The organism is Pseudomonas sp. B21-059 (assembly GCF_026016285.1).
GTDB lineage: Bacteria > Pseudomonadota > Gammaproteobacteria > Pseudomonadales > Pseudomonadaceae > Aquipseudomonas > Aquipseudomonas danubii.
Genome location: NZ_CP087201.1, coordinates 1,100,540 through 1,158,076 on the forward strand (window position 1 = coordinate 1,100,540; position 57,537 = coordinate 1,158,076).

Annotated in this window: 47 protein-coding genes and 1 pseudogene (1 of these 48 running past the window's edge); 15 read left to right on the forward strand and 33 right to left on the reverse strand. The window is 62.1% G+C overall.

Translation table 11 applies throughout. The features are described 5' to 3' along the window. Positions 1-46: 46 nt before the first annotated feature. The 11 genes from LOY69_RS04955 to LOY69_RS05005 all read right to left on the reverse strand — a co-directional run bounded on the left by LOY69_RS04955 (position 47) and on the right by LOY69_RS05005 (position 17,235). Entirely contained in the window at positions 47-1,072 is a 1,026-nt protein-coding gene (locus LOY69_RS04955) for a sel1 repeat family protein (protein ID WP_253165003.1), read from the reverse strand. Positions 1,073-1,345: 273 nt separating this feature from the next. After that, on the reverse strand, positions 1,346-2,374 hold the full coding sequence (locus tag LOY69_RS04960) for a sel1 repeat family protein (RefSeq protein ID WP_258010196.1): 1,029 nt from the start codon (positions 2,372-2,374) through the stop codon (positions 1,346-1,348). A 282-nt stretch (positions 2,375-2,656) separates the two neighbouring features. Next, positions 2,657-3,988 carry a hypothetical protein gene (locus LOY69_RS04965; RefSeq protein WP_265074201.1) on the reverse strand — a complete coding sequence of 444 codons (1,332 nt, stop codon included), beginning with the start codon at positions 3,986-3,988 and terminating at the stop codon, positions 2,657-2,659. 18 nt (positions 3,989-4,006) lie between these two features. Further along, entirely contained in the window at positions 4,007-4,768 is a 762-nt protein-coding gene (locus LOY69_RS04970) for an outer membrane lipoprotein-sorting protein (RefSeq protein ID WP_170001122.1), read from the reverse strand. A gap of 46 nt (positions 4,769-4,814) precedes the next feature. After that, positions 4,815-6,041, reverse strand: coding sequence for an ABC transporter permease (locus LOY69_RS04975; RefSeq protein WP_102878439.1), 1,227 nt, complete (start codon positions 6,039-6,041; stop codon positions 4,815-4,817). Further along, a complete protein-coding gene (locus LOY69_RS04980; protein ID WP_265074202.1) occupies positions 6,029-6,766 on the reverse strand; it encodes an ABC transporter ATP-binding protein in 738 nt (245 codons plus the stop codon). Before LOY69_RS04980 ends, LOY69_RS04975 begins: the two co-directional genes overlap by 13 nt. Further along, positions 6,759-7,784 carry a zinc-dependent alcohol dehydrogenase family protein gene (locus LOY69_RS04985; protein WP_180988366.1) on the reverse strand — a complete coding sequence of 342 codons (1,026 nt, stop codon included), beginning with the start codon at positions 7,782-7,784 and terminating at the stop codon, positions 6,759-6,761. Before LOY69_RS04985 ends, LOY69_RS04980 begins: the two co-directional genes overlap by 8 nt. Then, positions 7,781-9,136: an aminotransferase class I/II-fold pyridoxal phosphate-dependent enzyme gene (locus tag LOY69_RS04990; protein ID WP_102878442.1), complete on the reverse strand. Its 1,356-nt coding sequence runs from the start codon at positions 9,134-9,136 to the stop codon at positions 7,781-7,783. Before LOY69_RS04990 ends, LOY69_RS04985 begins: the two co-directional genes overlap by 4 nt. After that, positions 9,133-15,471 (reverse strand): type I polyketide synthase, encoded by a 6,339-nt coding sequence (locus tag LOY69_RS04995; protein ID WP_265074203.1) that lies wholly within the window; start codon positions 15,469-15,471, stop codon positions 9,133-9,135. The genes LOY69_RS04990 and LOY69_RS04995 overlap by 4 nt, the downstream gene beginning before the upstream one ends. A 439-nt stretch (positions 15,472-15,910) precedes the next feature. Continuing rightward, positions 15,911-16,735, reverse strand: coding sequence for an SDR family oxidoreductase (locus tag LOY69_RS05000; RefSeq protein WP_110652295.1), 825 nt, complete (start codon positions 16,733-16,735; stop codon positions 15,911-15,913). A gap of 35 nt (positions 16,736-16,770) precedes the next feature. Then, positions 16,771-17,235, reverse strand: a complete 465-nt coding sequence (locus tag LOY69_RS05005; RefSeq protein WP_102878445.1) for a multidrug transporter — start codon at positions 17,233-17,235, stop codon at positions 16,771-16,773. Between the two features lie 471 nt (positions 17,236-17,706). On the opposite strand from LOY69_RS05005, the pseudogene LOY69_RS05010 reads away from it, so the two are divergent. Next, positions 17,707-17,841, forward strand: a pseudogene (locus tag LOY69_RS05010) (YhfG family protein); the annotation flags it as partial. Positions 17,842-18,273: 432 nt separating this feature from the next. Here the strand turns inward: LOY69_RS05010 and LOY69_RS05015 are convergent. From LOY69_RS05015 to yaaA, 14 genes are all read right to left on the reverse strand, one after another. After that, positions 18,274-18,549, reverse strand: a complete 276-nt coding sequence (locus LOY69_RS05015; RefSeq protein ID WP_110596418.1) for a short-chain dehydrogenase — start codon at positions 18,547-18,549, stop codon at positions 18,274-18,276. 484 nt (positions 18,550-19,033) lie between these two features. Beyond that, positions 19,034-20,485: a mannose-1-phosphate guanylyltransferase/mannose-6-phosphate isomerase gene (locus LOY69_RS05020; RefSeq protein WP_102878447.1), complete on the reverse strand. Its 1,452-nt coding sequence runs from the start codon at positions 20,483-20,485 to the stop codon at positions 19,034-19,036. A gap of 183 nt (positions 20,486-20,668) precedes the next feature. Next, positions 20,669-21,337, reverse strand: a complete 669-nt coding sequence (locus tag LOY69_RS05025) for an alginate O-acetyltransferase AlgF (protein WP_253083702.1) — start codon at positions 21,335-21,337, stop codon at positions 20,669-20,671. Between the two features lie 16 nt (positions 21,338-21,353). Beyond that, a complete protein-coding gene (locus LOY69_RS05030; protein WP_265074204.1) occupies positions 21,354-22,532 on the reverse strand; it encodes an alginate O-acetyltransferase in 1,179 nt (392 codons plus the stop codon). 11 nt (positions 22,533-22,543) lie between these two features. Continuing rightward, entirely contained in the window at positions 22,544-24,109 is a 1,566-nt protein-coding gene (locus LOY69_RS05035; protein WP_110596421.1) for an MBOAT family O-acyltransferase, read from the reverse strand. 211 nt (positions 24,110-24,320) lie between these two features. Then, positions 24,321-25,445 carry a mannuronate-specific alginate lyase gene (locus tag LOY69_RS05040; RefSeq protein ID WP_110652298.1) on the reverse strand — a complete coding sequence of 375 codons (1,125 nt, stop codon included), beginning with the start codon at positions 25,443-25,445 and terminating at the stop codon, positions 24,321-24,323. A gap of 8 nt (positions 25,446-25,453) precedes the next feature. Next, positions 25,454-26,902, reverse strand: a complete 1,449-nt coding sequence (locus tag LOY69_RS05045) for an alginate O-acetyltransferase (RefSeq protein WP_110596507.1) — start codon at positions 26,900-26,902, stop codon at positions 25,454-25,456. A gap of 11 nt (positions 26,903-26,913) precedes the next feature. Further along, positions 26,914-28,488 carry a mannuronan 5-epimerase AlgG gene (gene algG, locus LOY69_RS05050; RefSeq protein WP_372342436.1) on the reverse strand — a complete coding sequence of 525 codons (1,575 nt, stop codon included), beginning with the start codon at positions 28,486-28,488 and terminating at the stop codon, positions 26,914-26,916. 41 nt (positions 28,489-28,529) lie between these two features. Then, positions 28,530-29,966 carry an alginate export family protein gene (locus LOY69_RS05055; protein WP_265074871.1) on the reverse strand — a complete coding sequence of 479 codons (1,437 nt, stop codon included), beginning with the start codon at positions 29,964-29,966 and terminating at the stop codon, positions 28,530-28,532. An 89-nt stretch (positions 29,967-30,055) separates the two neighbouring features. Next, positions 30,056-31,495, reverse strand: a complete 1,440-nt coding sequence (gene algK, locus LOY69_RS05060; RefSeq protein WP_265074872.1) for an alginate biosynthesis TPR repeat lipoprotein AlgK — start codon at positions 31,493-31,495, stop codon at positions 30,056-30,058. A gap of 83 nt (positions 31,496-31,578) precedes the next feature. Continuing rightward, entirely contained in the window at positions 31,579-32,748 is a 1,170-nt protein-coding gene (locus LOY69_RS05065) for an alginate biosynthesis protein Alg44 (RefSeq protein WP_265074205.1), read from the reverse strand. 35 nt (positions 32,749-32,783) lie between these two features. Continuing rightward, positions 32,784-34,265 (reverse strand): mannuronan synthase, encoded by a 1,482-nt coding sequence (gene alg8, locus LOY69_RS05070; RefSeq protein ID WP_102878455.1) that lies wholly within the window; start codon positions 34,263-34,265, stop codon positions 32,784-32,786. A gap of 142 nt (positions 34,266-34,407) precedes the next feature. Then, positions 34,408-35,724 (reverse strand): nucleotide sugar dehydrogenase, encoded by a 1,317-nt coding sequence (locus LOY69_RS05075; protein WP_102878456.1) that lies wholly within the window; start codon positions 35,722-35,724, stop codon positions 34,408-34,410. Positions 35,725-36,537: 813 nt separating this feature from the next. Further along, complete coding sequence (gene yaaA / locus LOY69_RS05080; RefSeq protein WP_102861246.1) at positions 36,538-37,317, reverse strand: peroxide stress protein YaaA; 780 nt, start codon at positions 37,315-37,317, stop codon at positions 36,538-36,540. Positions 37,318-37,466: 149 nt separating this feature from the next. On the opposite strand from yaaA, the gene LOY69_RS05085 reads away from it, so the two are divergent. From LOY69_RS05085 to LOY69_RS05095, 3 genes are all read left to right on the forward strand, one after another. After that, on the forward strand, positions 37,467-38,591 hold the full coding sequence (locus tag LOY69_RS05085; RefSeq protein WP_265074206.1) for a polysaccharide deacetylase family protein: 1,125 nt from the start codon (positions 37,467-37,469) through the stop codon (positions 38,589-38,591). Positions 38,592-38,938: 347 nt separating this feature from the next. Further along, on the forward strand, positions 38,939-40,333 hold the full coding sequence (locus tag LOY69_RS05090; RefSeq protein ID WP_016968495.1) for a PhoH family protein: 1,395 nt from the start codon (positions 38,939-38,941) through the stop codon (positions 40,331-40,333). Between the two features lie 116 nt (positions 40,334-40,449). Beyond that, the gene (locus LOY69_RS05095; protein WP_265074207.1) at positions 40,450-41,367 is read left to right on the forward strand and encodes a LysR family transcriptional regulator; all 918 of its coding nucleotides are present in this window, start codon (positions 40,450-40,452) and stop codon (positions 41,365-41,367) included. Between the two features lie 9 nt (positions 41,368-41,376). On the opposite strand, the gene LOY69_RS05100 is transcribed toward LOY69_RS05095, so the two are convergent. Then, a complete protein-coding gene (locus LOY69_RS05100; protein ID WP_265074208.1) occupies positions 41,377-41,823 on the reverse strand; it encodes a DMT family transporter in 447 nt (148 codons plus the stop codon). Positions 41,824-42,013: 190 nt separating this feature from the next. Here LOY69_RS05100 and moaC point away from each other — a divergent pair, with 190 nt between their 5' ends. From moaC to LOY69_RS05120, 4 genes are all read left to right on the forward strand, one after another. Next, positions 42,014-42,487: a cyclic pyranopterin monophosphate synthase MoaC gene (gene moaC, locus LOY69_RS05105; RefSeq protein WP_123393672.1), complete on the forward strand. Its 474-nt coding sequence runs from the start codon at positions 42,014-42,016 to the stop codon at positions 42,485-42,487. Beyond that, positions 42,484-42,726 (forward strand): MoaD/ThiS family protein, encoded by a 243-nt coding sequence (locus tag LOY69_RS05110; RefSeq protein ID WP_103740995.1) that lies wholly within the window; start codon positions 42,484-42,486, stop codon positions 42,724-42,726. The genes moaC and LOY69_RS05110 overlap by 4 nt, the downstream gene beginning before the upstream one ends. 1 nt (position 42,727) lies before the next feature. Beyond that, entirely contained in the window at positions 42,728-43,180 is a 453-nt protein-coding gene (gene moaE / locus LOY69_RS05115) for a molybdopterin synthase catalytic subunit MoaE (RefSeq protein ID WP_102878463.1), read from the forward strand. A 218-nt stretch (positions 43,181-43,398) separates the two neighbouring features. Further along, a complete protein-coding gene (locus tag LOY69_RS05120) occupies positions 43,399-44,175 on the forward strand; it encodes an ABC transporter substrate-binding protein (protein ID WP_102878464.1) in 777 nt (258 codons plus the stop codon). Between the two features lie 89 nt (positions 44,176-44,264). Here LOY69_RS05120 and LOY69_RS05125 read toward each other — a convergent pair whose 3' ends face one another. The 5 genes from LOY69_RS05125 to LOY69_RS05145 all read right to left on the reverse strand — a co-directional run bounded on the left by LOY69_RS05125 (position 44,265) and on the right by LOY69_RS05145 (position 49,472). Beyond that, positions 44,265-44,894 (reverse strand): transcriptional regulator, encoded by a 630-nt coding sequence (locus LOY69_RS05125; RefSeq protein ID WP_265074209.1) that lies wholly within the window; start codon positions 44,892-44,894, stop codon positions 44,265-44,267. A 90-nt stretch (positions 44,895-44,984) separates the two neighbouring features. Continuing rightward, positions 44,985-46,112: an NAD(P)/FAD-dependent oxidoreductase gene (locus LOY69_RS05130; RefSeq protein ID WP_110596429.1), complete on the reverse strand. Its 1,128-nt coding sequence runs from the start codon at positions 46,110-46,112 to the stop codon at positions 44,985-44,987. Positions 46,113-46,146: 34 nt separating this feature from the next. Continuing rightward, complete coding sequence (locus tag LOY69_RS05135; protein WP_265074210.1) at positions 46,147-47,100, reverse strand: ornithine cyclodeaminase family protein; 954 nt, start codon at positions 47,098-47,100, stop codon at positions 46,147-46,149. 121 nt (positions 47,101-47,221) lie between these two features. Then, positions 47,222-48,718, reverse strand: a complete 1,497-nt coding sequence (gene rhlB / locus LOY69_RS05140; protein WP_102878468.1) for an ATP-dependent RNA helicase RhlB — start codon at positions 48,716-48,718, stop codon at positions 47,222-47,224. Positions 48,719-48,815: 97 nt separating this feature from the next. Beyond that, entirely contained in the window at positions 48,816-49,472 is a 657-nt protein-coding gene (locus tag LOY69_RS05145; RefSeq protein ID WP_102878469.1) for an alpha/beta hydrolase, read from the reverse strand. A 475-nt stretch (positions 49,473-49,947) separates the two neighbouring features. Between LOY69_RS05145 and LOY69_RS05150 the strand changes: the two genes are divergently transcribed. From LOY69_RS05150 to LOY69_RS05165, 4 genes are all read left to right on the forward strand, one after another. After that, entirely contained in the window at positions 49,948-50,976 is a 1,029-nt protein-coding gene (locus LOY69_RS05150) for an amino acid ABC transporter substrate-binding protein (RefSeq protein ID WP_102878470.1), read from the forward strand. Between the two features lie 65 nt (positions 50,977-51,041). Beyond that, on the forward strand, positions 51,042-52,223 hold the full coding sequence (locus LOY69_RS05155; RefSeq protein ID WP_102861260.1) for an amino acid ABC transporter permease: 1,182 nt from the start codon (positions 51,042-51,044) through the stop codon (positions 52,221-52,223). Between the two features lie 10 nt (positions 52,224-52,233). Beyond that, positions 52,234-53,331 carry an amino acid ABC transporter permease gene (locus tag LOY69_RS05160; RefSeq protein WP_102861261.1) on the forward strand — a complete coding sequence of 366 codons (1,098 nt, stop codon included), beginning with the start codon at positions 52,234-52,236 and terminating at the stop codon, positions 53,329-53,331. A gap of 10 nt (positions 53,332-53,341) precedes the next feature. Further along, a complete protein-coding gene (locus LOY69_RS05165; RefSeq protein ID WP_102878472.1) occupies positions 53,342-54,106 on the forward strand; it encodes an amino acid ABC transporter ATP-binding protein in 765 nt (254 codons plus the stop codon). A gap of 65 nt (positions 54,107-54,171) precedes the next feature. Here LOY69_RS05165 and LOY69_RS05170 read toward each other — a convergent pair whose 3' ends face one another. Beyond that, complete coding sequence (locus LOY69_RS05170) at positions 54,172-54,654, reverse strand: type II toxin-antitoxin system MqsA family antitoxin (protein WP_265074211.1); 483 nt, start codon at positions 54,652-54,654, stop codon at positions 54,172-54,174. Continuing rightward, entirely contained in the window at positions 54,651-54,962 is a 312-nt protein-coding gene (locus LOY69_RS05175) for a type II toxin-antitoxin system MqsR family toxin (RefSeq protein ID WP_102879072.1), read from the reverse strand. Before LOY69_RS05175 ends, LOY69_RS05170 begins: the two co-directional genes overlap by 4 nt. Before the next feature lie 165 nt (positions 54,963-55,127). Between LOY69_RS05175 and LOY69_RS05180 the strand changes: the two genes are divergently transcribed. From LOY69_RS05180 to LOY69_RS05190, 3 genes are all read left to right on the forward strand, one after another. Then, positions 55,128-55,787, forward strand: coding sequence for a FadR/GntR family transcriptional regulator (locus LOY69_RS05180; protein ID WP_170001109.1), 660 nt, complete (start codon positions 55,128-55,130; stop codon positions 55,785-55,787). A gap of 13 nt (positions 55,788-55,800) precedes the next feature. Then, a complete protein-coding gene (locus LOY69_RS05185) occupies positions 55,801-57,072 on the forward strand; it encodes a CynX/NimT family MFS transporter (RefSeq protein WP_102878475.1) in 1,272 nt (423 codons plus the stop codon). A gap of 99 nt (positions 57,073-57,171) precedes the next feature. Next, positions 57,172-57,537, forward strand: the 5' portion of a protein-coding gene (locus LOY69_RS05190) for a nuclear transport factor 2 family protein (RefSeq protein WP_123393664.1). Its footprint extends 105 nt past the window's final position; 366 of the gene's 471 nt are visible here — the first part of the coding sequence; it begins with the start codon at positions 57,172-57,174; its stop codon lies beyond the right edge, outside the window.

Here is a 57,537-nt window from a genome sequence, read left to right on the forward strand (position 1 = left end):
GGGCCTCTTCGCCGGCAAGCCGGCTCCTACGTCGGTGGGGGGGCGGTTATTTGTAGCTTTTCTGCATGATCGCCAGGGACTTCTTCGCCGTGGCTTCCAGGCCGTCGTTGACGTGGTTGATCGCGGCCACCAGCTTCGGGTTCTGCAGCACGTCGACACCGGGGTAACGCTGTTGGGCCAGGCGCGAGACGATGATGTACTGGGTCACCGCGTAATGCAGATCGAACTTGCCGCTGTCCCGGGCCTTGGCGATGGCCGCTTTGACAAAGGCCTGGCGCTGGGCCGTGGTCATGCCCTGGAACAGGTCGGGGAGATCGAAATGGATCTCGGCCGAGAAAATCGCCACCTCCTCATCCCGCGCCTCGTCGTACATCACCTGCTTGCTGGTTACGCGCTTCTTGAGGTCGGCAAAGCGCTGTTCGCCTTCGGCCAGTTGCTCAGGGCTCATCTTGCCTTTCAGGGCATCCAACTGGCTGGTGTCCTCGGTGTTGTCGATGACTTTCAGCCAGGCGTAGGCCTTCACCAGATCGCCGGACTCTTCGGCGGCGTCGGCCAGGCTCTGCTGCGGTTCCGGGTTGCCGTGCAGCGCCGAGCGTTCCAGCCAGCGCAGGGCCAGGTCCCGGTCTTTGGGGATGTCCTTGTCGCCGAACCAGTAGGTGGCGTACATGCCGTACTCGGCGCACCAATCGTTCTGCGACGCCGAGTAGGCGATGTAGTTGAAGGACTCGCGGTCGCGCTCGGCCTTGGGCTTGTCCGTTTCCTGGTCGGTGGTGGTGGACAGGTAGCAGAAGGCCCGGGTGTAGTGCGGCGCGGCCATGGCGAAGCAGCCCTTGGCGTTCTTGTAGTCCTCGATCTCGTTCAGCTTGTAACCGATGCCGAACAGCAGATCGGCCTCCATGGCCGGGTTGCAGTATTCGTTGGTGCTGACCTTGGGCAAGACACTTTCCAGCGTCAGCTTGGGCAGGGTGTCATTCAGTTCGGGGATTTTCGGTGCGGTGTTTTCCGGCGTCGTGGAGGCGCAAGCCGCCAGCAAGACAGCCAAGGCCAGTGGCAGCACGTTGAACAATTTCAATGGGTATTCCCTGATCGGCGAATGAAAAAAGACGCGCATGAAATCAGGCAGGGACAGGACGGGAGAGGGTGGAGCGTTAGCCATTCCGTGCTTGGGTGTCGACACCAGCGATTCCATGCTGCATGGGCCCAAGGGCTCAAGGTTGCGCATTCTACGGGGTTTGAGAGGGCGTACAACCCAAACCGCAGCGCCTGTTTGGCTGCGGCAAAGGGCCCTTGGGCCTTGCGCGCGACACCTCGGCGGCGGCTGCAAAAGGCGTAGCGCCAGCCGCTGCTATGGCTTGCGCTTGGCCAGGAGAATTTTGGCCTTGGCCACGCTGTCTTCCACGCTCAGGTCATCGTCCTCCAGCACGGCCTGCAGCGCCGGGTCTTGCCACAGGTCCACGGCCGGCCCGGTGCTTTGCACCAGGCGGGAAATCAAGGCGTAGGCCACCAGTTGGCCGCGGGTGTGGAACTTCGGGTAGCGGTCCTGCATGTCTACCAACTGGGCGACGAAAGCATGCTGTTGCTCAGGCGACATGCCCGCGAACACCTCCGGGTAGTCGTAGTAGATATCCCCTGTGCCCAGGAGGATGACGTTCTGGCGCAGCGCCTGCTCCAGATCCTTTTTGGAGGGGAGCTGGCTGAGCAGCCGGGTGTAGTGCTGTTCGCCTTCAGCTGTTTGCTGAGGGCTCATCTTGCGTTTCAGCGCTTCGAGCCTTTGGGCGTCATCGAGGGTTCGGGCCCAGGCGTAGGCCAGTGGCAAATTGTCCTGTTCGCTGCTGCGCAGCATCTCTTGTTGCGAGTCCTCGTCGCCGTGCCGAGCGGCGCGTTCCAGCCAGGCCATGGCCAATGCCTTGTTCGCGGGCTGGTCCAACTTGCCAAGGTTGTAGATGTCGTACAGGCCCGCTTCCGCGCAGGATTCATTGTGCTGGGCGGCGTAAGCGATGTAGTTGAAGGCTTCGCTTTTGTCATAGTCCTTCTGCCTGGACCCGACAATCCCGCCCAGGATGCACAGGCTCATGGTGTCGCGGGGGGCGGCCATGATCAGGCAGGCGCGGGCCATTTGTATGGCCTTGCTCGCCAGCAAGGTACGGCTTGCGCCATGCAGTACCTCGTCCTCATTCATCAGTCGGATGCCGAGGCCGACCAGCCGTTCGCTGTCCATCTCCGGCGAGCAGTACGGGTTGGCTTCAACCTTGGGCAGGATCTGTTCCAGGCTCAGGTCCGGCAGGGTGGCATTGAGTTTTTCGTCCGGTGACGAGGCATCGCAGCCCAGCAGCAGAGTGAGGATGGCCAAGGGCAGCAGGCTGCGAGATATCAATGGAGAGTCCCTGAGGTTCAATCGTAAAAGGCAGGACGCCAAGAGGGCATGAGCAGGGGCGGGGTGCAGCCGTTCCGTGCTTGAAATGCCGCTTCCCTGCGATTTGAGTGCGCCCATTCTACGGGCATCGGCGCGGCATACAACGGTGTCATGCAGGTGATCGGCGACGTTGAATGCTCAGCGCTTGGCGCTCAATCGGCACTGCTTCATCAGCCTTTTCTCCTCGATCAGCGAGTGTCCTGGCCAATGACGGGGGCCCTGACAGGTCTGCGGATACGGGTTTCAAAAGTAGTAGCGGATGCCACTGATGACTGAAGAGCGAGACAGTTGTGCAAACTCGGACTGCCCATTGCCGGTGTTCCACTGGGCGAAGGTGAACAGTTCGCTGTGATCGTTCATTTTGTAGTTCAGCGACAGCGCCAGATTACCGCCCCGTGGCGAGTCGAAGGCCTGGGTGTAGCGCAGTGCCAGGTCCCAGGTGTTGAACCAGTCGTTGCGGTCGATCTGGTACATGGCGTAGCGCTGCCCCAGCAGGCCTTGCCGGGCAGTGAGCAGGGCTTGCCCCAGCACTTGGGCCGCATTGTCATCACCCAGCATCAGCGCGGCGTTGCTCTGGCCAATCGCCCGCTGATAGTCCTCGCGCTCGGACGGGCTATAGCCGTCACCGTTGTAGAGCGCTTCCAGGGTGTGGGTCCAGCCGGACTCCAAGGTGTAACCGCTGCCCAGCAGCAGGCTTTTGCGCAACCTGCGGTCGGCCATCGGCTGGTGTTCGAAGTGCCAGGCCCTGGTTTGCGCCGTGGGAGCCACAGGCAAGGGAATGTCGCGGCCTTGCCCCAGCGAACCATCCAGGTAGAGCAGCCACGCATCGGAGACGGTGAGGGTGCCATAAGCCCCCAGTCGCCTGACGCCGTTGTCGCGTTTGGAGGCCAGCAGGCTGGCCGTCGCGGCCTCTGCGGTCCAGTTAAGTTTCACCGCGCTGATGGGGGAAAAGTGCTGCGCGCTCATGTCTCGCGAGTTGCTACTGACGCTGCGCATGCCCTCGATTTGCCAGTGCTCGGCAAGCGCCAGAGTGGCTCGTGCGAAGTCTTTGCCGAAGACCTCGTTGACCGGATCAGTCTTGCCGGTCTCGGGGAAAAAGGGATTGCTGGGCGAGAGCAGGACCGCGTTGCCCCACAGCAAAGTGCCGCGTCCCAACTCCAGGTTGAGCGCATTGGGCAGCGAGCAGGACAGGCGTGCTTCGTTCACATAGGCATCACCGGAGGTGTGTTGGTCGCCCGTAGCAAAACTCTCTCCCCGGGCACTGAGGAACGCCCGTGGCTTGAACTGGAAAAAACATGACGAGGTCGTGAGGCTGAAATCCGGGCGTGGTGCCAGCTCCATTTGGCGTCGTGGCAGTTGAGCGATCAGATTGTCCGGGTTGGCCAACGCGTCCTGGTTCAGCCGGTTCCAGGTGGCATAGCTGAGGACGGTCAGGTCGCTGTGCAGTGTCAGGCTGTCCTGGGCGCTGGCGGACGGCGCGGCACTGCAGCAGAGCACCAGCAGCCAGAGCCGCGGTTGTAGCGGGCCGGCTCGCCATCGAGCCGCCTGCGGGTACCCCATCCTTGGGCGTTGCATGCGTTGTTTCATCCTGATTCAGGGGCGATTGAGCGAGTCGATGCTGAAGGTGTCGGCGGCGAAGGTTTGCAACTTCACATCCTGATAGTCGAGGACCGAGTAGTTGGACGGCTCGATGGCATCCCGGATGGTCATGTGCTTGATGAACAGCTGGTGCTGGCCATTGTCCAGTTCCAGGTTGCTGTAGGCGTCGAAGCTGGCGGTTTTGAACAACTTGCCCGAGACCGTGTAGAACTCGGCCTTCAGCGGTACCAGGCGGGTGCTTGAGACGTAATAGATGATGCGGTCGTAGGTGACGAAGCGATTCTTGGCCAGCAGCTCCAGTACATGGCTGTCTTCGCCGTTGACCGGTTCGCTGCGCAGCACTGAGGCGTTGTAGTCATTGGCGTAATTGGTCGAGGCAATATCGCCATTGGAGGCCATGCCGATCATCTTCTGGCGTGCCGAAATCGACACCGGCTTGCTCAGGCTGGGCTTGCCAAACCACATGTTGCGTTCCAGCTGCAGCAGCCGAGCCCCTCGGTTACGGGGCGGATAGATGGTTTGCGCCAGGCTGTTGTTGCCGCTGGCCTTGACCAGGTAGCTGTGCTTGCCCAGGGGGCCCTTGCTGTCCTCACCGGTGATGTCGATTTTCCATTCGATACCGCTCAGGCCGCCCCCTCGGGCACGGTCGCTGGCAGCGACGATCTGCTGTGGGGTAAGAGGAGATGAGTCTGCGTAAGACATCGAACTCTGAGCGCCGCTCAAGCCCATGAGCAGGGCCAGGATGTATTTGAGCATGACGAAGCCTTTTTCTTGAGTGATTGACCTGTGGCCTGGTGGCCGACTAAACGAACGTGAGTGCGTCGACAATTTCATGGCGCGTGGCCTTGTACGCCGGATAGGCGGCGCACAGTACGGCGAACACAGTGACCACCAGCGCGGTCGAGACGATGCGCAGCCAGTCCAGATCGACCTGCAGCGGTACTTCTGTGGACAGGTTCGGGGGGATGTAGCCGATCTGGGCGAGATTGATCCCCAGGGCCACCACCAGGGTCAGGACCAGTCCCAGCAGGCAACCGAAGGCAGCGATCCAGAAACCTTCCAGGGCAAACAGCCGGATCACCCCATTCTGCGAAAGCCCGAGGGCCCGCAGCGTGCCGATTTCGCGGGTGCGCTCCACCACCGCCATCGACATGGTGTTGGCGACGCTCATGGCCGAGATCACCAGAACGATCGAGGCGATAAAGGAGAAGATCACGTCGAACAGGCTTTTGACCTGGGTATAGAAGTTCGACAGTTGCTTCCAGGTTCTGAACTCGACGTCGATGCCTGCGGCCCGCAGCTTGTCCTGCAATTGCTCGCCCATGGTCTCGGTCATCCCGGCATCATCGAGTACCACGACAAAGCGTTCGATGGCGTCGGTGTTGAGCAGCGCCTGGGCCAGCTTGAGGGGCAACAGGATGAACTTGTCGTTGGTACTGGCGGTGCCGGTGTTGAACACGTCGGTGACCATGGCGTCCACGGCATTGGCCTGTCCGTCGAAGGTGCTCGACAGCAGGCTGAACACCGTGTCCTGTTGCAGGTTCAACAACTTGGCGAGGTCCGAGGACACCGCGACCCCCATTTCATTTCGGGCATCGAGTTGACCGTTGGAGTAGCCCAGAGCCGAGCCGCCCAGGGCCTGGTCGTCCTCTGGCGCGATACTTTCGCTGATGAAGATGGTCGATGCGCGGCCATTGGAGGCCAGTCCGTTCAGGCTCAGCCTGGGCGAGACATGTTTGATGTGCGGCGCAGCGCGCAGCACGTTCTCAATGCGCTGCGCCTCTTCAGGAGCGATCAGGTATGGCGTCGGATCGAGTTTGCCTTCGAGCCAGAAGCCACGTTTGGTCAGGGTCAGGTGGCCAAGGCGCTCGCCCATCACCGCCAGATCCTCCAGCCCTTTGTAGACATTGGCGACATAGCCGCTGAACAGGTTGATTGCCGCCAGGCCAAAGGCGATGGCCAGCAGCGTGACCAGGGTTCGTCGTCCGTTGCGGAAGGCGTTTTTCAGCGCGAGTATCAATGAGTGCATGACTGAACCTGCTTGATGATTCGCCCGTCGCACAAGCTCAGGCATCGGTCCATGTAGCCCAATGCCCGCTCATCGTGGGTCGAGAAAACGAAGGTCACGCCATAACCGCGATTGAGCCGTTGGAACAACTGCATCGCGGCATGGGCGTTTTCACTGTCCAGGCTGGCCGTCGGTTCATCGGCGATCACCAGGCGTGGTTGGGCGATCAAGGCTCGGGCAATGGCGACCCGTTGCCGCTGGCCGCCGCTCATTTTGTCCGGGCGCTGGTGCAGATGCCCGGCCAGGCCGACCTCTTGCAGCAAGTGGCAGGCGCGCTGGCGCTGCTGCGCGCTGATACGGCCGGCGATTCGCAAGGGCAGCAGCACATTGTCCAGGGCGTCGAGCACCGGGATCAGGTTGAAGCTCTGGAAAACGAAACCGATGGTGCGCAGGCGTTGCTGTGCATAGTGCACCGAGTTGCTTTGGGTCACGCTGTGGCCCTGCAGCTCGATCTGCCCGGATGAGGGTTTGTCCAGAAGCCCGATCAGGTTCAGCAGCGTGGTTTTGCCGCTGCCCGAGGGCCCGACGATGGCGAGCATTTCTCCGCTGGGGATGTCCAGGTTGATGTCATGCAACGCAATGACGTCGCCATAGCGCTTGCCCAGGTTGCGCAGTTGCACGAGCGGCACCTGATCCACGGGGGGCGGATTGGCGTGCGGAGCATGCCGTTGGCTGACTTCATCCATGATCCTGGTGACCTCCACTGCAAAGGTGCTGAACCGGCCCGTTGGGCAGCAGGTAGACGCGCCCCCTGCGTCCCGGGGTTTCGAAGTGCCGCAGTGCCGCGGTGATTTCGTCCAGCGTGTAGGTCGCTGCCACCTGCGCTTGCAGGACCTTCTTGGCCAGCAAATCGGTGGCTTCGCTCATCAGTCCATCCCGATGTTGATGGGACACCTGGGCCAGATGGCGGGCCAGCCAGAAGCCCTTGAGGTTGATGTCGCGGAAAATCACATCCTCGCAGGCCAGTTGGGCCGGTTGTCCTGAAAGCATGCCGTACTGGATGATGGTGCCCCCCGGCTCCAGCAGTTCTCCCAGGGGCGCAACGCCTTCACCACCCACGGCATCCAGCACCAGCCCCCCCAGGGCATAGCCCATGGTGGCCTTGGCTTCTTGCACCAATCGGTCACCGGCCAGGATTGCGGCATCGCCGCCGGCCGCGAGCACTTCGCTCACCGCTTCGGGGCGACGGACGACATTCAGCGTGCGCAAACCGTCATGCCGGGCGACTTGCATCACCGCCCGCCCGACGCTCGACAGGGGCGCGTTCTGGATGACCCAGGCCCCCGGCCCCAGTTGGCTCTGCCGGCGTAGCAGTTCGATGGCGGTGCAGGCGCTGACCTTGAGCGAGGCGGCCTGCAGCGGGTCCAGTTCCGGGGGTAACTTGTGCACCAGCGAGGCGGCAATGCGGCGCTGCTGGCACCAGTTTTCGTTGCCGAGCAGAATCACCCGGTCCCCCTCGCACAGCTGGTCGACCGAGGCGCCACAGGCCATCACCCGGCCAATCGCCTCAAGACCAAGGGTCGCGGGCAACTGGGGCAATTCACCGTAGCGGCCGGACAGGCGTGCGAGATCGGCAGGGTTGAGCGCGCAGACTTCCACCTCGACCAGCACCTCCCAGGGCGAAGGTGGCCCCGGGTCCTCAACCTCGACGCAATAGGCCACGCGGGAAGGCAGACCGAATCGATCAAAACGTATCTGTTTCAAAATAACCCCTTGCTCGCGGGAGCGTTCTTGCGCAGATCGACCAGCAGCTCGACGGTACGGTCGATGTGCTCCCGGGTATGGGCGGCGCTGATAAAGAAACGCAGGCGTTCGGTGTTGCGCGGGACCACCGGAAAGATCATCGGGAAGGTGCAGATGTTCTGTTCGAACAGCTGGGCCGTGGTCCATACCGCTGTCTCGCCGTCGGGCATCATGATCGGCACGATCGCCGAATCATGGCTCAAGCCCGTATCCAAACCGGCTGCCCGGGCCTGGGTCCGGAAGTAGCCGGCATTGCTGACCGCCCGCCGTGCTCGTTCCGGCTCGGCGTGCATGATGCGCAACGCTTGCAGGCCGGCGGCGGCACTGGCCGGCGTGGGCGCGGCGGTGTATAGCAACAGGCCCGGCGCGTAGTGCTTGAGGATCGCGATCAGCTCCTTGCGCCCGGCGATGTAGCCTCCCACCGTGGCGAATGCCTTGCTCATGGACGAGAAGTGGATGTCGATGTCCGCACCGTCGAGGCCGAAGTAGTCGACCACGCCGAGCCCGCGGGGGCCGATCACTCCCATCGAGTGGGCTTCATCCACCATCAGCAGGGCGTGATGGCGGCGCTTGATGTCGATCATGCGCGGGATATCCGGAATATCCCCGTCCATGCTGTAGACGCCCTCGGTCAGGATCAGCACCCGTTCGTAGTGCTGGCGGTGCTCCACCAGCAGTTGCTCCAGGGCGTCATAGTCGTTGTGGGGAAAGGTCAGGCGCCGGGCTCCGCTGAGCTTGGCCCCCATGAGCATGCTGTTGTGGATCAGCTCGTCATAGATCACCAGATCCTGGCGGCGGGCCAGATAACCCAGGGTCGCGACGTTGGCGCCATAGCCATTGACCGCCATTACCGCATCCTCGACCCCCAGTGTCTGGCTGATCAGTTGCTCGAACTCGGTGAAGATCGGGATCTCGCCCATGTTGATCCTTCCCGAGCCCGCCGAAGTGCCGAACGCGTCCACGGCCTGTTTGGCGGCGTCTTGCATCCGCGGATCGCCCAGCAAGTCCAGGTAGTTGTAGGAGGCGTAGTTGATCAGTTGCCGCCCATCCATCTCCACCACGGCGCTGGATGCCCCCAGGTGCTGGCGGAACATGTTCCATTCATAGCCCTGGGTGTTGTAGTACCACTGGGTGTTGCTGAACTCGCGCAGCTCCGGGAAGTAGGCAAAGTCGTAGTGTTCGGGGCCGACTTTGACCTTGGCCGGGGTCGCTCGTGGGCCCTGCTCCGGGCCGGTCGCGGCACCGACGCTGGCGGTTCCCTGTTTACCCAACAACTGGGCACGCAGCCGCTCGATATGCAGGTGAGTAGTCATGCTTGTCGCTCCTGTGCCTGAACCGTTGTCGAGGGCTGAGCATCGAGATCGTCGCTCAGTCCCATGTTGGCCAGGGCATCGTTGGCCATGCCGCGAATCGTCAGGTTGTTGAGGATCTCGATCACCGAGACGCTGATCCCCAGGTTGTTTTTCAGCACCACCTGAATCTCCGCCGCCATCAGTGAGTCGATACCAAACTCGAGAATCGGTCTGTCGATCGAAACCGTGTCGGCACTGGTTTCCAGTTCATCGGCGATCAACGACACGATCAGGCCTGACAGCACCGCGAAGCGTTCCGTCTCCGGCAGCGCGACGATTTCCTCCCGCAGGCGTTCACTGGCGTCGTTGCTGGCCTCGGCATCGGAGGCGATCAGCTCGATGAAACGTGGCGATTGCTGGCTGAGGGTTTCGTACCGCGCCCAATCAGCCCAACTGCTGACCAGGGAAATGCCCAGTTGGGTGATATCCCGCCGCATTGCGCGTTCCAGCCACTGCAGTGCTTCGCGAGTCTCCATGCCGCGCAGTCCCATGTAGCGCATGAACTGTTCGAGCTTTTCATCGCGGGCAATGATGCCGGTATCGGAAATCGCGCCCCAGTTGATGCTCAGTGCCGGCAAACCCAGCGCCCGGCGATGCCAGGTCAGGCCGTCAAGGAAGCTGTTGGCGCTGACATAGGCGGCTTGCTTGCTGTTGCCGATCAACCCGGCGAAGGACGAGAACAGCACGAAATGGTCGAGCTCGATTTCCTGCGTCGCCTGGTGCAGCCATAGCGCGCTCTGCGCCTTGCTCTGCATGACCTGGAGGAAATGCGCAGGATCGAGTTCGAGGATCGCCTCATCGATGATCACCGTGGCCAGGTGGAACACACCTCGCAGGGGCGCAGCGCTGTCGGCGATGGTGCCCATCAGGTCGCGCACGGCACTGGCATCGGCCAGATCGCAGGCCAGGGCCAGCACGTTCGCGCCTTGCTGGCGCAGCTCTTCGACAAAGGCCTGGCGCTCGGGAGTATCGGCGCCGCTGCGCCCGGCGAGCACGATATGTCGCGCGCCGTGATCCACCAGCCAGCGGCTGGTTTTCTGACCAAAGCCACCGAAACCGCCCGTGACCAGGTAGGAGGCATCCGGCCTGAAGGACACCGTCTCCATGACTTGGACCTTGAGGGGACTCTCCACTTCATCAAAATCGATGAGGATCGGAACATCCACGTTGTCGAGCATTGACAGCTTTCTCGTGGCCAGGTCGGCCAGGGAAATCGTCAGGCTGGGGATGACCGGGACCTGAGCATGGCGGGTGCGCTCCACGGCCGTGCGCAGGGAGGTTGCGAACAGCTGCGCCCGTTGGCTGATCAATGTCAGGTCGGCGCGCACCAGGGAGGCTGCATTGCCGGGCAGGGCGAAGGCGCGTGCAGTTTTTTCGGTGTCAATCAGCACACCGCCCCGGGCCAGCGCTTCCCAGCCGTACAGCCGATCCCAACGTGGCATCGAACCGATGATGGCGTCAAAACCCTGGCCGGCCGTGTGTTCGCATACGGCGGCGTCCAGCGCACTGCCAGTGGCGGTGATGACCGTGCTGGCGACTGCGGCATTGCTGTCGGGCACGTTGATCAGCACGGTACGCACGCCGCGGCGCTGGAGTTCGGCATCGATGGCCAGGCCCAGTGGATCTGCCTCGATCAGCGCACACAGGCCGGCCTCAAGACCGGCCTGGTCAATGAGGTGCTGGGCGATGGCATCACGCACGGCTACCAGCAGCAATCGGTCGCTGCATTGCTCGTCGCTCAGCGAGGTCAGGTGGAAGGCTGATCGCGGACCGCGCAGGTGGCTGCTGAACGTGAAGGGGGCAAGACCGCAGACCCGTTGGCCAGGATGCAGGTCGGTAACCTCGGCTCCGGTGCGGGTAACGGTGGCGAGCAGCTCGATATAGTGCTGGCCGGAGGGTGGATGGCCTGCTGCCTGCAGGTCGTGTTTGGATACCACCACGCGTTGGACCTTGAGCTCGATGTCATCTGCGCCCAGGGGCTCGCGCGGGGTTTCGATGAGCTTCACGCTGCCAAGGCTAGTGTCGTCTTCATCGGGACGGACCAGGATCGCCCTATCCGTGCCCGCCAGAGCAACTTCCTCCACCAGGGCGTCGGCCAACCACGGCTGGACTTCAAGCCGGCTGCTGAAGCGACGACCCTGGCGAATGGCGACTTCATCCTGTGGCGCGTCGCACATCAACTCACGAAGGCAGGCGTTGATGTCCACGGCGGACGGCGTAGCCGGCAGGTCGACGCTGCTGAAGCGCACGCCTTCGATTTCGTTGAAGGCGACCCGGGCAAATCCGGCCAACGCGGTTTGCGCCGGTTGCACCGGTGCGTCGTTGTCCATGATCTTGAAGGCGTTGTGGGTGATCACATAGGCCCTGGGCCGCTGTTCTAGCTCAAGCCTGGCCAGGCAGCGGCTGACCTCGATCATCAACAGCAGTGCCTGGGCGCCGGTTGGGTCCTGGCTGTCCAGGCGGGCCTGGGCGCCGTGGACGAAGACCACGCCGGCCAATGGGCCCATGCGCCCCAGCGCTCGCTCGATGGCGGCCGATTCGAGGGGCACGCTGATCTCCAGACCATCGGCCCGTTCCTGGGGGCCGGTACGCAGTCGGGCGCTGACCGAGACACTGGCGTTGTGGAAGTCCTCGACGATACGGTCGGCCAGATCGCGGGAAGCACCGTCCTCGACGACCAGCCAGTTACCCAGTCGCTTGGGTTCGGGTGGGGTCCCGGCATCCGCCCATTCATAGCGGGCCATTTGCAGTTTGACCGGGTCACCGAACTTGTCGGTGCGCCCGGGCGCGTTGGGCACAGCTGTGACGCGCATCCCCCTGATCTGGGCAACGACCACGCCATGTTCATCGGTGATGGTCAGGTCGGACTCAACGTAGGCAGCCGTCGCACTTGTCCTTAGCGCCTGGCACCAGCAACGTGTGGGCAACGCGGGGGCGAGCAGGCGCAGCTCGCGAAAACCGGTGGGTAGATAGGTGGTGTCGCTGTCTTCCAGCAGGCCGACCAATGACTGGAAACAGGCATCCAGAACGGTTGGATGAGCATGGTAGCCCTGGTTCGAGAGTTCGCTTGAACACTCGATGAAGGTCAGGGCCCGGCCGGTCTTGGCGTCGGCGCGGATCGAGCGGATGGTCTGGAACATCGGTCCGTACTGGAGGCCGATGCGCGACAGCTCGCGATAGAACACCTTGGGCTCCCATTCGCCGCCGAACGAGGCTTGGAGCCCGGCAATGTCAAGCGATTGAGGCTCGCTTGTGGCCAGTGCGTCGACCCGCCCGACGGCGTGGACCTGACCGGCGCCAATGCTGCCGCTCTCGATACTGTGGAGGGTTACCCGACCGCTGTCGCGGGAGTAGGTGGACACGTAGTCCAGAGGATTGTTGTTGGCAATCACCAGCGGCGCGCGGATCTCCAGGTCTGAGAGGCGCAGCCCCGGGCTGTCCGGGTACAGCGCGGCCGCGGCCTCCAACAGGGTTTCGACATAGCCTGCCGCCGGCATGATCGAGACGCCCGAGACCACGTGCTCCTTCAGGTAGGCCAGGGCCTGATGATCCAGGTCGTTGAGCCAGGTGTCGTTGGCCGGATAGTGCCGGTAGCCGAGCATGGGCACTTGGGTCGAGGCGATGCGCAGGTAATTGGAGCGCTCACTCTCAAGCCAAAGGTGTTCGCGTTGCCATGGGTAGTTAGGCAGGTCGGTGAAGCGGCCGCGGCCGTTCAGTGGTTGCCAGTCGATGTCGCAGCCACTGGCGAACACCTGGGCGACCACACGCTGCATGCGCTGTTGTTCCGGTTCTTCGCGACGCAGGGTTTCGACCAGGCGGATCTCCTTGGCCTGGACCTTGGCGCAATCGCGCAAGGCGCCTGCCAGGACCGGGTGCGGGCCGATCTCGACGAAGGTGACGTAGTCATCGTCGAGCAAGGTCTGGATCGCTGGGTAGAAATGCACCGGTTGCCGGACGTTGTGCTGCCAGTAGTCGGTGCCGTACTGGCCCTGGCTGGCATAGCGCCCGGTCACGGTCGAGACCAGCGGGATGGAGGGTTTGCAGGCACTGATGGTGCTCAGGGCGGCGGTCAGCTCATTCAGGATCGGCGCCATCAGGTAGCTGTGATAAGGCACTTCGACTGTCAGCAGGCGGTTGAAGATCTCCTGGGTTTCCAGTGTCTGGGCCAGGGCTTCAATGGCCGCGGTTTCCCCCGACAGGGTCAGCATGTTTGGCCCGTTGACCGCCGCGACTTCGATGCGCCCCTCGTAATCAGCCAGCAATGCCTGCGCCTCTTTCTGGCCGATGCCTACCGCCAGCATGCTGCCGGTGCCTGCGGTGGTCGCTTGCAACCGGCTGCGCTCATGGATGACGCGCACCGCATCGTCCAGGGATAACACGCCACTCACGCAGGCTGCGGTGACCTCGCCAACGCTGTGGCCGACGATGGCCCCGGGCTTGACCCCGGCGGCAGACAGCATCGCCGCCAGCCCCCACTGAAGCATGAAGTTCGCCGGTTGCGCGAAGGCCGTCTGTGTAATGCGTGACTCGCCCTTGCTCTTGAGCATTTGGGCAACGATCGAGAACCCGGAGACGTTCTGGAACAGTCGGTCGGCGGTATCCACCGCGTCGCGATAGACCGGCTCGCTGCGATACAGCTCCTGGCCCATTCCCCACCACTGTGGCCCCATCCCGGTGAAGACCCAGACCGGTAGGGGCTGGCCCTGGGCCGTACGGCGACTGGTGATGACCTGATCGCAATGCCCGTGCTGCCAATACTCGCTGAGCGCTTGATGCAACTGCTGCCGATCCCGGCCGATGGCCACGGCCCGATGATTGAGGGGCGCACGGTGGAATGCGGCGGAGTGCAGGATGTCGTCCAGCTCGACGTTGCTCGCCTGCAGACGCTCGCTGTAGCGGTGGGACAGCTCCTTGAGCGCACCGGGGCTGCGTGCGGAGAAGGGCAGGTACAGCGGCGCGTCTTGGCTGCGGGCCGCGGCGGTCAGGGCGGCAGGCTCAGGGTCCGGCGCGGAACGCAGCACCACGTGGGCATTGGTGCCGCCGAAACCGAACGAGTTGATGCCTACCAGAAAGGCTTCGCCGGGTTTGGCCAGTTGAATGGGCCCGGCGGCCAGTCGGATTCCCCATTCTTCGAAGGGAATGTCGGGGTTGGGCGTTTCCAGGTTGCCCAGTTCGAAGGCTTCGCGATGTTGCAGGGTCAGTACTGCCTTGATCAGACTGGCGATACCGGCACCGGCCTCAAGGTGGCCGATGTTGCTTTTGATCGAACCCAGGACCACGCGGTCGTCGCCGCTGCGGCCCTTGCCATAGACCGACCCGATGGAGCGTGCCTCGATCGGGTCGCCTGCCGCGGTTCCCGTCCCATGGCATTCGACGTAACGCACCTGAGCTGGATCAATGTCGAAACGCGTGCAAACGTCCTGGATCAACGCGCCCTGGGCTTCAGCGCTGGGCAGCGAGATGCCCGGGGTACGCCCGTCGGAGTTGACGCCGGCGCCCTCCACCGTGGCCAGGATCGTGTCGCCATCGAGCAACGCTTGCTCCAGGGCCTTGATGATCACCACGCCACCGCCTTCGCCGCGGCCGTAACCGTCGCCACGGGCATCGAACGACTTGCATTGTCCATCGCGAGAGAGGAAGTGCCCCTTGCACATGCCGATGGGGTACTCGGGACGGGTCATGATGTTGGCACCGCCTACCACCGCCATGTCGCACTCGCCGGACCAGATATCGTTGCAGGCGTAGCTGAAGGCGACGAGCGACGAGGAGCAGGCGGTGTCGATCGACAGGCTAGGGCCACGCAGGTTGAATGCGTGGGACAGCCGGTTGGCCAACATCGTCATCATCATCCCGCTGGGGGTATTGGCGTTCTGTCGGGTGCGGTTGGCGAAGTGGGTCATGGTGACCATTTGGTCCAGCATGAAACCGCCGACATAGACCCCGACTTTACGACCTGAATGTGCCGGCAAGTTCAGGCCGGCATTCTCGAAAGCTTCCCAGGTTAGTTCAAGCAATAAACGTTGCTGTGGATCAATGTTCTCCGCGACACTTGCTGGTAAGTCAAAGAACTCGGCATCCATTGAACGAATATCGTGTTTTAGGAAGTTTCCTTTTTCTACGTAGGCCTTACCCTTTGAAGTCTCATCGATAGAGTAATAGCGCGCCATGTCCCAACGGTCTTTAGGGACCGTTTCGGCGGTAACTCGGCGTTCTCTAAGTGCGCTTAGTAATTTTCTTAAGTCATTGATATCTGCAGGTAAATTGCAAGACATCCCTACGATTGCGATCTTTCTCATGATCCTAGTTGTCCTTAACTATTTATTTGATTTCAATATTGAAGTGGTTGGTTTTTTGCGATTTTAGTAATGGTGAACTCGCCTGCCCGTAAACCTAGCACAGGATTTTTTTTGTAATTTCTGAATTGATAGTTTGAGAAATATCTTAGTTATATGTAAGAAATGTACTTGCTGTTTTGAAATGGTGAACTTGCAAGAAATAAACAGAGTCGTGTGTTCTATAGGATTGAGTTGTATCGATTTTTTAAGGGGCGCAGGCGCACTGGCGCGCCTGCGGTCGAGCAGGGGGCCGGAGGCGCTGAAGGGGCCAGGACGGGGGAGGGGCCATCAGCCCTCTTGCCCGTGAACGGGCGCAGACGGTGTGGCGCTACAGATTTATCAGTATGACAGCGGGGGGCGGGCACGCTCAGCTTTCGCTGAGCGTGGTGGTTACTTTTTTTTAGAGGTTGCGAGTCAGGCCAAACCGCTTCATCAGTCCCTTCTCCAGCAAACCCTTGGGCAGCAGGTTGGCCAGCAGCGGCAAGGCGCGGCTGCCATTGCCCAGGCGCAGCAGGCGTGGCGGTTTGTCCTGTTGCACGGCCTTGAGCAAGCCGGCGGCAAACTCGCTGGCGGGGGTCGGCTTGTCCTGGGAGGCCTTGGCCCGGGAGCGGATGCCCTCGCGCAGTGGCCACCAGGGCGATTGCTCGTTGAGCAACTGTTCGGCTTCATGCCCGGCGTTCCTGGCAAAACTTGAGGCAATGGCCCCGGGCTGCACTTCCATGACCCGGATGCCGAATGGCGAGAGTTCCATGCGCAGGGCATCGCTCAAGGCATGCACCGCGGCTTTCGAGGCGCAGTAGGCGCCGGCAAACGGCGTCACCAGCACCCCGGAGACACTGCCGATATTCACCACCAGGCCGCGGCTGCGACGCAGCACCGGGAACATCGCCCGGGTCACCCCGACCACCGAGAACACGTTGGTTTCGAACTGGCGCTGCATGGCTTGCACGCCGCCATCCAGTAGCGGGCCCATGGCGCCGTAGCCGGCGTTGTTGATCAGCACATCGAGGCCGCCGTACTGCTGGTTGATCTCCTCGCTCAAGGCGCCCAGGGCAGCGCCGTCATTGACGTCCAGTTGCACGGCCTTGAAACCGGCGGCTTGCAGGGCAGTGACGTCCTCGGCCTTGCGGGCGCTGGCGAGCACGGTAAAACCGGCGCCCTTGAAGGCATCTGCCAGGGCGCGGCCGATGCCGCTGGAACAACCGGTGATCAACGCTACGGGCATGGCGCGGTCCTTGTGCTGTGAGGGGGAAGAGGAAATCAGTCGGAGAAGCTACCTTGCAAACGCTCGGCACGAAACTCCAGGGTTTGCGGACGATAGCCCGAGCGCAGCGGTGGCAGCGGCAGGCAGTCTTCCCAGCTGGCGCCGGCCTGCAACTCGCCGGGGCCGCGGTAGCGCGGGGCGCTGTACTGGTTGTCGGCGAGGTTGACCGTGTCCCCCGGCGCGTAGGCGGCGACCCGCCAGCGCAGTTCGATCAGGGGCACCTTGTTACCGTTGTTCAGCTTGACCTGCAGCGGGCGGTCGGCAGGGCAGTGTTCGGGGGCGTAGCTCAGGCGCAGATCCAGGCGCGCCAGTTGCTGGGCTTCGCGGTTGTCCAGCCAGACCACCCAGCAGGCCACCAGGGCCAGGCCGAACGCAGCGGCCAGGGACACGGGAAGGGCTTTGGCGGGGTAGCGCAGAAGCAGGATCAGCCAGGTGATGACCAGCAGAACGCCGATGAACATGAGGTGAGCCTCGGGGAAAAGGAGGGGACATCCTACCTAAGCGTAGGTGGGGTTGGCGATGGAGGATGGCTGTTGTGACGTTATCCACAGGCCAGGTTTTGATGGGGGCGTTAGGGACAACAGAAGGTCTGTTAAAGCGGATTTATGCCGATAGTGGACATCATGTGGTCCACTCTGGTGCCCGCCCGAGCAGGTGGCTGGCATGCTCCGGGGTCATCTATCCATTCCTGGAACACCTTTACCGGGACTGGAAAATGCTCAGGCTCTCAGGGCTACAAACATCGAACGAGGCGAATGCTAGCTGAAGGGGGGGACTCCGCTTTCGACTGTGAAGAGTGCTGGTGCCAAGGACGAGACGTGCCCGTGGTGGCGATCTATGAGGTGTATAATCTCCGGGCTTTGGCATCAATCATGGGGCGATGATGGACGTATCACTGCAGCAGATTTTGCAAACTGCACAGATCAGCGATTGAGCGTTTCGAAAAGAACAAGCTTAAAAACTTTGTCAGCAGTTCAAGACTGGAAGGCATAGATATACCGATCTTCGACGAAAAAGCCTCGTTGGAAAAAATCCTGGCCAAGCATGGAAGACCGTTGAATGGATAAATACGACGCTTCTCATGATCATGACTGCTACCCCGCCTCCTCGGCGTGCCGCCATCCTGAACATTCCTAAACTCCCTTGGCCTGGACATAAACGGCGACGCCTTCGTCGTTACTGCGTGTCGAACCCGGACTAGTCTTTGAGCGTCGCAGCATATTCAGCGACCGGGCTTGGTAACTCGTTCTGATACAGGCGCAACAGCGCCGCATTTCACTTGTGCAATGGCAACTGTGCGTGGGAGGGCTTCGTCCCTGCCGGGTTCCTGTATCTCCGGTCGACCAATCCGTGCACGGCTGCCACCCACAACAGGGCTGCGCATCTTCTGGCGAAGATGGGTACGGCAGTGATCGATGAGGCGGGTTCTAGATGAAGGAGAGGGGACAGGCGTGCCGATCGTTCCCCCCGCGTTTGAAGGGGAACGATCACCGGGCGTTTTAGTTCAGGTACTGACTGCCACGAATCCGCCGACCCAACACGTCCAGCAGATCACAACCATCGCGCAACAGAATGGCGCTGGCGTGGGCGATCTGTGTCAGATCGGTGGCATCGGCGTGGCGGTTGTCCATGTGCACGATGCTTTCCATCAGTTGAGTCACCGCGAGGATGCGGTAGGCGGCGCTGGCATGCAGTTCGTCCAAAGGCGCGCGGGTGTCGATAAACAGGGTGGGCGTGGAGGATTCGTTGCTGGTTAGCGCGATACGGTCGGTCATGGTGTGCTCCAAAAAAACAGTGCTGGAAAACTGCGTTCCTGAGAAAACAACCGAGCCGTCAACCTCGATCACGAATGAGTCGTGACAGGCGCGAGGATAGGGAGCAGTGAGAGGGCGGTCAACCCGATATGTGTAGCCTGAAACGACCTTGTGTATCCGCAGTTGGCTGTTGATCTGACTTGCCGCTTGAAGCTTACGGTTGCTCCTATTTATCGCTGCTTCTTGTAGCCGCTGCCGCAGGCTGCGAACGACCGCGCAGCGGGCGCAGGGGGCTTGAGATCGCTGAAGGTCCTTCGGCCCTTTTCGCAGCCTGCGGCAGCGGCTACAAAAATCCCCCTGTCCAAGTGCCTGCGGATAGGGGACGCAGGCACCTGGAAAGGGGGAGCACAAAGGTCTTGCTAGCACGACTCCCTGCTTTTACTTGCAGCTTGCCGCTTGAAGCTTACGGCTGCTTCTACTTGCCGCTTGAAACTCGCCGCTGCGCTTACTGCGCAATGGTCTTCACCGAGACGCCACGTTCCACCGGGGTGGAGCGGCCGTAGATATCTTCAAACCGCTCGATATCGTCCTCGCCCAAATAACTGCCCGATTGCACTTCGATGATCTCCAGCGGGATCTTGCCCGGGTTGCGCAGGCGATGCACCGAGGCGATGGGGATGTAGGTGGACTGGTTCTCGGTGAGCAGGAACACGTTCTCGTCACAGGTGACTTCGGCGGTGCCGCTGACCACGATCCAGTGCTCGGCGCGGTGGTGGTGCATCTGTAGCGACAGGCAGGCCCCCGGCTTGACCGAGATGTGCTTGACCTGGAAGCGCCCGCCCATGTCCACCGAGTCGTAGGAGCCCCACGGGCGGTAGACCTCGCAGTGGTTCTGGGTTTCGCTGCGGCCCTGTTCGTTGAGGGTGTTGACCATCTGTTTCACCCCTTGGACCTTGTCCTTGTGGGCAATCATCATGGCGTCCTTGGTTTCCACCACCACGATGTTGTCCAGGCCGATCACCGACACCAGTTTGCCGTTGCCGTGGATCATGCAGTTGTGGCTGTCCTGAATCACCACATCGCCCTTGCTGACGTTGCCGTTGGCGTCTTTTTCATGCACGTCCCACAGCGACGACCAGCAGCCGACATCGCTCCAACCGGCGCTCAGGGGCACCACGCAGGCGCGCTGGGTCTTTTCCATCACCGCGTAGTCGATGGAGTTGTCCGGGCAGCAGGCGAAGGTGGCTTCGTCGATGGTCACGGTGTCCGCGTCTTGCTGGCTGCGTTCCAGGGTCAAGAGGCAGGTGTCGTAGATGTCCGGGTCGTGTTTCTTCAGCTCTTCGAGGAAGCGGCTGGCACGGAACAGGAACATGCCGCTGTTCCAGAAGTAGCCGCCGGCCTGGACGAATTCGTTAGCGCGTTTTTCGTCGGGCTTCTCGACGAACTGCGCGACCCGGCTGATGCCTTCCGGCAGCAGGGCGTCGTTGGCGGACTTGATGTAGCCGTAGCCGGTTTCCGGTTTGGTCGCCGGTACGCCGAACAGCACCATTTCGCCACGCTCGGCGGCCACGGTGGCCAGGGCCAGGGCCCGTTGCAGGGCTTTCTGGTCGTCCAGGACGTGGTCGGCGGGCAGCACCAGCATCAGCTCGTCGCGGCCTTCGTTGACCAGCATCATCGCGGTCAGGGCCACGGCGGGGGCGGTGTTGCGGCCGAAGGGTTCCATGAGGATGCGCTGGGATTCGAGCTTACGGTTGGCCAACTGCTCGTTGACGATGAAGCGGTGGTCCTTGTTGCAGACCACGATGGGGGTGTCCATGCCTTCGAACACCAGGCGCTCCAGGGTTTGCTGGAACAGGGTGTGTTCGCCGGTCAGGGCGAGGAACTGCTTGGGGAATTGTTTGCGCGAAAGCGGCCAAAGACGTGAGCCGCTACCACCTGACAAGATCACCGGAATCATGTTGTTACTCCTTCAAACATCGTATGGGTTAGAGCTACTGCGTTCTGTCGTTTCACTCTTGTTTTTGTCTCGGTGTAGCCGCTGCCGAGGTATGAGGCTGCGATGGGCTGCGAAGCGGCCCCTGAGGGCGGTCCTGCGGACCGCGTCGCAGCCTCGGGCCTCGGCAGCGGCTACAGGTTCGGGTTAGCGGGTGGAGACGGGGCGTTTCACCCACACCGGCGACAGGTTGCTGCCGTTGCCGGTGACGTAGAGCACCGCCGCTTCGCCGCGCTCCAGGGCCACGGGCTTGAGGTCGCTGACTTTTTTATCGCCGTCATACAGGGCGAAGCTGACCTTCACCGGGTTGATTTCGCGCTCGCCGCGGCCTTTGGCAGCCACGGCCTTGACCACGTCGGTCTTGCCGTCGGCGGTCTTCAGGGTCAGGGCCTGGTCGCTGAGGTTCTGCACTCGCACCAGGGATTTCTGCTTGTTCTTGAACGGCGGTTCTTCGATCAGTTGCGGCTGGCCGCTGGCGTTGTTGACCAGGGTGTAATAGTGATCGGCGGCCAGTTTCACCGGCACGCTCTGGCTGCCCACCTTGGCGGTGTAGTCACCGCCGGGCATGAAGCTGAAGTCGCTGCTGGCCAGGGGCGCGACGTCGTTGACGTTGGTGCTGCCCACCGTGGCGCTGACTTCGCTGTTGCTGGCGTTGTAGAGGCGCACGAAGGTCGAGCCCTTGGGCGCGGTGGGACCGTACAGGGCGGCGTCGCCACCGGCGAATACCGGGGCTGATAGCAGGCCCAGGCTCGCGGCCAATACGGCAGCTTTCAGGGATTTGGCAGCGAGACGGCGAGGAGTAGTAGTGAAAGTCATGAGTGTTACCTCTTTTTCAGTTTTGCGCCCGGTCGGGCGTCTCGGATTTCGGAGTGTTGCTGGCTAGGTTTTGTTGGCGAGCACCGGCTTGCTTGAGCTCTGCGACCCACTGCGGGTCGGCGTCGCCGATTTCGTTGTTGACGGGCAGATAGCGTTCAGGGAATTCCCAGATCAGCACCTGGGGCGGGTTGTTCTTGAAGTCGTCGCTTTTCAGGTAGCTGAGCATCGGCAGAATCGGGCCGTGGCCGTCTTCGGCGTAGCTCACCACGTCGCTGTGCAGGGCCTGTTTCAGGGCGCCGACGAAGTTCCAACTGGGGTTGGCGCTGTAGCTGGTGCCCACCAGGGTCACCGGCACTTCGTGGTCGGCGAACAGCGCGTCATCGGCGGCCGGCTGTTCCTCGCTGGCGCGGGTCACGCGCTTTTGCAGCGGCTCTTCGGCCGGCATCAGGTTTTCGAACAGCGGGTCCAGGGGCAGGAAGCGCCGCAGGTCGCCCTGGTGCTTCACGGTCTCTTGAGTCTCGGTGACGAAGCGTTGTGGCTGACCGCTGAGCGGGGTCTTGGCGGCGATGGCCTGGGCCAACTGGCGAGCGACGACTTCGGCGCCGGCCGGGGTCCAGTGGGTGTCGGTGCGCAGGAACACTTGCTGGCCCTGTTGCTTGGCCTGTTGCAGGGGGCCCAGCAGGTCGGGGGCAAGGATCTTGTCGGCCGCGACCCGGGCATGAAAGTCCTGGTAGAGGTTGGCGTGGATTCGCGCCGGGCGTACCTCGTCCAGGTGTTCCGGGTACAGCCGGACCTTGGCCGGGACGATGGCCATCACCAGTTTCACCCCGTGCGCCTTCAAGGTCTGGCGCACGCCTTCCACCAGGGCGTAGTTGCCTTGCAGGTTGAGCTCCTCGTTGACCACCGGGTTGAACTCTTCATCGCTGTACAGCCACTGGTCGCGGCCTAGCACCACCCCGGGGCGGCCTTCGTTGAACAGTTTGAAGTCCAGGGCGGCCCAGAGGTTGGTGCCCAGGCGCTTGATCGGGAACTGGTCGTCGTAGTGGGTTTCCACGGCTTTGGCCCAGCGCCCGTTGAGCACGGTGGCGTCGTTGTTGGTACTGAAGCCGAAGAAGCTGCGCACCGACCACAGCCCGAGGACCGCCAGGGTCACCAGGAACAGGGCGATGTAGAACACACGTAATGAGCGGGTCATGGGCAGATCCCTCAGAACTGGAAGTAAAGGAACGGCGAGAAGCTTTGCGCCGAGAGTTTGAGAATCGAGGCGATGAACAGCAGCAGCACCAGGGCGCGCATCACGTAGCGCGACCAGTCGGCGCTCCAGTAGGCCGGTTGCACTTGGGCCTCGGTGCCGACGATGTAGCCTGGCTGGTGAACGCTGCCGGGGGTGTCCCCGGGCACTGCCTTGATCAGACCGGGCTGGGCGGTGGCCGGGCCGTCGGCGGGGGTAGCGACGTCGGGCTTGGCCTTGACCGGTGCCGGGTTGCGGTACAGGTCACGCAGGCCGAAGAACGCCAGGGTGGCGTAGGCCAGGATCAGGGTCGCCACTTGCAGGCCGGTGAGGCTGGCGCGGTTGAGTTCCGACAGCGACCAGTCGCCAAAGCTGAACATGGCACCGTACATGCGCCCGGCCACGTGCAGGTTCTCGGCACGGAAGATCACCCAGCCCATCACCACCAGCAGGAAGGTCAGGGCCCAGCGGATCGGGTTCAGGCTGCGTGGGGTGGTGTTGATGCCCAGGGCCTTTTCGATGGCCAGCCACATGCCGTGCCAGGCGCCCCAGACGATGTAGGTGATGTTCGCACCGTGCCACAGGCCACCGAGCAGCATGGTCAGGAACAGGTTGCGGTAAGTCATCAGCGTGCCTTTGCGGTTGCCGCCCAGGGTGATGTACAGGTAGTCGCGCAGCCAGGTGGACAGGCTGATGTGCCAGCGCCGCCAGAACTCGGTGATCGACTGGCTGATATAGGGCTGCTTGAAGTTTTCCATGAAGCGAAAACCCATCATCAAGCCCAGGCCGATGGCCATGTCGCTGTAGCCGGAGAAGTCGAAATACAGCTGCGCGGTGTAGGCCAGGGCGCCGAGCCAGGCATCGCCCGTGGTGGGGTTTTGCAGGGCGAAGCAATGGTCGGCGACCACTGCCAGGGTGTCGGCGATGAACACCTTCTTGATGAAACCCTGCATGAAGCGGGTGCAGCCTTCGGAGAACTTGTCCAGGGTGTGGGTGCGGTTGTTGAACTGGTCCGCCAGGTCGCGAAAGCGCAGGACCGGGCCGGCGATCAGGTGCGGGAAGATCGCCACGAACGCCGCAAAGTCGATGAGGTTGCGGGTGGCCGGGGTGTCGCCGCGGTAGACGTCGATGATGTAGCTGATGGACTCGAAGATGTAGAACGAGATGCCGATCGGCAGCAGGATGTGGGTCAGGATGAACGGTTCCAGACCGTAGGAGGTCATGATCGCGTTGATGCTGTCCACGCCGAAGTTGGCGTACTTGAAGTAGCCGAGGATGCACAGGTCGACGCCGACGCCGAGCAGCAGCCAGCGTTGGGCCGGCTTGGTCCGGACCCCGGCGGCGCCGACTTTCAGGCCGATCCAGTAGTTCCACAGGGTGACCCCGGCGAACAGCGCCAGGAAGTCCACCCGCCACCAGGCATAGAACACATAGCTGGCGATCAGCAGCAGCAGGTTGCGATAGCGTTGCCCGCTCAAGTAGTACAAGCCGAGAAAGATCGGCAGGAACAGGAACAGGAACACATTGGACGAGAAAACCATCCCGATCTCTCCATGTTTAACCAATAGTCAGAGGCCGGAGCCCCCCCAAACCCCCCACTGAAAAAACCGTGGGAGGCGTATTGCATTCATGACGCTCTCTGTAGCCGCTGCCGAGGTACGAGGCTGCGATGGGCTGCGAAGCGGCCCCTGGGGGCGGTCCTGCGGACCGCGTCGCAGCCTCGTGCCTCGGCAGCGGCTACAGGTGTAGGTGTTACGGGCCTGTGTTGCCTTTTTCATGGGCCGGGTCGTAGACCTTGGTCAGGTCGCCACCCAGGCGGAAAGTCTTGAACGGTTGCATCTTGTGCTTGCGCTCCAATGTCTCCGGAGCGCAGGTGTAGAGGCTGCAGTAGGGTTCCAGCCAGGCGAATTTCGAGTCGACCTTGAGGTCGGTCATGTCCTGTTCCTTGCCATTCTTCTGCTCGAAAAGCTCCGGGTCTTTCACCCCAGCCAGCACTCGGTCACCCAAGCGCTTGAGCGCGCTGTTGTTCTCCTGGCGCAGGTCGACGCCGTTGACCTGGGCGAAGCTGGCGATCATCGCCAAGGGCGGCAGGGCGTAGTTGTGGTACGCCAGGGCTCGTTGCTGGCGCTTGAGTTCGTTGGGCAAGAAGCCGTCGGCGTCGACCTGGTGGGCGCCGACCTTGTATTCCTTCACGGCCCAGTCGAACAGGTCGCGGCGGTTGGTGGCCACGGCGGTGGCCATCACCGACCAGGCGGCCCAGTAGGAGTGGTTGTTGGTCTTGTCCAGGGGCAGGTTGTCCCAGTCGCTGACGACCTGATCGGCCATCTTGCTGAACCAGGCCTCGATCTTCTGCGCCTGTTCCTGGTGGCTGGCCAGCGGGTGGGAGTCGGAGAACTTCAGCCGCAGGTAGGCCGAGGCCATGCTGCCCAGGGCCCATTTGCGCATGGACTTGCCGGTGTGGTTGAAGTCCTTGGACATCAGCGCGTCGGCCTGGGCCCAGGCGCTGAGCCAGGCGAGGGTGCAGTCCAGCTGTTGCGGGCGGCCGTCGCGCATGAACTGCATGACCCGCTTGCTGGTGCCGCGCTCGATCTTGGTGATGTCCGCGGTGGTGTCGCGAAAGGCCTGTTCGGACTGGGTGTTCAGGGTCGCCCGGGCCTTGTCCGAGCCTTCGTACTTGCTGCGAAACTGCAGGGCGCCGGTGTAGGGCGCCGGCATGGCGTCGCAGCCTTCGCTGTCGTCACCGCTCTTGAACTTGTCCACCGGGGCGTAATAGCCCTGGGGTGGACGCAGCGGCGCGGCGGCCTGGGCGCTGCCGGTGACCATGGCCAGCCCCAGCAGGCTGGGTATCAACAGGCGTTTCAGGTGTGTGCTTTGCATAGGTAACCTCATTGCCCGATCTGCGCGGTGCGTTGCTCGGCGCTCGGGAATACGTTGCGTTTGCAAATTTTCGCTTCGACCTTCTGCCCGGCAGTGCCCGCTTCCGGGCCCTGGATTTCGACTGCCAGCAGGTTCTGCGAGGCCCAGTCTTCGTCAGTGCGCAGTTCGAAGGCGAAGCGCCCGTCGGTGTCGGACGTTTCCGGTTTGTCGATCTTGATGTCCTCGTGGCGCCCGTTCATGTACCAGAGGGTGGCTTGCAGGGTTTTCACCGAAGGGTCGGCGAAGCGGATGTCGACCTGATGGCCGCTGTTGCGCAGGTCCAGGTTCTGGCTGTTGACCAGCAGTTCGTTCTTGCCCGGCTTGAGGGTGGTGCTGGCGCTCATCTGCGCAGCCTTGCCCTCGCAGCCGTTGTCCAGCAGGGCCATCATCTGCCGGTAGATGGTTTCCTGGTCCAGGCGGTACAGCGGCGAGAACTCCCAGATCAGGATCTTCGGCGGGCTCTTCTGGAATTCGTCGCTGCCCAGGTACTGCAACATCGAGCCTTCCAGGCCACCGCCGGGGAAGGCGACGTTGAGGATGTCGGCGCCGATGGCCTCTTCCAGAAAGCCGGCGAAGTTGTAGTTCTTGCCGCTGTGGCTGGTGCCTACGAGAGTGATCTGCGGGTTGCCGGAATCACCGAACAGGTCGCCGTCGCCGGCCTCGCCCTTGGGCTCGGTGGTGAACTGGTCCATGTACTGGATGGCGTAGCTGGTGCCGCACAGTTGCCCGGCCATGTTGTGCAGGGTGCCGGTCTTGCCCATGCGCCCGGACTTGTGGGTCTCGAATTCACGCCGTGGAATGTCGGCGAAGGCCGGCAGTTGCTTGACCTTGTCGGCGACGATCTTGGCGGTGCGTTGGGCGCCGTAAGGGGTCCAGTGCTGGTCGCCACGGAAGTAGAAATCGTGGGCCGGCAGGGTGTCGGGCAGTTGTTCGTTGGTCAGCGGCGACAGGTCCGGCACCACGTAGCCCATCTGCGCAAAGCGCCCGAGCATGGCCTGGTAGTTGTTCAGGGCCTTGTCGTAGTCGAAGCGGGCTTTCTCTGCCGGGTTGAGCTTGTTGCGGTTCACCAGGCCGCGAGTCGGCTGGTAGACCAGCACCAGTTCCACACCCTTGCTCTTGAAGGCTTGGTGCAGTTGCTTGAGGCGGCGATAGCCTTGCGGCGTGGTATCAAATTCGGTGCGCAGGTCTTCCTGGGTACGGAACAGCCAGTCGCCCTGAGCTTGCACCAGGGTGGTGAAGTTCTGCTGGTAGCGGGTGGTGTAGTTCTTCGCATCATGGGCGGCCGGGCACAGGTTGCAGCACGGCTCGGCGGTGAAGTTCGGCGCCTGGGGCTCAGCGGCACGGGCGCCGGCGCTGGCGGCGAGAATGCCGGCGGTCAGCGCCGACAGGCTCAACAGTTTGATCAGGTGTGGGGGCATGACAGTCATCCTCAATCGCGCATTTCGGTCTGGCGTTCGACAGGGTCGATCAGCACGGCTTTTTGCTGGCGCACCATCAGGTCGAGGATTTCATCCTGGCGTTCGCCAAGGATCCCCGAAAAGCTGATGCCGCTGCTTTTGGTGGGCGCGAGCATGGACACGCGATACAGCTCCACGCTCAACGGCGAGTCGATGGACAGCGGGCCGCTGCCATTGGCCGCCAGCTCGCCGCCGACCACGATCAGCGAAACCTGAGCGTCGAACGGGTCGAGCTTGATGTCGCGGTCGGTGTCGGAAAGGTCCTTGATGTGGCCGTAGACGCCGGTCAGGCCGTTGGCCATGGCGATGTTTTCGTACAGGCGGATGTTCACGCTGTTGCGAATGCGGATGCCGTGGCGTTTGTTGCTGATCACCTTGTTGCCCCACAGCAGGTTGTCGGCGCTCTCGTAGAGGGTGATGCCGTCGGTGTGGTTGCGGTAGATCTCGTTGTAGGCGATCAGGTTGTTGACGCTGTTTCGGTCGATCACCAGGCCCGAGAGTTTGTTGTCGTAGCTACGGTTGTTGAAGATGAAGCTGTCGTTCACTTCCCGGGAAATGATGATGCCGTGCTTCTTCTTGGTCCCGTGGACGGTGTTGTCGGCGATGATCAGGCCGTGGGAACGGTCGTGGGGGTCGATGCCGTAGACGATGTTGTCCTTGTAGGTGTTGCCCTTGACCACGAAGTCGCGGGTTTCGTAGCAGTAGAAGCCGTACCACATGTCCGAGAAATCCGAGCCGATGATCCAGCCGGTGGGTTCATCGCGCTTGAGCACCTTGGCCATGTTCGGCGTGTACTGGGAAATACTCACGCCGTAGGACTTGGAGTTGGCGTAGCCGAAGCTGGCCATCTGGCTGTTGACGATGTAAGTCTCGGTGCCGCCCCAGGCCAGCAGGAACGGGCGGAATTCCTTGGGCGAGCGGAAGGTCGCCGGGCCGTTGTCTTTCTCGCGCCAGCCGGTGACCTTGGTGTCGCGCACAAACAGCTGGCCATCGTTGACCAGGAACGAACCGCCTTCCTGGGACAGGCGCAGCTCCTGGGTCTGTTTGTCGATTTCCAGGATGCCCTTGCGCCCGACCACGATCGGCAGGCGCGCGAGGAATACACCCGGCGCGGTTTCGCTGATGTACTGCTTGGGCAGTTTCTTGGCCAGGTCCTTGAGGTTGATGTAACCGTCGTCGATAAAGATCGCCTGGGGAATGCCGTGCTGGCGCACCACCCATTCGGCCATCTTGTTGTCACCGCCGATAAAGTCTTTCAGGGCGTCTTCCTGCATCATCCGGCGCACGCTGATCTTGCCCGGCTGGCTGCGCACGATCTTCGCCGCAACGGCCTCGGCGGTGTAGCCGGAGAGGTCGGGCAGGGTCGGCGTGGCCAGGTTCAACGGCTCAGTGGGCGCGCTGCTGACGGTGTAGGTCTTGGCCTGTTGCAGTTCCTTGGCGACGATCGGCGCCTTGGCCGGCTCGACAGTGGCGAAAGCCGAGCTGCTGGCCAGCAACAGAGCGCCAGCCAACAGGCTGATGGCGCCTTTCGCAGCGGGGCTGTTCATGGGGTAGCAGTTCATTTCGGGCACTCCCTTCGCGGTTCGCATCAGAAGCGCCAGATCACGTCGATAAAGGCGCGGTGCATGTACGAGTCGACGTCTTTGCCATAGGCATCGCCGGGCTTGAACACGCCGCCACGAAAACGCACCAGGGCCGACGGCTCATCGATGGACTGGCTCAGGGCCGCCGGCAACAGGCCTTGCTTGAAGTACTTGGTGACCACCAGGTCCATTTCCTGCCCCAAGTCTTTCTTGCCGTCCTGCAGGGGCAGCGCGGTGCTGGAGAGCAGGTTGCCGTTGCCGTCATAGTCGTTGTCCACGGCGTTGATGCCGTTGCTGCCCACCGGCTTGTTGCCGTCCACGCGCCAGAACTTGTGGTAGATCAGGCTGGCGTCGTATTCATCGTTGAGCATCCAGGAGCCGAACAGGGTGGCGGTCTGCATGTTGTTCATTTCGCCGCGATAGGCTTCGCCGAAACGGTGCACGCGGGAGCGGGTGCCGGTGTAGTTGGAGCGGTTGCTTTCCAGGCCGTTCTGCTCGTAGTCGCCGCTGGCGCGGGCATAGGCGGCGCCGACTTGCCAGTTGGGGTCCAGGCGCAGGCGTACGCCCAGGTCGGTGGCCCAGCCGTCGAGGTTGTCGCTGCGCTTGGCCTGGGCCGGGCGGTTGCCATTGGCGTCCAGTGCGTTGACCGTGTCGCGCTCGCCGCGCATGCCGGTCAGGCTGGCCCAGTAGTTGACGGTGTTGGTGTTGCGCCAGTTGTAGGCGTCGCTGTCGGCGGTGAGGCCGAGCCAGGTGAGGTCGCCGTTCTCTTTCTTGTCCAGGGAATCGGCGGCTTCGCCGGGCACCGGATAGTCGAGCTTGCCGTCATCGTGAGTGTGATGACCGCGAATCCCCACCCAGTTGCCTGGGGTCCACTGGTAGGCCGCGTCGCCGTAGACGTGCAGGCGGTCCTTGTCCTTGGGCGCCAGTTCCTTGAGGTCGGTGCGGTACTCGCTGAAGCGCTCGGCGGCGCCCACGTTGGCCCGCAGCAAGGTGGTGTCGAAGGTCCAGTTCAGGGCTTCGATGTTGGTGTCGCGCCACTGGCCGTCGTCGTTGCGCAGGCGTTGGCGGCCCAGTTTCAACTGCTCGCCGGGGTAGGGCGTGAAGCCGCTGTAGCCGATCCAGAACTCGCGCAGGGCCAGGTAGTTTTTCTGGGTCTTGCGGTCGTCGTTGCTCGACTGCTGGCTGCCGTCGGCGTCCGACTGCTGCAGGGTATCGGTTTCGATGATGTCGGTGGAGGTCACCGCCTGGCCCATGGCGTAGGCGCTCCAGGCACCGCGTTCACCGTAGACCCACGGCCGCAGGTCCAGGCCCAGGCCGTTGACGTCGCCGCCGCTGAGGGTGCCCAGGTCGCGATCATCTTCGGATTGGCCGGTGATCTTCACTTCCAGGCCGAAGTTCTGGGTATCGGTCATTGCCGCCAGGGTCGGGTTGGACCAGAGCATGGCAAAACCCAGGGCTATGCCCAGTTTCGACAGGCTGAAGCGCTTGCCTGTAGGCGCTGTCGCAGGAGGTGTATTGAGTGGGGGGAGCGTCATAGGGTTTCCTCGCCGTCTTCTTCTTGCAGGGCGTGCAGTTGCAGCGCGTTCTGGCTCAAGGCCCCACGCACGGCCTGCTCTTGTTGCAGCAGGCGTTGGGCTTCGGCGCGCTGTGCAGGCGGCAATTGGCTTTCCAGTTGTTGCGCCAGTTCGTTGGCCTGCGGTGTGTTCTGGACCTTCGCCAGTTGGCTGAAGACGTAGGCGTTGACTGGGTTGGGCTTGGTGCCCTTGCCCTGGGAGAACAACTGGGCAATGGCGAAGTCGGCGCTGTTCTGGCCGTTGCGCGCGGCGGTCAGCAGGTGGTCCAGGGCCTTTTGTGGGTGGACCTGGCCCAGGTAGCCACGGCGGTAGATCTGGCCGAGGTAGTAGTCGGCGGCGACTTCGCGGCCCACGGCTTTCTGGAAGTGTGCTTCGGCGACCTTGGCGTCGGCCGGCACCCATTTGCCTTCGTAGTAGAGCTTGCCCAGCAGCAGTTCGGCGCGGGGCTGGTCGGCGGCGCGGCCGTTGTCCAGGTACTGCATCATCTTGTCGACGTCACCCAGTTCGGGGAAGTCGTAGAGCAGTTGGGCCAGGCTGACCCAGGACGCCGGGTAACCCGGAGCGACCTGCTCCAGCAGGGCCTGGGCGGTTTTTTCATCCGGCTTGCCCAGGCTTGCATCGCCCAGCACGCGGGCCACGCTGTCGACTCGCTGGGCGCTGACCGTGCCACGGCTGTAGCCGGCCTGCAGTTGCTTGAGCAGCTCGGCCTGTTGCTCCGGCTGGCCGCGTTTTTGATAAACGGTCGCCAGTTCCACGTAGCAGATGTCGGTGCTGTTGAGCGCGGCCTTGCAGATGCTTTCCACCTCGGCCAGGTGCTGGTCGTAGCTGCCTTGGGTGCGGTACAGCAGCACCTGGGCCAGGCCGGCTTCCGGGTAACCGGCGCTGCGCCATTGGCTGATCTGCTGCTGGGCGTCGACGTTGGGGAAGCTGTGGGGGTATTGCAGGTACAGCATCGCCAGGGGAATCAGGGTGTTGCCTTCACCGTTGGCAAAGGCTTTTTTCAACAGGCCTTCGGCTTCGTGCTGCTCGGCTTCGGTGGAACCGGGCTTGGCCACCAACAGGCGGCCGAGGCGCGCCTGGGCCCGGGGCGACACATCGGCTGCGGCGCGATAGGTGGCCTCGGCCTGCTTGATCTGCGCCGGGTCGCGGCTGTCCACCTGGATGTCGGCCAGGCCTACCTGGGCCTCGCTGTAGCCCAGGTCCGCCAGTTGCCGGTAGTTCTGTTCGGCCAGCGCGGTGTCGCCGCGCTTCAGGGCTTCGTTGGCCAGGCGCTGGTCCGGCAGGCCGGCGCAACCGGCCAGGGCCAGGGCGGCGACCAAGGGCAACACCGAACCCTGTAGCCGCTGCCGCAGGCTGCGATCGAGCGCGCAGCGCTCGTGCCGGTTGTCGGGGAGCATCGAGTCGGCCGGATGGCGTCCGCTGCGCGGCCGGGCGCAGCCTGCGGCAGCGGCTACAGGGAGCTGGGTAGGCACTGTCATGGTTACAGACCCGCAGCCATGGCTTTGTCGATCAGCCAGTTCATCGAGGGGCCGCGGTCGCTGCTGACTTCCACCGGGCGCCCGGCGAAGGCGCTGCTCAGCGGCGCGTCGGGCTTGATCTGCACGCGGATGTCAGAGGACAGGTCGCTGCTGTTGAGGCTGGCGCTGCTGACGATGGTGCCGGTGCGTACTTCATCCTCGCCGGCGATCTGGAAGTTGACCCGGGTACCCGGGCGCACGTCGCCGAACTGGCGGTAGGAGAAGCGCGCCTCGACGTTGGCCTGGCTGTTGCGGGGCACCAGTTGGAAGATCACGTCGCCTTTGCTGGCGTACTGGCCGTCGGCGACCATTTGCTGGGCCACGGTGCAGTCGCAAGGGGAGGTCAGGGTGCCGGTCATTTGCTTGCCGAACAGTTCCTCGACCTTGGCCGGTTGCAGTTGGTCTTCAGCCAGGTGGCCTTTGAGCACGTCGAGCATGCTGGTGCTGAAGGTGGCCAGTGGCGCGCCCTTGGCGGCGATGCCGTCGCTCTGCACCAGGCTTTGCACAGTGCCGTCGCGCGGCATAGTGACGTTCATCCCCGGGACGCTGACCAGGCCGGCCTGGGCGTGGCTGACGAAGTACATGCCGTACACCGACTTGAGGATGAAGCCGAACGCCGCCAGGCCCACCACGAAGATCCCGGCGCTGAAGGTCACGGCCCGCAGGCGGCCCATGGCGGTCATGCCGCTGCCGCTGTCCTTGACCTTGCGCGCCTTGGTGAAGTTGTCGCGCTGTAGGGTGGCGAGCACGTCGCCCATGCTGACGATGTCGCCGGCCAGGTGCGAGGTGATCAGGTGGCGCAGGGTGGAAATGTCCTGGGGCTCGAGGTTCTGGAACTGGCAACCGACGCGCCCGTTCTGGCGATCGAAGGAGCGGATTTGCAGCTCCACATCCATGGCCAGGCCGAGGTTGTCGATGACAAATTGCAGACGGCCCTTGTGCACGGCACCCACGGTCAGCATCTGCTGCCCGGCGTTGAAGCTCAGGCCGCCGGCCGAGAGGTCGTGGACCCGCACTTCCAGGGGCTTGGCTTCGTTGCCGAAGAAGCGCAGCTTGGCCGGGATCTTGACCCGGGCGTGCTGGCGTTGGGCTTCGGATTCATGCACTACATTGACGTTCACGGCGGTGTTCATAGGGTCGATTTCCTAGTTAATTCAGGCAAGGCGGTTCAGACCATCAGCAGCAGGACAGCGACGAACACGCTGCCGGCCGAGAAGGTCATGGTCCGAGACGACCAGGTGTTGAACCAACGTTGAAAACTGGCCAGGTCGCGGGTCAGCTTGGTGTCCTGGCGGGTCCAGGATTGCTGGTCGAGGCGGAAGAACACGTAGATCTTCACCAGGGCGCCGACGATCTGGTTGTAATAGAGGATCAAGGGGTAGGCCGGGCCGATGCGGTGCCCCGAGCAGGACAGCAACAGGGTCAGGATCAGGCGGGTGATACCGATCCACAGCAGGTAGGCGAGGATGAAGGCGGTGCCGTACTTGACGCTGGCGATGATCGCCACGGTCAGGCCCAGCAGCGAGGTCCACATCGACACGCGCTGGTCGAACAGCACCACGCTGGTGAACAGTCCCAAGCGCTTGACTCCCAGACCCAAGGCCCGGGCGTTCTGCCGCAGGTTGTTGCCGTACCAGCGGAACATCAGCTTGCGGCTGGCCTTGATGAAGCTCTTTTCCGGCGGGTGTTCCACGGTGTTGATCGCCGCGTCAGGCACGTAGAAGGTGTCGTAGCCCAGGCGCATCAGGCTGAACCAGCTGGACTTGTCGTCGCCGGTGAGGAACTTGAAGCGACCCAGGCGCCAGTGCTGCAGGGAGTCGCTTTCCACGTCGGCGATGAAGTCCGGGTCGGTGACCACGGTGGCGCGGAACACCGACATGCGCCCGGTCATGGTCAGCACGCGCTTGGACAGGGCCATGGAGCACATGTTGATGTGGCGCTGGGCGAAGCGCAGCTTGTGCCATTCGCTCATGATGTAGCCGCCGCGCACTTCGCAGAATTCGTTGGTGGTCAGGCCACCGACGTTGCCGAACAACTGGAACCAGGGCACGGTCTTGCGCACCACGCCTTCGCCGAGCACGGTGTCGCCGTCGATCACCGCCACCACGGCGCGGTTGTCCGGCAGGTGGCGGGAGATGGCGCGAAAGCCGAAGGCCAGGCCGTCGCGCTTGCCGGTGCCGGGGATGCGCACGAAGTCCAGCTTGACCCGCTCCGGCGGGTTCATCCGTGCCCACAGGCTTTTCACCAGCAGCTCGTCGGACATTTCCACGATCGAGCAGACCACGGTGGTGGGGAAGCCGCAGTCGATGGCTTCGCGGATCACCGAGCCGTAGACCTGGGCGGTGGTCAGCGCATCGATGCGAAAGCTGGTGACCATCAGGAACACGTGGGACGGGTCGGCCGCGCTGCCCAGCTTGCGCACCTTGCGCCGCAGGTGCGGGTAGACCACGTAGAGAAACAGCATGCCGCGCACGAAGTGCGTGGCACCCATGGAGTAGCGCCAGATGCCCACGGCGCCAATCAGGAAAATGAAGTCCTTGGACTGCGAGTCGAAGGTCGATGCGGGCAGCAGCAAGGCCATGCCCATCAGCAAACTCAAGTAAAACAGCCAACCGGCGGCCTGAAGCAGGCCGTGCTTTAGCCTGTGCATAATCTGCGTCCTAAAATTCTAAGCGGTACCCTGTAGCCGCTGCCGTAGGCTGCGATAGGTCCGCAGGGCCTCGAGATGCCCTCGGGAGCACGCCCCTTCGGGGACGATCGCAGCCTGCGGCAGCGGCTACAGGCGCATGCCTTTACCAGCAGATCCCTTCGGTTCGGCCCTGGACGCTGGAGGCTTTGGACATGAAGCCCACCAGGTCGATGACCTGCTTGCCGTGGGGCACGTCCTCGGCCAGGGCGCGGAACTTCTCGTCGCGGTTGCCGAGGATGATCAGGTCGGACTTGCCGATCACCGCGTCGAAGTCCGAGTTGAGCAGGGACGAGACGTGGGGGATCTTCGACTCGATGTAGTCCTTGTTGGCGCCGTGGACTCGGGCGTACTCGACGTTGCTGTCGTAGATGCTCAGGTCGAAACCCTTGCCGATGAGCATTTCCGCCAGTTCCACCAGCGGGCTCTCGCGCAGGTCGTCGGTGCCGGCCTTGAAGCTCAGGCCCAGCAGGGCGACCTTGCGCTTGTCGTGGCTGGACACGATGTCGAAGGCGTTCTGTACCTGGGATTCGTTGCTGCGCATCAGCGAGTTGAGCAGCGGCGCTTCGATGTCCAGGGAGCTGGCGCGGTAGGTCAGGGCGCGCACGTCCTTGGGCAGGCACGAACCGCCGAAGGCGAAGCCGGGGCGCATGTAGTACTGGGACAGGTTGAGGGTCTTGTCCTGGCAGACCACGTCCATCACTTCACGACCGTCCACACCCACCGCCTTGGCGATGTTGCCGATCTCGTTGGCGAAGGTGACCTTGGTCGCGTGCCAGACGTTGCAGGTGTACTTGATCATCTCGGCGACTTCGATGTCCTTGCGGATGATCGGCGCGTCTAGCTCTTCGTACAGCGCTTGCAGCACGTCACCGGAGGCTTGGTCGAACTGGCCGATCACGGTCATGGGCGGGAAGTCGTAGTCCTTGATCGCGGTGCTTTCTCGCAGGAACTCCGGGTTCACCGCCACGCCGAAATCCACCCCGGCCTTCTTGCCCGAGCAGTCTTCGAGAATCGGGATCACCACGTTTTTCACCGTGCCCGGCAGCACCGTGCTGCGCACCACGATGGTGTGGCGGGTGGCCTTGTCGCGCAGGACGAAACCGATCTCGCGGCACACCGATTCGATGTAGTCCAGTTCCAGGTCGCCGTTCTTCTTGCTCGGGGTGCCGACGCAGATCATCGACAGGTCGGTATCGCGGATGGCTTCGGCGAAGTTGGTGGTGCCGCGTAGACGAGCGGTCTGAATCCCTTGCGCCAGAAGTTCACCCAGACCCGGTTCAACGATCGGCGATTTACCGGCGTTGATCAGGTCGATCTTGTCTTTGGAGATATCTACGCCAACCACTTCATGGCCCCGTGCGGACAGGCAACCGGCACAGACTGCACCGACGTAACCCAAACCAAATATGCTGATGCGCATCGCATTTACCTCTGTGTTATTCACGCCATTAGATGGCCGGAGTTAATGTTTGCCAGCTGTTATTGCGCACTCGGAAGTACAACGAAGTACGTTGTAGGGCCGCGTGCAGGCAGACTAAGTTCCGAGTGTCTAAATATATGCACTCAAGTTGTGCGCAACCGATCCTTGTTGTTCTGATTTGCCCTTGAATGTTGCCGGCGGCTCCTGCTGCAGGGTTCGCGAGAAAAACCATCCGGTATCCTTCGAATGGCTGAATGCCACGTAATACGGGCTTTTCAGTTGATTTTCGCGGTCCTTGAAGGCCAGCTTTTCCTTGGCTCGTTAGGGGATAGTTGTGGTGCCTTATCTCCTGTTGTTTACCCTTTAGTTTAAGTTTGTGACTCATTGGTCAAAGGTGGACGTAACTTGATTAGTCTCACTTGAGTCCGTGTAAGTCATCTCCTACAAGCTCGTTGAGAATCGTTACCGGTGGTATGAGCGGTGTCCGCAGGCATAGTTCCGGCCCGCTCATCCTGTTTTGCGAAATTTCTTGAAATATTGAGAAAGATGGCACTGCTTTCAAACTGATAGCACTTAAGGTTTGGGCCTTTAGTTGTGGGGAGTTGAAGCGCGGGGATACTTTTGTGCCACTACCTAATAAAAAAAGTGGTGCCACTACTGAAAAAAATCACTGTTGTCGAGTGAAAGAAAAGTTATAGAAATAGATGAAGATTTTATGGCGCCAAAAAAATGGCTAAAAGGAGGCGGGGAATGTGCGAGTGATCACATTCTGGCGCGCTCGCCGGGTGGCAACGAGCGCGGCAGGGGAACGTTTTACTCCGGTGCGTGGTCGCGCAGGAATACCAGGTTGTCGGCTTTGGATTGCTCCGCGCTGAAGCGATAGCCCTGGACGTCGAATTGCTTGAGTTGTGCGGGATCGTTGATGCGTTCCTGGATGACGAAGCGGCTCATCAGGCCCCGGGCCTTCTTGGCATAGAAGCTGATGATCTTGTACTGGCCGTTCTTCAGGTCCTTGAACTCGGTGTTGATGATCCGCGCGTTCAGGGCCGTGCGCTTGACTGCCGAGAAGTACTCGTTGGAGGCCAGGTTCAGCAGCAGATCGTCGCCCTGATCGGCCAGGGCCTCGTTCAGCCATTCACTGATGCGCGTGCCCCAGAAGGCGTACAGGTCCTTGCCACGGGCGTTGGCCAGCTTGGTGCCCATTTCCAGGCGATAGGGCTGCATCAGGTCCAGGGGGCGCAGCAGGCCGTACAGGCCGGAGAGCATGCGCAGGTGCTGCTGGGCGTAGTCGAAGTCCGCTTCGCTCAAGGATTCGGCGTTGAGCCCGGTGTAGACGTCGCCCTTGAAGGCCAGCAGCGCCTGCTTGGCGTTGTCCGGAGTGAAGGCTGGGGTCCAGCTGCCGAAGCGCGCGGCATTCAGGCCGCCGATCTTGTCGGACACGTGCATCAGTTCGCTGATCTGCGCCGGGCTCAGTTCCCGCAGTTGCTGGATCAGTTCCTGGGAATGGTCGAGGTATTGCGGCTGGGTAAAGCGCGGGGTGACCGGCGGCGTCTCGTAATCGAGGGTCTTGGCGGGTGAAATCACCATCAGCATGAGTCGTCTCCTTTTAGCGTCGGGGGATTCTATTGGCTCGGGCGTTCGGACTCCACCTATCAAGGCGATAGCTGACGCGTGGCGGATGCCTTCGCTGCGCGGCATATCGGCTATAGTGCCGCGCGGGTTTTGTTCTGGAGGCGTCTCTTTTGCGTATCGCGTTTTTCTTCTCGGCCTGGCTTCTGAGTCTCAGTGTGCTGGCGGCGCCCAATGATGTGGCGACCCTGGATCGCAGCACCTGGCCGGAAAAGCTCGACAATCCGACCCTGTTCGACGTCGCCTCGCGGGCCGAGATCCTGACCTTTGCCCGCGCCTTGCTGGTCAGCGAGGCCTGGGACGAGGCGTCCCTGAAGCAGCGCCTGGGCTTGCGCATGATCAACATGGAGGCGATCAACGAACTACGCGAGCATCTCTGGAAACGCCTGCTGGACAACTACAACTTCGCCCAGCAGAGCTGCGACCAGGACGCTTCGTTCTGCTACCTGGTGGAAAACATGCAGCAACTGCGCAAGCAGGCCGGCAAGTTCCACCTGGCTGAGGATTCCTACTACGCCCGTTGGGGCGAGCCGAGCCGGACCTTCCATGAGCAGTACCTGGACGAATTGCTGCGCAAGGCGGCGCTGGCTCCCCAGACCAGCAGCGAGGTGCTGCGCTACGGCGACTACGAGCGCAATGGCGACGAACTCAACGACCGGCTGTTTCTGCTGACCTTCGACAGCGCCGCCAACCTGGCGCCGGACAACACGCCCTGGCTCACCAACTACCTGCGCAAGGCCAATCTCAGTGGGACGTTCTTTGTCCTGGGCAACGACATCCAGAGTCGCCTCGACAAGGCCTCGGTGGCCAGCCTGCAATCGCTGTACTCCAGGCAGTGCGTTGGCGTGCAAGGCTGGGAGTTCCGCTCCCACAGCCACTGGCAGGACTGGCAGTATTCGATCCAGCGCAGCGCCGATCTGGTGAAGAGCAAACTGCCGGAAAACTATGTGCCCTTGTTCCGCCCGCCCTTTGGCCAGCGTCGTGCCGATGCCGAGGGCTTCTTCAATGCCCAGGGCATGCAGGTGGCATTGTGGGACATCGACGCCCAGGACGGTGCCGGCAAGCTCAAGGCCGAGGACAGTGGCCAGCGGGTGCTGACCTTGATGTTGCTATGGCGGCGTGGGGTGATCGCTTTCAATGCCAAACAGGACGGGGTCAAGAGCAGCTTGCCCTGGCTGCTGGCGCAGACCGCGCAAAGTGGCATCGGTTGGGAGGATTGTCAGGACGCGTTCCGCTGAAACGGCCAAGTGCCCGTAAACACGGGGCGTGAGCGGAAAAGGGGGCGGATTTCGGCGGGATTTCGAGGCAGGCGGACTTCCGACTTTAACGGTGAGCGGGCGGTGCGCCAAGGGCTTTTCGTCACCCTGAAAAATAAACATCAAAAAAGCGTCAAAGTGCGTTTTCCTGTCACGGTTTTTGGAGTATTACGAACTCAGACCGCCGAAACCTGCGACACAGGTGGCGTCTCCCAAGACTCCTCGTGTGTGCAGCTCACCTGATACCCCTGCGGGTGAATTCGGTGGTCATTCGAGGCGCGATACCTCATGGTATTGCGTCGACTGGCTCCCACATAAGGTGACCGAGTATGGATGACCACGGACGTAGCGCTTCCTCCAACCAGCCAATCCTTTATGTACTCGATACCAATGTATTGATTCACGATCCCAACGCCTTACTGAATTTCGAAGAACACCACGTCGCCATCCCCATGACCGTCCTTGAAGAGCTGGACAAGCTCAAGAGCGGGCATCACAGCGTTGCCGCCGAATGCCGCCAGGCGATCCGCCTGATCGACAAGACCCTGGGCGAGGCTTCCCCCGAGGATGTTGAACTGGGCGTACCGATTCAGCGCGGCAAGAGCGGGCCCAAGGGCTTGCTGTCGATTCTGATGAGCAAGCGCAACGAGCCCAACAGCCTGTTGCCGGAGAACCTCAACGACAACATCATCATCAACCAGTTGATCGACCTGCACGCGCGCAACAAGGACTTGCCCGTGGTGCTGGTGACCAAAGACATCAACATGCGCCTCAAGGCGCGGGCCTGCGGGATTGCCGCCGAAGACTACAGCACCGACCAGCTGGTGGACGACGTGTCCCTGCTGCCTAATGGTTTTCACAACATGAGCGGCTCGTTCTGGGACCGCGTAAGCAAGGTGGAAACCCGTCAGGATCACGGCCGCACCTGGCACCAGGTGCAGTTGATCGACAACTTGCCGGCGGTGCATATCAATGAATTCATCATCGACGAACAGGGCTTTGTCGGCTGGATCAAGGAAATCCGCGCCGATGTGCTGCTGATCCTCGATCTGCATCAGGAACCCCTGTTGCATCAGGAAGCCTGGGGCCTGAAACCGCGAGACATCTACCAGGGCCTGGCGCTGTACGCGCTGCTCGACCCGGACATCCACCTGGTCAACCTGTCCGGCGCCGCCGGCTCCGGCAAGACCATCCTGGCCCTGGCTGCCGCCATCGAGCAGACCATGGTCAGCAAGCGCTACCGGCGCATCATCGCCACCCGCAGCGTGCAGGGGCTGGACCAGGAGATCGGCTTCCTGCCGGGCACCGAGGCGGAGAAGATGGAACCCTGGCTGGGCGCCATTACCGATAACCTCGAAGCCCTGCACATGGATGACGAGAACACCCACGGCAGCGTCGACTACATCCTCAGCAAGGTGCCGTTGCAGTTCAAATCCCTGAACTACATCCGCGGTCGCAGCTTCCAGCAGAGCCTGATCCTGATCGACGAATGCCAGAACCTTACCCCGCACCAGATGAAAACCATCATCACCCGTGCCGGCGCCGGTTCCAAAGTGGTGTGCCTGGGCAACCTGGCACAGATCGATACCCCTTACCTGTCGGCCACCAGCTCGGGCCTGACCTACCTCACCGAACGCTTCAAGGACTTCCCCAACGGCGTGCACATCACCCTGCAAGGGGTGCCGCGCTCGATCCTGGCGGAGTACGCGGAAAGCCATCTGTAACGTCAATTCCTTCCAGCACGGGCGGCCTTCGGGTCGCCCGTTTTGCATTCGGCCTGGGGCACTGGGTTATTCTGCGGCTCCCCGCCGTAGAGCGCTTCCCAGTTGGAAAACACCGGATGACCCGTGTCTCCCTGCGCAATATCGATCTGAATCTGTTGGTGGTACTCGATGCCTTGCTGACGGAAAAGCACGTGACCCGCACTGGCGAGCGCCTGCACCTGAGCCAGCCGGCTATCAGTCATTCCCTGGGCAAGCTGCGGGTGCTACTGGATGATCCGTTGCTGATCCGCCAGGGCAACGACGTGCTGCTCAGCCCCCTGGCCCGCAGCCTGCAGGCGCCCCTCAAGGAGATTCTCAGTCAGATCGAAACCCTGTTCGGCAAGTCCCTCGACTTTGATCCGGCCACCTCCCAGCGGATCTTTCACCTGGCGATGTCGGATTACGGTGCGGCGATCGTGCTCCCCAGGTTGCTGGTGCGTCTGCGTGGCGAAGCGCCCTTGATGCGCCTGGTGGTGACCCAGGGCAGCCGCCACGAGATGTTCGAGCAGATCACCCAGGGCAAGATCGACCTGGCCCTGGGCGTGTTTCCCACCTCCTCGGACGAGATCGTCAAGGAAGTGCTGTTCGAGGAAACTTTTTCCTGTCTGGTGGACGGCGCCACCCTTGAGGGCGACGGCGGCCTGGACCTGACGCCCTATCTGCAGCGTCCCCATCTGCAGGTGTCGATGGACGGCTGTTTCAATGGTGAAGTCGATCACCGCCTGGGGGAGGAGGGACTGCAACGGCAGATCGCGGTCAGCGTGCCCCACTGGGGCATCGCGCCGGGGATGATCCGCGGCACCGACCTGATTCTTACCGTGGCCAGCCGCACCCTGGACGAGATTCCGCTGCCGGAAGGGCTGCTGCGGCTGACCCCGCCCTTGAACATTGCGCCCTTCAAGTTCGTGCAGATCTGGCACTCGCGCTTGAGCGATGACCCGGCCCATCGCTGGTTGCGTGAACAGGTCAAGCTGGCCAGCGTGGCCAAGGCCTGAAGTGACGCCTCAGCCGCGGATGGTGATGACGAAACCGCCGATCACCACCAGCACGCCGATCAGCTTCTGCAGGCTGATGTCCTTGCGTGGCAGACCCACCAGCCCGAAGTAGTCGATGATCAGCGAGATCAGCAACTGGCCGATGATCACCACCATGATGAAGTTCAGCGCCCCCAGGCGTGGCGCCATCAACAGGGCCACGGTGATGTAGAGCACTCCAGCCAGGCCGCCCATCCAGATCCACCAGGGGCCTTGCAGCGCGGCCATGAGATTGGGCTTGGGCACTTTGATGAACAGCAGCAGGCCCCCCAGCACCAGCAGGCTGACCAGCAGGGAAACGCCGGTGGCCCACAGTGGATGCCCGAGCAGGGTGCCCAGGCGGGCGTTGGTCCCGGCCTGGAGGGGTACGGCGAAACCGGCGAGCAGGCTGAGCAGGATCGAAACGAACAAGGCCATGAAGCGACTTCCTTTTGCGGGTTTTTGCGCTGTTGTACGTTTATCCGCAGTCGGGCTCCAATTCGTTGTTTTGATGCGGGTTATTCGCCAGGCTGATTGCCGGTTGGCGCTGCCAAACGCCGGGCAGATGCCCCGTGCGAAAAACTGACCCGCAGGTTTACAATCGGCCCACCTGATCAGGAGTAACACCGTGCTGACTCATCTCGATTCCCAAGGTCGCGCCAATATGGTCGACGTCACCGATAAGGCCGTGACCTTCCGCGAGGCAGTGGCCGAAGCCCGGGTGCGCATGCTCCCGCAAACCCTGCACATGATCGTCAGTGGTGGTCACCCCAAGGGCGACGTGTTTGCCGTGGCGCGCATCGCCGGAATCCAGGCGGCGAAGAAAACCAGTGAGCTGATTCCCCTGTGCCATCCGTTGATGCTCACCAGCGTCAAGGTCGAGCTCAGTGCCGAAGGCGAGGACAGTGTGCGCATCGTGGCGCGTTGCAAGCTGTCGGGGCAGACCGGGGTGGAGATGGAGGCGTTGACCGCCGCCAGCGTCGCCGCGCTGACAATCTATGACATGTGCAAAGCCGTGGACCGCGGCATGACCATCGAAGGCGTGCGAGTGCTGGAGAAATCCGGCGGCAAGAGCGGCGATTACCGGGTGGCTGACGCATGAGGATCTCGGTGAAGTTCTTTGCCCGCTACCGTGAGGCCCTGGGGCTCGATGGCGTGCTTGTCGAGGGCGACTTTGCCTGTGTCGACGATGTGCGCCAGGCGCTGTTGTCCCGTGACGGGGCCGCCGTGCTCGCCGAACAGAACCTGATGTGCGCCCGCAACGAAGAGCTGTGCCAGCTGGACGAGCCCCTGGCGGACGGCGATGAAGTGGCGTTCTTCCCCACAGTGACCGGAGGCTGAGATGGCGATCCGTGTGCAATCAGCGGCCTTCGATCCCGGCGCCGAAGTCAACGCCATGCACGCCGCCGATACCGGGGTTGGCGCGGTGGTCAGCTTTGTCGGCTACGTGCGCGACTTCAATGACGGTCAGGACGTGCACGGCATGTTCCTGGAGCACTACCCGGGCATGACCGAAAAGGCCCTGGGCAAGATTGCGGCTGAAGCCGAGCAGCGCTGGCCGCTGTTGCAACTGGAGGTGCTGCACCGCATCGGCGCCCTGGAGCCGGGCGAGCCCATCGTGTTCGTCGGCGCAGCCAGTGCCCATCGCCAGGCGGCGTTCGAAGCCTGCGCCTTTGTCATGGATTATCTGAAGACCCGGGCGCCGTTCTGGAAAAAGGAAAACACCGCCGACGGCCCCCGTTGGGTAGAAGGCCGCGACAGTGATCACGCGGCGGCCGCGCGCTGGAAAGACTGAGCCCCTGATGCTGGCCGGCGGCGCCTGAGCCCGCCCCAATTCAACCTGTAATCGACTGCGACTGTTCCCGCCGACCGCTGGGGATAAGTCGCTGTGCGCGCCGTTGACGATATGTACGTAAAAGTCCAGTATGGATTTACAAGTACAAATACAGCGTCCTCCGTTTCATCCTTTCCTTCTGTCTTGCCAAACCAACAACAACCCGCGAGAGAACGAACATGAAAAAATTCCCCCTCATCAGTGGCCTGGCCTTGAGCTTGTTGGCGTGCAGCAGCCTGATGGCTGCCGAGAAAACCTTGCGCCTGGGCATCGAGGCGGCATATCCGCCGTTCGCCTTCAAGACCGCCGACGGCAAGATTGGTGGCTTCGACTACGACATCGGCAATGCCTTGTGCGCGCAGATGCAGGTCAAGTGCGAGTGGATCGAGGGCGAGTTCGACGGCCTGATTCCCTCGTTGAAAGTGAAGAAGATCGACGCCGCGCTGTCCTCCATGACCATCACCGCGGAACGGCGTAAATCCGTGGATTTCACCCACAAGTACTACTTCACTTCGTCGCGCCTGGTGATGAAGAAGGGCGCGGTGGTGGATGACCAGTACGCCAGCCTCAAGGGCAAGACCGTGGGCGTGCAGCGTTCCACCACCACCGACCGTTTCGCCACCGAGGTCTTCGAGCCCAAGGGCATCAAGGTGGTGCGCTACAGCAACAACGAAGAGATCTACATGGACCTGGCGGCCGGGCGCCTGGACGCGATCTTCGCCGACACCATTCCCCTGGAGGATTTCCTGTCGATGCCGCGGGGCGCCGACTACGCCTTTGTCGGGCCCGAGTTGAAAGATCCCAAATACGTTGGGGAAGGCGCCGGGATTGCGGTGCGCAAGGGCAACAGTGAACTGGTGGGCGAGCTGAACAAGGCCATCGATGATATTCGCGCCAATGGTGAATATCAGAAGATCCAGGCCAAGTACTTCAAGTCGGATATTTACGGGGATTGAGACGTTGGGGCGTTCTTGAGGACGCCTTCGCGAGCTCGCTCCTACAGGTGTTGTGCAAGCCGTGTAGGCGCGAGCCTGCTCGCGAACCTTTATTGGCCCTTCAATTCCTTCAGGTGCTTGTACACCGTCGCCCGGCCCATGCTCAGTACGTTGGCCACGTAGTTGGAGGCGCTCTTGCCCTTGAAGGCACCTTCGGCGTGCAGAGCCAGTACCAGTTCGCGCTTGTGTTCGCGGGTCAACAGGTTCAGCCCCAACTGGCGCTCGCGCAGCCAGTTGTGCAGGAAGGTGTTGATGCGTTCCTGCCAGTCGTCGCGAAACAGTGAATCGGGCTGGGGAATCAGCTTGCTGGGTGAGAGAAACAGGTCCAGCGCGGCCTTGGCATTTTCGAACAGCGAGATGTTCAGGTTGATGCACAGCACGGCCATTGGCTGGCCCTGGCTGTCGCGCAGCACGCTGCTGAGGCTGCGGATCTTCTGGCCGTCCCAGTTGAGCTTTTCATAGGGACCGATATTGCGTTCGCTGCTGTCGCCGCTGAGCAGGTCTTCCAGGGCCGCATCGTCGCCCACTTCGCGCTTGGACAGATTATTGGCGATGTAGTCGATCTTCTGGGTGCGCAGGTCGTGGAGCACCACCTCGGCATGGGGGAAGAACAGCGTGGCAATGGCGTCGGCAATCGCCCGGAAATTATCCAGGGCTGGGTCCTTTGCGAGTGAGGTCATGGGTCGTACTCCAGGCGGCTTCAGCGCCCGCCGTTAGCGGGCGCTGGGAGTGTGCCGCAATCGTTTGGGCGCGTCACCCCGCAGGCGGGTTCAACCGAGGCGGGCAGGGGAGAGCATGGCGGACTCCAGGCCGAAGCGGGTCAACTGCTCCGGCAGGGGTTGGCCACGCACCAGGGCGGCGCTGGCCTGGCCCATGGCCGGAGAGGTCTGGATGCCGTAGCCGCCTTGCCCGGCGACCCAGAACAGCCCGGGCACCTGTGGATCAAAACCGGCCAGCAGATCGCCGTCGCTGACAAAGCTGCGCAGGCCGGCCCAGGTCCGGGTCGGACGACGAATGCTCAGGGTGGTGGCTTCTTCGATCTGGTAGATGCCCAGGGCAATGTCCAGCTCTTCGGGCTGCACATCATGGGGCTCCACCGGGTCGGCGTTGGCCGGCGAACCGAGGAACATACCGGCGTCGGGCTTCATGTAGAAGGACTCGTCCAGGCTCACCAACATCGGCCAGCGGTGAGTATCGACCCCTTCCGGACCGGCGAAGATAAAGGCCGCCCGGCGCTTGGGTTGCAGGCCCAGGGGGCGGGCACCGGCCATCGCGCCGATCTGATCGGCCCAGGCCCCGGCAGCGTTGATCAGCACCGGCGCGCTGAAGCCCTGGCCGCTGGTTTGGACCTGCCACAGCCCTTGTTCATCACGGTGCAGCCCCAGCACTTCATGGTCGGTATAGACCTGGCCCTGATGGCGGCGGATGCCCCGCAGGTAGCCCTGATGCAGGGCGTCGGTGTCGATGTCGCTGGCACTGGGGTCGTAGAGGGCGCCATGGACCTTTTCGCGACGCAGGATTGGCAGGCGAGCGCAGGCTTCGTCGGCACTGAGCAGTTGCATCTCCGGCACCGTGGCCTTGGCGCTCAGGTACTGGTTGTTCAGTTCGGCCGGATCGCCGGTGAAGTCCACGGTCATTTCCCCTCGTGGCGTCAGCAGCGGGTGGTCGCAGAAGCCCTCCGGCGGATGGTCGAAAAAGTCCCGGCTGGCCAGGGTCAGGGCCCGCACCTGGGCGGTGCCATAGGCGGCGGTGTAGAGCGCGGCAGAGCGGCCGGTGGAGTGATAGGCCGGATGGGATTCGCGCTCCAGCACGATGACGCGGCCGTGGCGCGACAGCCAGTAACCGGTGGAGGCTCCGGCGATACCGCCGCCGATGATGATGAAATCTGCCTGGATCATTCAAGGCTCCTGGAAAAGTGCAAGTGACAGGCCCTTAGTGCGGGTGCCGCAGGTGGTACAGGGCATTGGCCAGGGCGATGTCTTCCAGGCCCAGGCCGATGGAGCGGAAGAACACATGGCGCTCGGCGCTGGGGCGTTGAGCCTGGTTGCTCAGCAGCTCCGGCAGGTCGCCGAGAATCGCCGCGTTGTCCCAGCCGTGCTGTTCACCGGCAATCAGCATCTCGCCGGCCGAGCCCGGGGTGGTACGGCGATAGTCACAATAGACCTGCATCTGCTGCAGTGCGGCGGGCGGCACTTCATGGGCCCGTGGCGCATTGGTGCTGATGGAGGTGATCAGCGCCGGCTTGTTGAGGGAGCGTGGGTCGATGACCGGTCCGGCGGACGAAGTGCAAAGCATGATCACGTCGGCATCTTCGACAGCCTCTTCAAGCTGCGGGACGATTTGCAGGCGCGGATCGAGGGCCTTGAGACGCGCAAGCTCCTCGGCGGATTTGCTCGCCAGGCTTGGGGAAAAGAGGCGGATGCTCTGCCAGGGGCGCAGGTCTTTCACGTAGTGCAGGTGAGCCTGGGCCACGGCGCCGCTGCCGATGATTGCCAGGTGCCGGGCCTCGGGCGTGGCCAGTGCATCGACGGCGACCGCCGTAGTGGCGGCGGTGCGTGCGGTGGTCAGTTCGGCGGCGTCGCACAGCAGCAGGGGCTGGCCGCTGTCCATGGACATCAGCAGGGTCCAGGCGGTGACCAGCGGGCCTTCGGCGCGAATGATGTAGGGCGAGGTCTTGACCCCGTAGACCCGATCTTCAGCCAGCACGCCCAGGTAGTTGATGAAGTCGCCGGCGCCCTGGGGAAACTCCACCAGCTGTTGTGGCGGTTGTGCGGCGTGTCCGGCGGCCAGGTCGCGAAACAGTTTGCGCAGGATCTGCGGGACGTCGATTTGCGCGAGCAACTGGCGGGCTTCGGTCTGGGCAATCAGGTAGGGCGTGCTGGGCATGTAGGCGTTCCCAAGGAATTAAACTTATTTGTCCATTATGGACTTTTAGTTTCCTTGAGCAACATCCAGGCGAAAAAAAACGCAGCCGGTGATGGGCTGCGTTTTTTCGGCGCGTCTGTTATCAGGCTTGCGGGCGTTTGCGCTCTACTGGGCGCAACAGCTCGGCCGGCGGCATCTCGCAGCTGATCTTGCGCCCCAGCAGGGCTTCGATCGATGGCAACTGATAGGAGTCGTCCTCGCCGGCGAAGCTGATGGAGACGCCGTCGGCACCGGCACGCCCGGTACGGCCGATGCGGTGCACGTAGTCGTCCGGCACTTCCGGCAGGGTGAAGTTGATCACGTGGCTGATGCCGTCGATGTGGATGCCGCGGCCGGCCACGTCGGTGGCCACCAGGACCCGGATCTTGCCTTCGCGGAAGCCTTCCAGGGTCTTGATCCGCTTGTGCTGGGGCACGTCGCCGGACAGCTGGGCGGCGTTCACGCCGTCGCGCACCAGGCGTTCTTCGATGCGCCGCACTTCATCCTTGCGGTTGGCGAAGACCATGACCCGTTCCCAGCCGTTGTCGGTGACCAGGTTGTACAGCAGCTTGTACTTGTCGGCCCCGGCCACGGCATAAATGTGCTGTTCGACGTTTTCGCTGGCGACGTTCTCGGCCTCGATCTCGACGATCGCCGGGTCGGTGGTCCACTGCTTGGCCAGGTTCATCACGTCTTCGGTGAAGGTGGCGGAGAACAGCAGGGTCTGGCGCTCGCTCTTGGGCGGAGTCTGGCGAATGATCTGCCGCACTTGCGGGATGAAGCCCATGTCGAGCATGCGGTCGGCTTCGTCCAGCACCATCACTTCGACCATGTCCAGGTGCACGTCACCGCGCTGGTTGAAGTCCAGCAGGCGGCCCGGGGTGGCCACCAGGATGTCGCAGTGGCGAGCTTCCAGGTGCTTGAGCTGCTTGTCGAAATCCATGCCGCCAACGAAGGTCATGACGTTGAGGCCGGTGTATTTGGTCAGGGCCGCGGCGTCCTTGGCGATCTGCACCACCAGTTCCCGGGTCGGGGCAATGATCAGTGCCCGTGGTTCGCCCATGTAGCGCTCTTTCGGCGGCGGGGTCTGCAGCAACTGGGTGATGATCGAGATCAGGAACGCGGCGGTCTTGCCGGTGCCGGTCTGGGCACGGCCGATGGCGTCTTTGCCCGCCAGAGTGAAGCCCAGTACCTGGGCCTGGATCGGCGTGCAGTAGGGAAAGCCCAGGTCCTGGATGGCGTGCATCAGTTCCGGAGCGAGCTTGAAGTCGTGGAAACGGGTCTTGCCTTCCTGGGGTTGCACCACGAAGTCTTCGAGTTTCCAGGTGCTGACCGCTGGTTTTGGCGGCCGCGGGCGCTGCGCTTGCTCAGGTTTGGGTTGCTCGGCCTTGGGCTTCTCTTGGCGCGGTGCTTTGGGAGCGGAAGGGGCGGCCGGTGTGTTCACCGGTTCTTTTTTAGCTGCGGTAGCAGGTGCGCTCCGCTCCGGCTGACGGCCGTCATTGCGGCTGCTGGAACTGGGGGAAGGGGCGCTGGGGCTTGGCGCGAGCGGCTCAGCCTCGCTTTTACCGAAGATTTTCTTGAGTGCTTTGAGCACGGTCATCTCATCAATTGGTTAAGGAATGTACGCCGGCCAGTGTAATGCAAGAAACGGGCGCGGCGTAGTCTGTTGCTTGTGGTCCTGGCGCGAGGCACTTTTTCTAGCGCAAACGCTCGCTCAGCCAGGTGCCGATATCACGGATTTCTTCCGGTAACACCTCGTGTCCCATTGGGTATTCCTGCCATGTCACGGTGACACCGTGCTGTTTCAGGTACTCGTATGCGGTGCGTCCCATGGCGTTCTGCACCACTTCGTCGTACTGGCCGTGCAGGGACAGCACCGGAATCCGCTGTTGGCTGGCGCAAAGTTGCAGTTCATCGCTGAAGGTCGGGGCATAGGTGGAGAGGGCAAGTACGCCACCCAAGGGACCCTGCCATTTGAGGAAGGCGGTGTGCAGTACCACGGCGCCACCTTGGGAGAAACCCGCGAGGAAAATGCGCGATGCGTCTATTCCGCTTGCGCGTTGCTCTTCGATCAGTCTGATGACCTCGTCAGATGATTCTTCGAGCTGTTCGCGACTGATCGCGCGAGCCGGGCTCATGGCCAAAATGTCGTACCAGCTGGGCATGGCGTATCCGCCATTGATGGTCACGGCGCGGGTCGGTGCCTGGGGCAGGACGAAGCGGGTGCTCAAGAGTTTTTCCTGCAGCATCTCGGCCACCGGCAGGAAGTCGTAACGGTCCGCTCCCAGGCCATGAAGCCAGATCACACAGGCATCTGCGGGCTTGCTGGGCTGAAGAATCAAGGGCTCGGTCATGGCTGCTCCATTTATGTGCGTGCGCGCCGATTGAGTGCGAGGTTAAGGGGCGCGCCCGGTTGATCGGTGAAGAAGATGTCGCACGGTTGAACGTTTTGCTATTGACCACTGGCTGAAACGCTTTAGCCGAAACTGTGGTACGGGCTTTGCTATGGCTCAGAAAGAGGAGCGGATGTGATAGCACGCTCTGCCGGCGGTAACACTAACAGGCTACCGCGGGCGATGGCATACCCCACCTCCTCTGATACCGGTTCGCCTACGGCCGCTACGGGCTCTGTGAACTGCAAAGGGCTAAAGCCCGTTCGGCCGATTGGTGAGATGTAGGTCCCCCATTACGTGGATTTCTCCTACTAGACTCATAGCGAAGGTCTTACGCCGCTTGACCCTATAAAAAGCCGACGCGGGTCAACAGCGCCTCATGAGGGTGCGGCAGGACTCAAGCTCCGACACAACAAGAGCAAAACTGGAGGTTTGAATGAAGATGTTGAAATCCACCCTGGCCGTCGTTACGGCGGCCACGGTACTGGCTACAAGCGGTTTCGCACAGGCGGGTGCGACCCTCGATGCAGTACAGAAGAAAGGTTTCGTACAGTGCGGCGTCAGCGATGGTCTGCCGGGCTTCTCGGTACCGGACGCTACCGGCAAGATTCTCGGCATTGACGCCGATGTCTGCCGTGCCGTGGCCGCAGCCGTATTCGGCGATGCGACCAAGGTCAAGTTCAGCCAGCTGAACGCCAAGGAGCGCTTCACTGCGCTGCAATCCGGCGAGATCGACGTGCTGTCGCGCAATACCACCTGGACCAGTTCCCGTGACGCGGGTATGGGCTTGATGTTCGCCGGCGTCACTTATTACGACGGCATTGGCTTCCTGGTGAACAACAAACTGGGTGTAAAAAGTGCCAAGGAGTTGGACGGTGCGACCATCTGTATTCAAGCCGGTACTACCACCGAGCTGAACGTGTCGGACTACTTCCGCGGCAATGGTCTGAAATACACCCCGATCACCTTCGATACTTCCGATGAAAGCGCCAAGTCCCTGGAGTCCGGTCGTTGCGACGTGCTGACCTCCGACAAGTCCCAGCTTTATGCACAGCGCAGCAAGCTGGCGACTCCGACCGAATACGTCGTACTGCCGGAAACCATCTCCAAGGAGCCTTTGGGCCCGGTGGTGCGTAAGGGCGACGAAGAGTGGTTCAGCATCGTCAAGTGGACCCTGTTCGCCATGCTCAACGCCGAAGAGGCGGGTATCACTTCGAAAAACGTCGAAGCTGAAGCCAAGTCCACCAAGAACCCTGATGTAGCACGTCTGCTGGGCGCGGACGGTGAATACGGCAAAGACCTGAAACTGCCGAAGGACTGGGTAGTACAGATCGTCAAGCAAGTAGGTAACTACGGTGAAGTGTTCGAGAAAAACCTCGGCAAGAGCACGCCACTGGCCATCGACCGCGGCCTGAACGCGCTGTGGAACAACGGCGGCATCCAATACGCACCACCTGTGCGCTGATGGTTCTATCACCCGGCGGGCCAACCGCCGGGTGATGTTCTGTTCCATTATTCCTGGGGCACTTCATGCAAAATTCAATCGGCGCACCCAAGCAGAGGCTTAGCCTCAGCGATCCGCGTGTGCGCGCCTGGCTGTTCCAGATCATCACCCTTGTGGCGGTGGTTTCGCTGGGCTGGTTTCTGTTCGACAACACGCAAACCAACCTCCAGCACCGGGGTATTACCTCGGGTTTCGACTTTCTTGAGCGCAGCGCCGGTTTCGGTATCGCTCAACACTTGATTGCCTACACCGAAGCGGACAGTTATGCCCGGGTCTTCGTCATTGGTCTGCTCAATACACTGCTGGTGACCTTTATCGGGGTGATCCTGGCAACCTTGCTGGGGTTCATCATCGGGGTGGCGCGGCTGTCGCAGAACTGGATCATCAGCAAGCTGGCGACGGTGTATGTGGAAGTGTTCCGCAACATTCCGCCGCTGCTGCAGATCCTGTTCTGGTACTTCGCGGTGTTCCTGACCATGCCGGGGCCGCGCAACAGCCATAACTTCGGCGACACCTTCTTCGTCAGCAGTCGTGGCTTGAACATGCCGGCGGCGCAGATGGCTCCAGGGTTCTGGGCGTTCTTTGCGAGTGTGGTGCTGGCCATCGTCGCCATCGTGCTGATGTGCCGCTGGGCCAACAAACGCTTTGAAGACACCGGGGTGCCGTTCCACAAGTTCTGGACTGGCCTGGCGTTGTTGCTGGTGATTCCGGCGCTGTGCGCGCTGGTCTTCGGCTCGCCCGTGCATTGGGAGTTGCCGAAGCTGCAAGGCTTCAACTTCGTCGGCGGCTGGGTACTGATCCCCGAACTCTTGGCCCTGACCCTGGCCCTGACCGTCTACACGGCGGCGTTCATCGCCGAGATCGTGCGTTCCGGGATCAAGTCGGTCAGCCACGGCCAGACCGAGGCAGCCCGTTCCCTGGGCCTGCGCAACGGTCCGACCCTGCGCAAGGTGATCATTCCCCAGGCCTTGCGGGTGATCATTCCGCCATTGACCAGCCAGTATCTGAACCTGGCGAAGAACTCGTCCCTGGCCGCCGGTATCGGTTACCCGGAAATGGTTTCGCTGTTCGCCGGCACGGTGCTCAACCAGACCGGCCAGGCCATTGAGGTCATTGCCATCACCATGAGCGTGTACCTGGCAATCAGCATCAGCATTTCCCTGCTGATGAACTGGTACAACAAGCGCATTGCGCTGATCGAGCGGTGAGGAAGCGCCCATGACGACTCATACTTTCAAGCCCGATATGCCGCCGCCCAGCCGCAGTATCGGCGTGCTGGCGTGGATGCGCGCCAACATGTTCTCCAACTGGCTCAACACCCTGTTGACCCTGTTTGCCTTCTACCTGATCTACCTGGTGGTGCCGCCGATCCTGCAGTGGGCGATCCTCGACGCCAACTGGGTCGGCACCACCCGTGCCGACTGCACCAAGGACGGTGCCTGTTGGGTGTTCATCCAGCAGCGTTTCGGCCAGTTCATGTATGGCTACTACCCAGTGGAACTGCGCTGGCGGGTGGACCTGACCGTGTGGCTGGCGGTGATCGGCGTGGCTCCCTTGTTCATCTCGCGCTTTGCTCGCAAAGCGATCTACGGCCTGTGTTTCCTGGTGTGGTACCCGGTGTTGGCCTACACCCTGCTGCACGGCGGCTACCTGGGCCTGAGCACCGTCGCCACCAGCCAGTGGGGCGGCCTGATGCTGACTTTGGTGATTGCCACGGTGGGCATTGCCGGGGCCTTGCCCCTGGGCATCCTGCTGGCATTGGGACGACGTTCCAACCTGCCGGCGATCCGAGTGGTCTGCGTGACCTTCATCGAGTTCTGGCGTGGCGTGCCGCTGATCACGGTGCTGTTCATGTCGTCGGTGATGTTGCCGCTGTTCCTGCCCGAGGGCATGAACTTCGACAAGCTGCTGCGGGCGTTGATCGGGGTGATCCTGTTCCAGTCGGCCTATGTGGCCGAGGTGGTGCGTGGCGGTTTGCAGGCCATTCCCAAGGGCCAGTACGAAGCGGCGGCCGCCATGGGCCTGGGTTACTGGCGCGCGATGGGCCTGGTGATTCTGCCGCAGGCCCTGAAGCTGGTGATCCCCGGGATCGTCAACACCTTCATCGCCCTGTTCAAGGACACGAGCTTGGTGATCATCATTGGCCTGTTCGACCTGCTCAACAGCGTCAAGCAAGCCGCCGCCGACCCCAAATGGCTGGGCATGGCCACCGAAGGCTATGTCTTCGCGGCCCTGGTGTTCTGGATTTTCTGTTTTGGTATGTCCCGCTACTCCATGCATCTGGAGCGTAAGTTGGACACAGGCCACAAGCGTTAGGAGTACCTCCATGAGTGAAGCGAACAAAAAGCCTGTGGGCCCTGAAGGCATTATTCAGATGCAGGGTGTGAACAAGTGGTATGGCCAGTTCCACGTGTTGAAGGACATTAACCTCAACGTCCAGCAGGGCGAGCGCATCGTCCTGTGCGGGCCTTCGGGCTCGGGCAAATCCACCACCATCCGCTGCCTCAACCGTCTGGAAGAGCACCAGCAGGGACGCATCGTGGTGGACGGGGTGGAGCTGACCAACGACCTCAAGCAGATCGAGGCCATTCGCCGGGAAGTGGGTATGGTGTTCCAGCACTTCAACCTGTTTCCGCACCTGACGATCCTGCAGAACTGCACCCTGGCGCCGATGTGGGTGCGCAAGATGCCCAAGCGCAAGGCCGAGGAAATTGCCATGCATTACTTGGAGCGGGTGCGGATTCCAGAGCAGGCCCACAAGTACCCGGGCCAGCTTTCCGGTGGCCAGCAGCAACGGGTGGCGATTGCCCGGGCGCTGTGCATGAAACCCAAGATCATGCTATTCGATGAACCCACCTCGGCCCTGGACCCGGAAATGGTCAAGGAGGTGCTGGACACCATGATCGGCCTCGCCGAAGACGGCATGACCATGCTCTGCGTGACCCATGAAATGGGTTTTGCTCGCACCGTGGCCAACCGGGTGATCTTCATGGACAAGGGCGAGATCGTCGAGCAGGCGGCACCGAATGACTTCTTCGACAACCCGCAAAATGATCGCACCAAGCTGTTCCTGAGCCAGATCCTGCATTGATCCTGATGCAGGGCCCGCGCTGACGATAAACCCGGACTGGTTCCGGGTTTATTTTTGCCCGGCGTTCAACCGCCGGCAGCGCCGAGCTGTTGTTCGGGTTGGTCGCTGGAGGCAGAAGGCGCCCGCTGTGGTGCGCTGAGTTCCAGTACGTCCTTCATCAACTGTGGGTGGCGATCCAGCAGGCGCATCAGCACGTACAGCGGTTGGGGCACGCCGACTTCGCCGCGCTCGTAACGGGAAAAGGCGTTGTGCCCGCCACCGGACAGCAGTTTGACCGCCTCTTTCTGCGAGAGGTGCAACTGGCGGCGGATGCGCTTCATGTCGGCGGCGACGCTCTGCCGGTACTCTTCCAGCAATTGGTCGCCCGCGGCGGCGTAGCGTTGTGCACTGGCGGCGTCGAATTCGATTTCACCGCATTCCTGGCATTCCCAGCCCGCCAGGCCATGGAGGTGACGCTGTAGGTGCCGGTAGTCGATGAGCTCGCTGCGCTGCTCGAACGCCAGCATGCCGGTCGGAGCGCCGCAGCTGTAGCATTGTTGTCGTTTCAAGTCTCTGCCTCCTTGAAGGAGATCACGGGAGGCCCTGCACCGGGGCGGTAGGTGACCTTGATGTAGAGCGTCCAGTTAGCGATACGGGTGTAGTACACGTCCTGCCACAGCCGATGATCGCTATAGGTGGTCATCGATTTATAGAACAGGCTGCCCTGGAGTCCGGCTACTACTCGTTGCATGGCGGCCAGGGACAATCCGAGTTCCCTGCCGCAGCGCAATGCGCTTCGAGTGAAGGCTTGTGCTCCTTGCCGAACGACCTGTGCCTTGATCAGCGACAGGTCGTAATGAGGTGTTTTCTTTTCCATGAGACACCCTTGAGGTTTGATCGAAATTACCCTTATAGGGTTTTTTGTCAAGGCCTGATTGCAATGGCGAAAGTGCCTCCTCCAGCCTAAATCGTTGAACTCTCGGAAAAGCCTGAATACCATGTCGGGCAATTCGTCCGATGATTGGATGAAAGAGTGAGTTCAATGAGCGAAATTTCCCCCCTGATCAAACGTTCCCTGGTCGACCAGGCCCTGGAACAGTTGCGCCTGCGCATCACCAAGGGCGCCTGGGCCGTCGGCCAGCGCCTGCCCACCGAGCCGGAGCTGGCCAGTGAGCTGGGCATCAGCCGCAACACCGTGCGTGAAGCCATGCGGGTGCTGGCGTTTTCCGGGTTGATCGAGATTCGCCAGGGCGATGGCAGCTACCTGCGAGCCGTGGCTGATCCCCTGGACATGCTCCAGGCCCTGTCCCAATGCTCTCTGGAGCAGGCCCGGGAAACCCGACAGATCCTTGAAGTGGAGGCGGTTGGCCTCGCGGCCCTGCGTCGCACCGACGAGGACCTGCGCGCCTTGAGCGAAGCCTTGCAGGCCAGCGGCGGGCATTTTCATGGCGATCTGGAAAGCTACATCGCCTGCGACCTGGTGTTTCATCAGGGCCTGGTGGATGCCGCGCACAATCCGACCCTGAGCCAGCTGTACCGCTATTTCTCCAGTGTGGTGGGCGCCCAGTTGCGCCAGGCCTTGACGGTTACTCCGCGCCGCCAGGACGTCTTCGATCTCCACCAGCATCTGCTGGACGCCATCGAGCAGGGCGACCCCGAGCGGGCCAAGCACCTGTCCCGCCAGTTGATCAACGAATCCTGAACCCGAGACCTTTATGTCCAACCAGCAGTCCCCTCCGAACACCCCGTCGCCTCCCGAGTTGTTGATCGATGCCGAGGCCGATGACGAAGAAGTCCAGCAGGCCCCGCCACCTTTGCGGCGGCCCTGGCTGTTGCTGTTGGGGCTGATCCTGGTGGCGTTGAACCTGCGTCCGGCGCTGTCGAGCATGGCGCCGTTGCTCAGTGACGTATCCCAGAGCCTGGGCCTGTCGGCCGCCAAGGCGGGATTGCTGACCACTTTGCCGGTGTTGTGCCTGGGGCTATTCGCGCCTTTGGCGCCGCTGCTGGCCCGACGTTTCGGCGCCGAACGGGTGGTGCTGGGGATTCTCCTGACCCTGGCCCTGGGCATTGTCCTGCGCAGCTCGCTCGGTGAGTTCGGGGTCTTTGCCGGGAGCATCCTGGCCGGGGCCAGCATCGGCGTGATCGGGGTGCTGCTGCCGGGCATCGTCAAGCGCGACTTCGCCCGGCATGCGGGAAGCATGACCGGGGTCTACACCATGGCCCTGTGCCTGGGGGCAGCCATGGCGGCAGGCGCGACGGTGCCCTTGAGCCACCACTTCGATGACAGCTGGGCCATGGGCCTTGGCTTCTGGGTGGTGCCGGCGTTGATGGCAGCGCTGTTCTGGTTGCCTCAAGTGGGGCAGAAACACGGTGCCCACCATGTCGCTTTCCGTGTGCGCGGGTTGCTGCGTGATCGCCTGGCCTGGCAGGTGACCTTGTACATGGGCTTGCAATCGTCCCTGGCCTACATCGTGTTTGGCTGGTTGCCATCGATCCTGATCGGTCGTGGGCTGACTCCGACCCAGGCCGGACTGGTGCTGTCGGGTTCGGTCATCGTGCAACTGGCCAGCTCCCTGGCGGCGCCCTGGCTGGCGACTCGCGGCAAGGACCAGCGTCTGGCCATCGTGATCGTCATGTTGATGACCTTGGGCGGTCTGTTCGGTTGCCTGTATGCACCGCTTGATGGCTTGTGGGGCTGGGCCATTCTGCTGGGCCTGGGGCAAGGAGGTACTTTCAGCCTGGCCCTGACGCTGATCGTCCTGCGCTCACGGGATACCCATGTGGCCGCCAACCTGTCGAGCATGGCCCAGGGCATCGGCTACACCCTGGCGTCCATGGGGCCGTTTGCCGTGGGGCTGGTGCATGACTGGACCGGCGGCTGGAACGCCGTGGGCTGGATTTTCGCGGTGTTGGGCAGCGGGGCGATCATTGCCGGGCTGGGCGCCGGCCGCTCGCTGTATGTGCAGGCGCAAAGCGAGAGGATCTGAGGAGCGTCACTGTCGGTATTTGCACGGCAAATGCCGATAGTCTTCTTTGGGCGTGCGGATTATTGTGCTGGCATCCCTTTGTCCTTCCGGAGTCCGCCCATGAGTGATGCCCACCGCGTCCTGATCACTGAGTTCTACCAGGCCTTCCAGCGGCTCGATGCCGAGGCCATGAGCGCCTGCTATACCGAGGACGTTGTATTCAGTGATCCGGCCTTCGGCGAATTGCGCGGACGTGACGCCGGCGACATGTGGCGCATGCTCACCGCGCGGGCCAAGGACTTTTCCCTGACCTTCGATCAGGTACATGCCGACGAGCATTCGGGTGGCGCGCACTGGGTCGCCACCTACCTGTTCAGCCAGACCGGCAACACGGTGGTCAACGATATCCAGGCGCGCTTCGTGTTTCGCGATGGCAAGATCTGTGAGCACCACGACCATTTCGACCTGTGGCGTTGGGCGCGCCAG

Bases quoted from the DNA above. Each gene is read 5' to 3' on its own strand.
- LOY69_RS04965 (WP_265074201.1), bottom strand. From the start codon at position 3,988: ATGCAACGCCCAAGGATGGGGTACCCGCAGGCGGCTCGATGGCGAGCC.
- LOY69_RS04970 (WP_170001122.1), bottom strand. From the start codon at position 4,768: ATGCTCAAATACATCCTGGCCCTGCTCATGGGCTTGAGCGGCGCTCAG.
- LOY69_RS04975 (WP_102878439.1), bottom strand. From the start codon at position 6,041: ATGCACTCATTGATACTCGCGCTGAAAAACGCCTTCCGCAACGGACGA.
- LOY69_RS04980 (WP_265074202.1), bottom strand. From the start codon at position 6,766: ATGGATGAAGTCAGCCAACGGCATGCTCCGCACGCCAATCCGCCCCCC.
- LOY69_RS04990 (WP_102878442.1), bottom strand. From the start codon at position 9,136: ATGACTACTCACCTGCATATCGAGCGGCTGCGTGCCCAGTTGTTGGGT.
- LOY69_RS04995 (WP_265074203.1), bottom strand. From the start codon at position 15,471: ATGAGAAAGATCGCAATCGTAGGGATGTCTTGCAATTTACCTGCAGAT.
- LOY69_RS05000 (WP_110652295.1), bottom strand. From the start codon at position 16,735: ATGCCCGTAGCGTTGATCACCGGTTGTTCCAGCGGCATCGGCCGCGCC.
- LOY69_RS05005 (WP_102878445.1), bottom strand. From the start codon at position 17,235: ATGTTCATCGGCGTTCTGCTGGTCATCACCTGGCTGATCCTGCTTCTG.
- LOY69_RS05015 (WP_110596418.1), bottom strand. From the start codon at position 18,549: ATGACCGACCGTATCGCGCTAACCAGCAACGAATCCTCCACGCCCACC.
- LOY69_RS05020 (WP_102878447.1), bottom strand. From the start codon at position 20,485: ATGATTCCGGTGATCTTGTCAGGTGGTAGCGGCTCACGTCTTTGGCCG.
- LOY69_RS05025 (WP_253083702.1), bottom strand. From the start codon at position 21,337: ATGACTTTCACTACTACTCCTCGCCGTCTCGCTGCCAAATCCCTGAAA.
- LOY69_RS05030 (WP_265074204.1), bottom strand. From the start codon at position 22,532: ATGACCCGCTCATTACGTGTGTTCTACATCGCCCTGTTCCTGGTGACC.
- LOY69_RS05035 (WP_110596421.1), bottom strand. From the start codon at position 24,109: ATGGTTTTCTCGTCCAATGTGTTCCTGTTCCTGTTCCTGCCGATCTTT.
- LOY69_RS05040 (WP_110652298.1), bottom strand. From the start codon at position 25,445: ATGCAAAGCACACACCTGAAACGCCTGTTGATACCCAGCCTGCTGGGG.
- LOY69_RS05045 (WP_110596507.1), bottom strand. From the start codon at position 26,902: ATGCCCCCACACCTGATCAAACTGTTGAGCCTGTCGGCGCTGACCGCC.
- algG (WP_372342436.1), bottom strand. From the start codon at position 28,488: ATGAACAGCCCCGCTGCGAAAGGCGCCATCAGCCTGTTGGCTGGCGCT.
- LOY69_RS05055 (WP_265074871.1), bottom strand. From the start codon at position 29,966: ATGCTCTGGTCCAACCCGACCCTGGCGGCAATGACCGATACCCAGAAC.
- algK (WP_265074872.1), bottom strand. From the start codon at position 31,495: ATGCTCCCCGACAACCGGCACGAGCGCTGCGCGCTCGATCGCAGCCTG.
- LOY69_RS05065 (WP_265074205.1), bottom strand. From the start codon at position 32,748: ATGAACACCGCCGTGAACGTCAATGTAGTGCATGAATCCGAAGCCCAA.
- alg8 (WP_102878455.1), bottom strand. From the start codon at position 34,265: ATGCACAGGCTAAAGCACGGCCTGCTTCAGGCCGCCGGTTGGCTGTTT.
- LOY69_RS05075 (WP_102878456.1), bottom strand. From the start codon at position 35,724: ATGCGCATCAGCATATTTGGTTTGGGTTACGTCGGTGCAGTCTGTGCC.
- yaaA (WP_102861246.1), bottom strand. From the start codon at position 37,317: ATGCTGATGGTGATTTCACCCGCCAAGACCCTCGATTACGAGACGCCG.
- LOY69_RS05090 (WP_016968495.1), top strand. From the start codon at position 38,939: ATGGATGACCACGGACGTAGCGCTTCCTCCAACCAGCCAATCCTTTAT.
- LOY69_RS05095 (WP_265074207.1), top strand. From the start codon at position 40,450: ATGACCCGTGTCTCCCTGCGCAATATCGATCTGAATCTGTTGGTGGTA.
- LOY69_RS05100 (WP_265074208.1), bottom strand. From the start codon at position 41,823: ATGGCCTTGTTCGTTTCGATCCTGCTCAGCCTGCTCGCCGGTTTCGCC.
- LOY69_RS05110 (WP_103740995.1), top strand. From the start codon at position 42,484: ATGAGGATCTCGGTGAAGTTCTTTGCCCGCTACCGTGAGGCCCTGGGG.
- moaE (WP_102878463.1), top strand. From the start codon at position 42,728: ATGGCGATCCGTGTGCAATCAGCGGCCTTCGATCCCGGCGCCGAAGTC.
- LOY69_RS05120 (WP_102878464.1), top strand. From the start codon at position 43,399: ATGAAAAAATTCCCCCTCATCAGTGGCCTGGCCTTGAGCTTGTTGGCG.
- LOY69_RS05125 (WP_265074209.1), bottom strand. From the start codon at position 44,894: ATGACCTCACTCGCAAAGGACCCAGCCCTGGATAATTTCCGGGCGATT.
- LOY69_RS05130 (WP_110596429.1), bottom strand. From the start codon at position 46,112: ATGATCCAGGCAGATTTCATCATCATCGGCGGCGGTATCGCCGGAGCC.
- LOY69_RS05135 (WP_265074210.1), bottom strand. From the start codon at position 47,100: ATGCCCAGCACGCCCTACCTGATTGCCCAGACCGAAGCCCGCCAGTTG.
- rhlB (WP_102878468.1), bottom strand. From the start codon at position 48,718: ATGACCGTGCTCAAAGCACTCAAGAAAATCTTCGGTAAAAGCGAGGCT.
- LOY69_RS05145 (WP_102878469.1), bottom strand. From the start codon at position 49,472: ATGACCGAGCCCTTGATTCTTCAGCCCAGCAAGCCCGCAGATGCCTGT.
- LOY69_RS05150 (WP_102878470.1), top strand. From the start codon at position 49,948: ATGAAGATGTTGAAATCCACCCTGGCCGTCGTTACGGCGGCCACGGTA.
- LOY69_RS05155 (WP_102861260.1), top strand. From the start codon at position 51,042: ATGCAAAATTCAATCGGCGCACCCAAGCAGAGGCTTAGCCTCAGCGAT.
- LOY69_RS05160 (WP_102861261.1), top strand. From the start codon at position 52,234: ATGACGACTCATACTTTCAAGCCCGATATGCCGCCGCCCAGCCGCAGT.
- LOY69_RS05165 (WP_102878472.1), top strand. From the start codon at position 53,342: ATGAGTGAAGCGAACAAAAAGCCTGTGGGCCCTGAAGGCATTATTCAG.
- LOY69_RS05175 (WP_102879072.1), bottom strand. From the start codon at position 54,962: ATGGAAAAGAAAACACCTCATTACGACCTGTCGCTGATCAAGGCACAG.
- LOY69_RS05180 (WP_170001109.1), top strand. From the start codon at position 55,128: ATGAGCGAAATTTCCCCCCTGATCAAACGTTCCCTGGTCGACCAGGCC.
- LOY69_RS05185 (WP_102878475.1), top strand. From the start codon at position 55,801: ATGTCCAACCAGCAGTCCCCTCCGAACACCCCGTCGCCTCCCGAGTTG.